At 62.9% G+C, this 56851-nt stretch carries 53 protein-coding genes (2 of these 53 running past the window's edge); 28 read left to right on the top strand and 25 right to left on the bottom strand.

Annotated elements, in window-relative coordinates:
- Positions 1-151: the start of an ActR/PrrA/RegA family redox response regulator transcription factor gene (locus C8N43_RS13785; RefSeq protein WP_107846150.1), read on the bottom strand. 404 nt of this gene lie to the left of the window's left edge; 151 of the gene's 555 nt are visible here — the first part of the coding sequence; it begins with the start codon at positions 149-151; its stop codon lies beyond the left edge, outside the window.
- 86 nt (positions 152-237) lie between these two features.
- Positions 238-858 (bottom strand): SCO family protein, encoded by a 621-nt coding sequence (locus tag C8N43_RS13780; RefSeq protein WP_107846149.1) that lies wholly within the window; start codon positions 856-858, stop codon positions 238-240.
- A 99-nt stretch (positions 859-957) separates the two neighbouring features.
- On the opposite strand from C8N43_RS13780, the gene regB reads away from it, so the two are divergent.
- The 8 genes from regB (at position 958) to trxA (ending at position 12835) form a co-directional block, all read left to right on the top strand.
- On the top strand, positions 958-2346 hold the full coding sequence (gene regB, locus C8N43_RS13775; RefSeq protein ID WP_107846148.1) for a sensor histidine kinase RegB: 1389 nt from the start codon (positions 958-960) through the stop codon (positions 2344-2346).
- Between the two features lie 64 nt (positions 2347-2410).
- Positions 2411-4006, top strand: a complete 1596-nt coding sequence (locus C8N43_RS13770) for a PAS-domain containing protein (RefSeq protein WP_158269985.1) — start codon at positions 2411-2413, stop codon at positions 4004-4006.
- Positions 4007-4038: 32 nt separating this feature from the next.
- Positions 4039-4524: a tRNA (adenosine(37)-N6)-threonylcarbamoyltransferase complex ATPase subunit type 1 TsaE gene (tsaE, locus tag C8N43_RS13765; protein ID WP_107846146.1), complete on the top strand. Its 486-nt coding sequence runs from the start codon at positions 4039-4041 to the stop codon at positions 4522-4524.
- Complete coding sequence (locus tag C8N43_RS13760) at positions 4521-5528, top strand: aminoglycoside phosphotransferase family protein (protein WP_107846145.1); 1008 nt, start codon at positions 4521-4523, stop codon at positions 5526-5528. The genes tsaE and C8N43_RS13760 overlap by 4 nt, the downstream gene beginning before the upstream one ends.
- Positions 5521-6210 carry a nucleotidyltransferase family protein gene (locus C8N43_RS13755; protein WP_107846144.1) on the top strand — a complete coding sequence of 230 codons (690 nt, stop codon included), beginning with the start codon at positions 5521-5523 and terminating at the stop codon, positions 6208-6210. The genes C8N43_RS13760 and C8N43_RS13755 overlap by 8 nt, the downstream gene beginning before the upstream one ends.
- The gene (addB, locus tag C8N43_RS13750; RefSeq protein ID WP_107846143.1) at positions 6203-9127 is read left to right on the top strand and encodes a double-strand break repair protein AddB; all 2925 of its coding nucleotides are present in this window, start codon (positions 6203-6205) and stop codon (positions 9125-9127) included. Before C8N43_RS13755 ends, addB begins: the two co-directional genes overlap by 8 nt.
- Positions 9124-12450: a double-strand break repair helicase AddA gene (addA, locus tag C8N43_RS13745; RefSeq protein ID WP_107846142.1), complete on the top strand. Its 3327-nt coding sequence runs from the start codon at positions 9124-9126 to the stop codon at positions 12448-12450. The genes addB and addA overlap by 4 nt, the downstream gene beginning before the upstream one ends.
- Positions 12451-12514: 64 nt before the next feature.
- Positions 12515-12835 (top strand): thioredoxin, encoded by a 321-nt coding sequence (gene trxA, locus C8N43_RS13740; protein ID WP_107846141.1) that lies wholly within the window; start codon positions 12515-12517, stop codon positions 12833-12835.
- A 54-nt stretch (positions 12836-12889) separates the two neighbouring features.
- On the opposite strand, the gene C8N43_RS13735 is transcribed toward trxA, so the two are convergent.
- The 4 genes from C8N43_RS13735 to C8N43_RS13720 all read right to left on the bottom strand — a co-directional run bounded on the left by C8N43_RS13735 (position 12890) and on the right by C8N43_RS13720 (position 17617).
- Positions 12890-14227, bottom strand: a complete 1338-nt coding sequence (locus tag C8N43_RS13735; RefSeq protein ID WP_107846140.1) for a UDP-glucose dehydrogenase family protein — start codon at positions 14225-14227, stop codon at positions 12890-12892.
- Between the two features lie 66 nt (positions 14228-14293).
- On the bottom strand, positions 14294-14887 hold the full coding sequence (locus C8N43_RS13730) for a sugar transferase (protein ID WP_107846139.1): 594 nt from the start codon (positions 14885-14887) through the stop codon (positions 14294-14296).
- Entirely contained in the window at positions 14874-15695 is an 822-nt protein-coding gene (locus tag C8N43_RS13725) for an NAD-dependent epimerase/dehydratase family protein (RefSeq protein ID WP_107846138.1), read from the bottom strand. Before C8N43_RS13725 ends, C8N43_RS13730 begins: the two co-directional genes overlap by 14 nt.
- Before the next feature lie 38 nt (positions 15696-15733).
- The gene (locus C8N43_RS13720; RefSeq protein WP_245913003.1) at positions 15734-17617 is read right to left on the bottom strand and encodes a polysaccharide biosynthesis protein; all 1884 of its coding nucleotides are present in this window, start codon (positions 17615-17617) and stop codon (positions 15734-15736) included.
- Between the two features lie 290 nt (positions 17618-17907).
- Between C8N43_RS13720 and C8N43_RS13715 the strand changes: the two genes are divergently transcribed.
- Positions 17908-19020: a polysaccharide biosynthesis/export family protein gene (locus tag C8N43_RS13715; RefSeq protein ID WP_107846136.1), complete on the top strand. Its 1113-nt coding sequence runs from the start codon at positions 17908-17910 to the stop codon at positions 19018-19020.
- A gap of 55 nt (positions 19021-19075) precedes the next feature.
- Here the strand turns inward: C8N43_RS13715 and C8N43_RS13710 are convergent, their stop codons facing one another.
- The 3 genes from C8N43_RS13710 to C8N43_RS13700 form a co-directional block, all read right to left on the bottom strand.
- Positions 19076-20095, bottom strand: a complete 1020-nt coding sequence (locus tag C8N43_RS13710) for an extracellular solute-binding protein (protein WP_107846135.1) — start codon at positions 20093-20095, stop codon at positions 19076-19078.
- 169 nt (positions 20096-20264) lie between these two features.
- Entirely contained in the window at positions 20265-21602 is a 1338-nt protein-coding gene (locus C8N43_RS13705; protein ID WP_107846134.1) for an ammonium transporter, read from the bottom strand.
- Between the two features lie 34 nt (positions 21603-21636).
- Complete coding sequence (locus C8N43_RS13700; protein ID WP_107846133.1) at positions 21637-21975, bottom strand: P-II family nitrogen regulator; 339 nt, start codon at positions 21973-21975, stop codon at positions 21637-21639.
- 259 nt (positions 21976-22234) lie between these two features.
- On the opposite strand from C8N43_RS13700, the gene C8N43_RS13695 reads away from it, so the two are divergent.
- Positions 22235-24445 (top strand): transglycosylase domain-containing protein, encoded by a 2211-nt coding sequence (locus C8N43_RS13695; RefSeq protein WP_107846132.1) that lies wholly within the window; start codon positions 22235-22237, stop codon positions 24443-24445.
- Positions 24446-24547: 102 nt separating this feature from the next.
- On the opposite strand, the gene C8N43_RS13690 is transcribed toward C8N43_RS13695, so the two are convergent.
- Both C8N43_RS13690 and C8N43_RS13685 read right to left on the bottom strand, forming a co-directional pair.
- Entirely contained in the window at positions 24548-25147 is a 600-nt protein-coding gene (locus C8N43_RS13690) for an MlaC/ttg2D family ABC transporter substrate-binding protein (protein ID WP_107846131.1), read from the bottom strand.
- Positions 25137-25886 carry an MlaA family lipoprotein gene (locus C8N43_RS13685; protein WP_107846130.1) on the bottom strand — a complete coding sequence of 250 codons (750 nt, stop codon included), beginning with the start codon at positions 25884-25886 and terminating at the stop codon, positions 25137-25139. The genes C8N43_RS13690 and C8N43_RS13685 overlap by 11 nt, the downstream gene beginning before the upstream one ends.
- Before the next feature lie 183 nt (positions 25887-26069).
- On the opposite strand from C8N43_RS13685, the gene C8N43_RS13680 reads away from it, so the two are divergent.
- From C8N43_RS13680 to C8N43_RS13655, 6 genes are read left to right on the top strand one after another with little or no spacing between them, the layout of a single operon-like run.
- A complete protein-coding gene (locus tag C8N43_RS13680; protein WP_107846129.1) occupies positions 26070-27806 on the top strand; it encodes a type I secretion system permease/ATPase in 1737 nt (578 codons plus the stop codon).
- Complete coding sequence (locus C8N43_RS13675) at positions 27803-29104, top strand: HlyD family type I secretion periplasmic adaptor subunit (protein ID WP_107846128.1); 1302 nt, start codon at positions 27803-27805, stop codon at positions 29102-29104. The genes C8N43_RS13680 and C8N43_RS13675 overlap by 4 nt, the downstream gene beginning before the upstream one ends.
- A 13-nt stretch (positions 29105-29117) precedes the next feature.
- Positions 29118-29585: a RidA family protein gene (locus C8N43_RS13670; protein WP_107846127.1), complete on the top strand. Its 468-nt coding sequence runs from the start codon at positions 29118-29120 to the stop codon at positions 29583-29585.
- A complete protein-coding gene (locus C8N43_RS13665) occupies positions 29582-30340 on the top strand; it encodes a glycerophosphodiester phosphodiesterase family protein (RefSeq protein ID WP_107846126.1) in 759 nt (252 codons plus the stop codon). The genes C8N43_RS13670 and C8N43_RS13665 overlap by 4 nt, the downstream gene beginning before the upstream one ends.
- Positions 30341-30393: 53 nt before the next feature.
- A complete protein-coding gene (locus C8N43_RS13660) occupies positions 30394-31578 on the top strand; it encodes a GNAT family N-acetyltransferase (RefSeq protein ID WP_107846125.1) in 1185 nt (394 codons plus the stop codon).
- The gene (locus C8N43_RS13655; protein WP_107846124.1) at positions 31575-31856 is read left to right on the top strand and encodes a 4a-hydroxytetrahydrobiopterin dehydratase; all 282 of its coding nucleotides are present in this window, start codon (positions 31575-31577) and stop codon (positions 31854-31856) included. Before C8N43_RS13660 ends, C8N43_RS13655 begins: the two co-directional genes overlap by 4 nt.
- A gap of 35 nt (positions 31857-31891) precedes the next feature.
- Here C8N43_RS13655 and C8N43_RS13650 read toward each other — a convergent pair whose 3' ends face one another.
- A complete protein-coding gene (locus tag C8N43_RS13650) occupies positions 31892-32380 on the bottom strand; it encodes a peroxiredoxin (protein WP_107846123.1) in 489 nt (162 codons plus the stop codon).
- Between the two features lie 81 nt (positions 32381-32461).
- Here C8N43_RS13650 and C8N43_RS13645 point away from each other — a divergent pair, with 81 nt between their 5' ends.
- Both C8N43_RS13645 and rsmD read left to right on the top strand, forming a co-directional pair.
- Complete coding sequence (locus tag C8N43_RS13645; protein ID WP_107846122.1) at positions 32462-33664, top strand: NAD(P)/FAD-dependent oxidoreductase; 1203 nt, start codon at positions 32462-32464, stop codon at positions 33662-33664.
- A complete protein-coding gene (gene rsmD / locus C8N43_RS13640; protein WP_107846121.1) occupies positions 33661-34221 on the top strand; it encodes a 16S rRNA (guanine(966)-N(2))-methyltransferase RsmD in 561 nt (186 codons plus the stop codon). Before C8N43_RS13645 ends, rsmD begins: the two co-directional genes overlap by 4 nt.
- A 60-nt stretch (positions 34222-34281) precedes the next feature.
- Here rsmD and C8N43_RS13635 read toward each other — a convergent pair whose 3' ends face one another.
- Complete coding sequence (locus C8N43_RS13635) at positions 34282-35307, bottom strand: TRAP transporter substrate-binding protein (protein ID WP_107846120.1); 1026 nt, start codon at positions 35305-35307, stop codon at positions 34282-34284.
- Positions 35308-35494: 187 nt separating this feature from the next.
- On the opposite strand from C8N43_RS13635, the gene recQ reads away from it, so the two are divergent.
- Complete coding sequence (gene recQ, locus C8N43_RS13630; RefSeq protein WP_107846119.1) at positions 35495-37534, top strand: DNA helicase RecQ; 2040 nt, start codon at positions 35495-35497, stop codon at positions 37532-37534.
- 43 nt (positions 37535-37577) lie between these two features.
- Positions 37578-38372 carry a peroxide stress protein YaaA gene (gene yaaA, locus C8N43_RS13625; RefSeq protein ID WP_107846118.1) on the top strand — a complete coding sequence of 265 codons (795 nt, stop codon included), beginning with the start codon at positions 37578-37580 and terminating at the stop codon, positions 38370-38372.
- A 76-nt stretch (positions 38373-38448) separates the two neighbouring features.
- On the opposite strand, the gene C8N43_RS13620 is transcribed toward yaaA, so the two are convergent.
- Entirely contained in the window at positions 38449-40119 is a 1671-nt protein-coding gene (locus C8N43_RS13620; RefSeq protein WP_107846117.1) for a Y-family DNA polymerase, read from the bottom strand.
- Positions 40120-40283: 164 nt separating this feature from the next.
- Here C8N43_RS13620 and C8N43_RS13615 point away from each other — a divergent pair, with 164 nt between their 5' ends.
- The 5 genes from C8N43_RS13615 to C8N43_RS13595 are packed head-to-tail and all read left to right on the top strand — an operon-like array spanning position 40284 to position 43954.
- On the top strand, positions 40284-41768 hold the full coding sequence (locus C8N43_RS13615; protein ID WP_245913002.1) for an FAD-binding oxidoreductase: 1485 nt from the start codon (positions 40284-40286) through the stop codon (positions 41766-41768).
- A gap of 1 nt (position 41769) precedes the next feature.
- Positions 41770-42174, top strand: coding sequence for a DUF4383 domain-containing protein (locus tag C8N43_RS13610; RefSeq protein WP_107846115.1), 405 nt, complete (start codon positions 41770-41772; stop codon positions 42172-42174).
- A complete protein-coding gene (locus C8N43_RS13605; protein WP_146174220.1) occupies positions 42171-43226 on the top strand; it encodes a hypothetical protein in 1056 nt (351 codons plus the stop codon). The genes C8N43_RS13610 and C8N43_RS13605 overlap by 4 nt, the downstream gene beginning before the upstream one ends.
- Positions 43227-43487, top strand: coding sequence for a hypothetical protein (locus C8N43_RS13600; protein WP_107846113.1), 261 nt, complete (start codon positions 43227-43229; stop codon positions 43485-43487).
- The gene (locus tag C8N43_RS13595; RefSeq protein ID WP_107846112.1) at positions 43487-43954 is read left to right on the top strand and encodes an MOSC domain-containing protein; all 468 of its coding nucleotides are present in this window, start codon (positions 43487-43489) and stop codon (positions 43952-43954) included. The genes C8N43_RS13600 and C8N43_RS13595 overlap by 1 nt, the downstream gene beginning before the upstream one ends.
- Here C8N43_RS13595 and C8N43_RS13590 read toward each other — a convergent pair.
- The gene (locus C8N43_RS13590; RefSeq protein WP_107846111.1) at positions 43940-44554 is read right to left on the bottom strand and encodes a hypothetical protein; all 615 of its coding nucleotides are present in this window, start codon (positions 44552-44554) and stop codon (positions 43940-43942) included. The two genes, C8N43_RS13595 and C8N43_RS13590, sit on opposite strands and share 15 nt — an antisense overlap.
- A 114-nt stretch (positions 44555-44668) precedes the next feature.
- On the opposite strand from C8N43_RS13590, the gene C8N43_RS13585 reads away from it, so the two are divergent.
- Positions 44669-45418 carry a hypothetical protein gene (locus tag C8N43_RS13585; protein ID WP_158269984.1) on the top strand — a complete coding sequence of 250 codons (750 nt, stop codon included), beginning with the start codon at positions 44669-44671 and terminating at the stop codon, positions 45416-45418.
- On the opposite strand, the gene C8N43_RS13580 is transcribed toward C8N43_RS13585, so the two are convergent.
- The 6 genes from C8N43_RS13580 to C8N43_RS13555 all read right to left on the bottom strand — a co-directional run bounded on the left by C8N43_RS13580 (position 45419) and on the right by C8N43_RS13555 (position 51447).
- On the bottom strand, positions 45419-45763 hold the full coding sequence (locus tag C8N43_RS13580) for a cupin domain-containing protein (RefSeq protein WP_107846109.1): 345 nt from the start codon (positions 45761-45763) through the stop codon (positions 45419-45421).
- Positions 45756-47579 (bottom strand): translational GTPase TypA, encoded by a 1824-nt coding sequence (typA, locus tag C8N43_RS13575; protein ID WP_107846108.1) that lies wholly within the window; start codon positions 47577-47579, stop codon positions 45756-45758. The genes C8N43_RS13580 and typA overlap by 8 nt, the downstream gene beginning before the upstream one ends.
- Positions 47580-47656: 77 nt before the next feature.
- Positions 47657-48460 (bottom strand): esterase-like activity of phytase family protein, encoded by an 804-nt coding sequence (locus C8N43_RS13570; protein ID WP_158269983.1) that lies wholly within the window; start codon positions 48458-48460, stop codon positions 47657-47659.
- A gap of 50 nt (positions 48461-48510) precedes the next feature.
- Complete coding sequence (mepA, locus tag C8N43_RS13565) at positions 48511-49431, bottom strand: penicillin-insensitive murein endopeptidase (protein WP_107846106.1); 921 nt, start codon at positions 49429-49431, stop codon at positions 48511-48513.
- Positions 49413-50816: an MFS transporter gene (locus tag C8N43_RS13560; protein ID WP_107846105.1), complete on the bottom strand. Its 1404-nt coding sequence runs from the start codon at positions 50814-50816 to the stop codon at positions 49413-49415. Before C8N43_RS13560 ends, mepA begins: the two co-directional genes overlap by 19 nt.
- A gap of 103 nt (positions 50817-50919) precedes the next feature.
- Positions 50920-51447 (bottom strand): acyl-CoA thioesterase, encoded by a 528-nt coding sequence (locus C8N43_RS13555; RefSeq protein ID WP_107846104.1) that lies wholly within the window; start codon positions 51445-51447, stop codon positions 50920-50922.
- Positions 51448-51582: 135 nt separating this feature from the next.
- On the opposite strand from C8N43_RS13555, the gene C8N43_RS13550 reads away from it, so the two are divergent.
- Entirely contained in the window at positions 51583-51870 is a 288-nt protein-coding gene (locus tag C8N43_RS13550) for a YggT family protein (RefSeq protein WP_107846103.1), read from the top strand.
- A gap of 27 nt (positions 51871-51897) precedes the next feature.
- On the opposite strand, the gene msrA is transcribed toward C8N43_RS13550, so the two are convergent.
- The 3 genes from msrA to C8N43_RS13535 form a co-directional block, all read right to left on the bottom strand.
- The gene (gene msrA, locus C8N43_RS13545) at positions 51898-52530 is read right to left on the bottom strand and encodes a peptide-methionine (S)-S-oxide reductase MsrA (RefSeq protein WP_107846102.1); all 633 of its coding nucleotides are present in this window, start codon (positions 52528-52530) and stop codon (positions 51898-51900) included.
- Positions 52531-52612: 82 nt separating this feature from the next.
- Complete coding sequence (locus C8N43_RS13540; RefSeq protein ID WP_107846101.1) at positions 52613-53677, bottom strand: M48 family metallopeptidase; 1065 nt, start codon at positions 53675-53677, stop codon at positions 52613-52615.
- Positions 53678-54745, bottom strand: coding sequence for a YjgN family protein (locus C8N43_RS13535; RefSeq protein WP_107846100.1), 1068 nt, complete (start codon positions 54743-54745; stop codon positions 53678-53680). It lies immediately after the preceding gene.
- Between the two features lie 149 nt (positions 54746-54894).
- Between C8N43_RS13535 and C8N43_RS13530 the strand changes: the two genes are divergently transcribed.
- The gene (locus C8N43_RS13530; RefSeq protein WP_245913001.1) at positions 54895-55608 is read left to right on the top strand and encodes a sulfotransferase-like domain-containing protein; all 714 of its coding nucleotides are present in this window, start codon (positions 54895-54897) and stop codon (positions 55606-55608) included.
- Positions 55609-55656: 48 nt separating this feature from the next.
- Here the strand turns inward: C8N43_RS13530 and C8N43_RS13525 are convergent, their stop codons facing one another.
- On the bottom strand, positions 55657-56851 hold the 3' portion of the coding sequence (locus C8N43_RS13525) for an argininosuccinate synthase (protein WP_107846099.1). It continues 29 nt past the right edge of the window; the window shows 1195 of its 1224 coding nt (coding positions 30-1224); its start codon lies off the right edge, out of view; the stop codon is at positions 55657-55659.

Here is a 56851-nt window from a genome sequence, read left to right as displayed (position 1 = left end):
CCGCGCGGCCGCCGGCAACGCTTTCAGCGGTCTCGGGCGCGAAGCCGCGTTTTTCCATGGCACGGGCCAGACGACGCAGGAATGGTTCATCGTCATCGACGATCAACAGCGAATTGTCTTCTCCGATATCCTTAAGCGGCCCGTCTGCCATCGCAATCTTCTCCCGACACCTTGATAGGTAGTAAAGGTGTAGGTCGGCCTAATGGTTCCGTCAAATTAATCCGGAGCCACCGTGGCTCAGCTTGCGGATGCGTAGCACGCCACCGTCTCTGCCATCTGGTCGGCTGTAGCGTCACGGCGGAAGAACTCGACGAAGCCATGTTCTGGCAGCACAAGATAAGTAAAGGTCGAGTGGTCGACGAGGTAGTAATCCGGGTCGCCCGGCTGCTTTTTGTAGTAGGTTTTGTAGGCCTGTGAGGCGGCCTTCACCTGCTCGGGGCTGCCGGTCAACCCCAACATGTCCGGGTGCATCACATCCGTGAACTCGGCCAGCACCTCTGGCGTATCCCGCTCAGGATCGACAGAGATAAACAGCGCGTTCGCCTCCACGCTGCGCTCCGCCAGAATATCCAGCGCCTCGGCATTGCGGGCCGCATCCAGCGGGCAGACATCGGGGCAGAAGGTGTAGCCGAAATAGACCAGCGTCGGCTCGGTGATGACGTCCTGATCGGTCACGGTCTCGCCTGTTTCGCTGACCAGCTCGAACGGGCCGCCAATATCGCCCCCGGCCACCGCAGAGGCCGAACAACCGGCAAATTGCGTGTCTTCCGCGCCGCCGTTGAGCAGCACAAACGCAGCAAGCCCACCCAGCATGGCGACAACAAGGCTCAGGGCGGTGAAGGCGTAAAGCTTGTTCATGTCGGCGGGTCCTTCTTGATGCGGGCGTTGCCGAGTTGATCCCCCAACTCGCCTCCTCTATCAATCGGCCATTATGACGCTCCTGCTCACATTCCCGCGATGGTGACGGCTCCCCTCGGTCTGGAGCCCGGTCGCGGACGTGGCGGCGTGGTCCGTCTGCGCACGCTCATCATCCTGCGTTGGCTGGCTGTCTCCGGCCAGATTGGGGCGATTGTCGTCGCAAGTCTCTACCTGCAGCTCGAAATCGAGCTTGGCCTGTGCGTCATGGCCATCGGGGCCTCTGTCATCACCAATCTGGTGGCGATCTTCGTCTATCCCGAAAACCGCCGCCTGCCCGAACGCGAGGTGCTGGTGACCTTGCTGTTCGATCTCAGTCAGCTTGCATTCCTGTTGTATCTGACCGGCGGCCTCAACAATCCCTTCGCCCTGCTGATCCTCGCGCCCGTGACGGTCTCCGCCATGACATTGCGCACCAGCTCGACGCTGTTTCTCGCCGCGTTGGCGGTGGTTCTAGTGACGGTACTAGCGGTGTTTTATCTGCCCCTGCGCAACGAAAACGGCTTCGTGCTGCGCATGCCGCAGCTCTTTGTGTTGGGCTTCTGGGTCGCCATGATCATCGGCATCGGCTTTCTCAGCATCTACGCCTCACGCGTCACGGCCGAGACGACGTCGATGTCGCAGGCCCTTCTGGCCACGCAAATGGCACTGTCGCGCGAGCAAAAGCTCACCGATCTCGGTGGGGTCGTGGCCGCAGCGGCACATGAGCTGGGTACGCCGCTGGCCACGATCAAGCTCGTCAGCTCCGAGCTGGTGGACGAACTGGACGACCCCGACCTCAAGGAGGACGCGGAGCTGATCCGCGAACAGGCCGACCGGTGTCGCGATATCCTTCATTCCATGGGACGTGCGGGCAAGGACGACCTTCACCTGCGCACCGCCCCGCTGAGTTCCGTCGTGCAGGAAGCGGCAGAGCCGCATTCGCACCGAGGGATCGAGATCAATTACGACTTCTCGCCCCGCACCGGAACGCCGCCAACCATGCCAAGCATCCATCGGCACCCCGAAATCATTCATGGTCTGCGCAATCTCGTCCAAAACGCCGTCGACTTCGCAAAGACCCGGATCTGGGTCGAAGCGCGCTGGTCTGACAGCTCCGTCACCGTGCGGGTGATCGACGACGGCCCCGGCTACCCGACCGATCTTCTTGGACGCATCGGCGATCCTTTCATCAAGCGCGGCGAGAAGCGCGAGCGCGATGAGAGCAGGCCGGAATACGAAGGCATGGGCTTGGGCCTCTTTATCGCCAAGACCTTGCTGGAGCGCTCAGGCGCAGAGATCAGCTTTGCCAACGGCTCCGACGGGAGCGCGAGCAGCGGCAATGCCCGCAGCGGCGCGATTGCAGAGGTCGTCTGGCCCGCGACTGCCATTGTCGAGGATCGCGGTGAGACGTCCCGCGCACTTGGCGAAAACAAACCCATCCCGATTTAATCAAGCTTTAAGATTTCTGCGCTTTCCTGACCGCTCGATAGGCCGTTCAGAAAGGACCGCGCGCATGAACCAGCTTTCCCCGGATGACGTCGCATCTATCGGGACCATATTCGGGTTCGGCGCGATCATCGGCGTGGCCCTTTGCGTGGGTGTCGTCTCACTGCTCGGACTGCGCAGGCGCTCCAAGCCCTCGGAAACGCTCGAGTTTCGTTTTGAGGCGCGCGAACTCATCGGCGCCTGCCCCCATGCACGCCGTACTCTGGCCTACGAAGATTTCGACGAAGACGTCTATCATCAGCTCATTGACCGGTTGGCGGATATGTTTCCGGACCTGCCATCCAGGCTCGAGAATGCCCCGGCCCATCACGACAGCTTTTACATGACAGAACCGACGGAGGACGGGTCGATCACCGTCGCGGCGGAATTGCATGGCAGTTTCCTGACCTTACGGATATCCGGCGTCGCGGCCCCACTGGCGCGCCGTGTGCTCGTCGAAAGCGACGAAATGCGTGCGGCGGAGGCTGAATTGACTGTCCTGCGCTCGACCGTCGATGCGACGCCGCACCCGGCATGGCGCGAAACCGCAGATGGCCAGATCGATTGGGCCAACAGGGCGTATCTCACTTTGATGGCGCAGGCCGACATTGCCGCTGACACAGGCGCCTGGCCGCCCGCGAAGTTGTTTCACGGTGGCGCTGTGACCGCGCCGGGCTGCGAGCCGAAGGTCAAGCGCTCCAGCTTGCCGATCAAAGGCGAAGACGCGCGCACATTTGAGGTGACACGCTTTGGCATTGGCACCAGCACGCTCAACTTTGCCACCGACGCGGCGGCCACCGTGCGCGCCGAAGAATCGTTGCGCAGCTTCATGCAGACCCTGACACAAACCTTCGCCGCGCTCCCGATCGGCTTGGCCGTGTTCGATCGCTCCCGCGCCTTGGTGATGTTCAACCCTGCGCTCAGCGATCTGACCCGTCTGGAGCCCGCTTGGCTGACCACGCGCCCGACGCTCTACGATGTGCTCAACGAGCTGCGCGAGAAACGGATGGTGCCGGAGCGCCGCGACTTCAAAGACTGGCGGCAAAGCATCGAAGGCCTTGTGCAGTCGGCCAGCGACGGCACATATTGCGAGACATGGACCCTGGCCACCGGACAGACCTACCGGGTCACCGGGCAGCCGCATCCCGAAGGTGCCGTGGCTTTCTTGCTGGAAGACATCACCGCAGAGATGACCCTGACCCGCAAATTCCGCCGCGAGCTCAACATGAGCCAGACCCTGCTGGACAATCTGCCGAACGCCTTGGTCGTGTTCGACAGCGACGGAGTGATTTCGATGCAGAACGCCGCATATCACGCGCTATGGGGCACAGACCCCGAGGCCGCGATGGACCAGATCACCATCACGGATGCCAGCCGGATGTGGCAATCAGCCAGCACGCCTGATCCGATCTGGGGCGACGCGCGGGACTTTGTTGTCCAACGCGGCGACCGCGCCGAATGGAGCGACACGGTAATGCTTGCCAATGGCCGCGCGCTGCAGTGCCGCTTTCAGCCCCTCAGCGGTGGCGCGACGATGATCGAGTTCATGCCGAGCGGGGATGCGGGCGCGATCATGCCAGCACCTGCCGCCCCCGCGGAAGCGAGTGCAAAAATGGCGGGTTGAAGGTCGCGCGGCTTGGCGTAACACTCTGCGTCATGACCGCTTTGACCCTGTCCTCTGCCACAGACACCGACGACCTTGCGCAGGCCCTCGCAAGCATCGCGCGGCCCGGCGTGACAGTACTGCTCGACGGGCCGGTCGGGGCGGGGAAAACCACCTTGGCGCGCGCCGCGATCCACCATCTGATGCATCTGCACGAGACGCCGATTGAGGCCGTTCCCTCGCCCACCTTCACCCTCGTCCAAAGCTACCAAGTGGGCGAGCTGGAGATATGGCACGCCGACCTCTATCGGCTCACCAGCGTCGACGAGTTGCTTGAGCTCGGCCTCGAGGAAGCGTTTGAGACCGCGTTTTGTCTGATCGAATGGACCGACAGGATGGGTGATCTTGCACCCGAGGATGCGTTGCGGGTCGAATTGGCCCTCGACCCCGCCAATCCGGATGTGCGCCACGCCCAAATCGCGGGGCCTGCTTCGCTGGTGGACACGTGGCTTGATCAGTATCAGGCGCAGGCTGCATGATTGATCGAGACGCGGCCGCACAGCATTTCCTCGATCAGACGGATTGGCAGGGCGGCACCCGTCGCTTGCTGGCCGGCGATGCCTCGAACCGCCGGTACGAGCGGATAAGCCATCCGGACCGCCCCTCAGTCGTCCTGATGGACGCACCGCCCGAAAAGGGCGAGGACACGCGCCCATTCGTCAAAATCGCGCGGCATTTGAGCGGTCTCGGGCTGAGCGCCCCACGCGTATATGCCGCCGACGAACAACGTGGCTTTCTGTTGATCGAAGACCTTGGCGACGCGCTGTTTGCCCGGGTGCTAGAGCATCACCCGGAGCGCGAGCCCGCACTCTATGAGGCCGCGATGGATGCCTTGATTGTCGCGCAAACCGCAAACCCGCCCGGTGGGCTGAAGGATTACGGACCGCAGGCGATGACCGACGCTGCCATGCTGGTTCCTGAGTGGTATATCGCCGCGACTGGACAAAACCAATTTCCCAGCGCCGAATACCGCGCCGTGGTCGCAGACTTATTGCAGACGCACTTGAAAGGCTCCTCGGTCCTTGTGCAGCGGGATTACCATGCCGAAAACCTGCTATGGCTGCCCGACCGCGAGGGTGTTGCGCGTGTGGGGCTTCTGGACTTCCAAGACGCAATGCTCGGACATCCGGCCTATGATCTGGCGTCCCTGCTGAAGGATTTGCGCCGCGACGTCTCGCAAGAAGTGCAGGACAGTACACTTCAGCTCTACATCACGCGAACCAAGGCGGAGCCAACGCAATTCCGCGCGGCCTACGCGGCGTGCTCGGCGCAACGAAACCTGCGGGTGCTCGGCGTCTTCACTCGGCTGTGCGTGCGCGACGGAAAGACATCCTACCCCGACCTTCTGATCCGTCTGTGGCGCAATCTGCGCTCTGACTTGGCCCATCCTGCGCTGGCTGAACTGAAGCAGTTTGTGCACGCCCACATCCCCGAGCCCACACCCCAGGTCATCGCCCGCATCAAGGATGCCGCCAATGGATGAGGCACCATCGGCCATGATCTTCGCCGCGGGGTTCGGTACTCGTATGCGGCCCTTGACCGACACGCGCCCGAAACCCTTGATCGAGGTTGCGGGCCGCCCACTGCTCGACCACGCCCTGTCCTGCGTCAGTGATTTCGGCGCGAGAGCCGTGGTGAACGCGCACTACAAGTCCCAGATGATCGCAGCGCATCTGGCCGACACCCCGGTCACCGTCATCACCGAAGCCCCGGAGGTGCTCGATACCGGCGGCGGTCTGCGCAACGCACGCGCTCAACTGGGTTCCGACCCGGTCTTTACGATGAACTCGGACGTGGTTTGGGCCGGACCCAACCCCTTGAATATCCTTGCTGAAGGTTGGCGAGACAACATGGAGGCTTTGCTTTTGCTCGTGCCCGTTGAGCGCACGGTCGGCTACACGCGGTCCGGGAATTTCTCGATCGGAAACGGCGGCCAGCTGCAACGCGACACCTCCGGTATGGTCTATACCGGCGCGCAACTTTTGCGGACGGACCGGCTGGATGCCATAACGCAGGATATCTTTTCGCTGAACGTGCTCTGGGATCAGATGCTGGCCGGAGGAGCCGCCTACGGCGTCACCTATCCGGGGCATTGGGCCGATGTCGGCACGCCGGATGGGATCAAATTGGCCGAAACGATGCTGCAGGAGCACGGCGATGTTTGAGCCGCAGGCGCACGCTCGCGTTTTTCACGTGCCCTGTGGCGTCGACTTCCCGAAAGCGGTGGTCGATGGGTTGCGGACGCGCATCAAGGACCTTCCGCCGGAGACGGCCACGCACGTGGAAATCTACGTCAACACGACCCGAATGCAGCGCCGCATCCGCGCGCTTCTCTGCGATGGCGGAGCGCAGATCCTGCCCCGCATCCACCTGATCACCGAGATCGCGCACACGCCACTCTCGCCCCGGCCCGACCCGACATCGGCCCTTGGCCGTCGGCTGGAGCTGGCGCAACTGGTGCGCAAGCTGATCGACAGCGAGCGCGCCTTCGACACGCCCGCCCGGGCCTTCGATCTGGCCGACAGCCTCGCCAGCCTCCTGGAGGAAATGGAGGATGAGGGCGTCGCTCCATCCGACATAGCCAAGCTTGATGTGGGCGAGCACGCCCAATATTGGCAACGCAGCCAGGCGTTTCTGAACCTGGTGGCACAGTTCATCGGGACCGGCGATGGCGGCCAGAAAACTCAGCGCGGCGCGGCGCTGGAGCTGATTTCGCGCTGGCAAGCCGCCCCGCCCGAGCATTCGATCCTGATCGTTGGCTCCACCGGCTCCCGCGGCACAACGCGTCTTGTGATGGAGGCCGCGGCCCGGCTGCCCCAAGGCGCGCTGATCCTGCCCGGCTTCGACGACCAGATGCCAGCGCATGTTTGGCGACAGCTCGACGACCCGCTGACCGGCGAGGGCCATCCGCAGTTCCGCTTTCGCACCTTACTGCAAAACCTCGACCTTGACCCAACGAGGCTGAAATCCTGGGACACCCAAGCGCCCGTTTCGACCGAGCGCAACGCCCTGATTTCACTCGCCCTACGCCCCGCGCCGGTCACCGACGAATGGCTGTCGGAAGGCCCGAAGCTGCAAGGCCTCGATGAGGCAACCGCGCCGCTGACCCTGCTGGAGGCCCCGACCGCGCGGGACGAAGCCGTAGCCATTGCAATGCGCTTGCGACGGGCCGCTGAGGACGGCGTGACCGCCGCATTGATCACGCCGGACCGCACGTTGACGCGGCAGGTGACCTCCGCGCTCGCCCGCTGGGGGATCGAGCCGGACGACAGTGCGGGCGTTCCACTGCTGCAGACCCCGGTGGGGCGGCTGCTGCGTCAGACGGCGCAACTGATGGGCCAGACATTGGCCTCCGACAAGCTTCTGGCGCTGCTGAAGCATCCGCTGGTCTGCGCCTCGCAGCGCAATTCGCATCTGAAAAATACGCGCGATTTCGAACTGGAGGTTCTGCGCAAGGGCGCCCCCTTCCCGACCCGCGCCGATCTTGACCTATGGATCGCCAAGCGCGATTGCACGCCAGAGCTGCAAGGCTGGGCCGATTGGCTTTGGCCGCTTCTCGAACAGCTCGAAGCTGCGCAGCAGGGTGAGTTGGACGCCCATCTCGATCTGCACCTGACCTGCACGGAACACCTTGCCCAGGGACCCGGCGCGGAGCAGAGCGCGCTTTGGAAGAAAGAGCCGGGCGAGAAAGCCGCGGAAGCCTTGGCAGAGTTGCGCACCGTTGCCGACAAGGCCGGTGTCCTTTCACCAAGCGCCTACAGTGATCTCATCACTTTCACCCTGGGTCGCCACGAGGTGCGAGATGCCAATGCACCGCATCCAGGCATCATGATCTGGGGCACGCTGGAGGCGCGGGTTCAGGGCGCAGAACTGGTCATCCTTGCGGGTCTCAATGACGGCATCTGGCCTGATCTGCCCGACCCCGACCCATGGCTCAACCGCCAGATGCGCAAGGACGCGGGTCTGCTCTTGCCAGAGCGACGCGTGGGTCTGTCTGCCCACGATTTCCAGCAAGCGATCTCTGCGCCCGAGGTTTGGCTGACCCGGGCCAAGCGCGACGCGGAGGCCGAGACGGTGCAGGCGCGTTGGATGAACCGGCTGACCAACCTTCTGGGCGGGCTCGAGGATGGACGCGACGCACTTGCCGCCATGCAGGCGCGCGGCGATGAGTGGATTGAAATGGCAGCGCGTCTCGACACACCCGCAGAGGCGACACCACCTGCCCCCCGGCCCTCTCCACAACCGCCGGTCGAGGCGCGCCCGAAGAAGCTTCCCGTCACACAAATCGAAAAGCTAATCCGCGATCCATACGCAATTTATGCGAAATACGTCCTTCGGCTGCGGCCCCTCGACCCCTTGCACGCCACCGCGGATGCCCCGCTGCGAGGTCGTGCCCTGCACGAAGCGATGGACCGCTTCACGCAGGCATCGCCCATGAGCCTGCCCGACGATGCAGAAGACCAGTTGTTGACCATTGCCCGCACAGTTCTCGCCCAGATGGTCCCGTGGCCTGCGGCGCGCATGCTATGGGACGCCAAGTTCACCCGCGCCGCGCAATGGTTCATCGCAAGCGAGGCGGAGCGGCGCCAACTCGCCCGCCCGCGCTTCACTGAAGAGACGGGTCACACGCGGATCGAGCCGTTGGATTTCACCCTGGAAGGCCGCGCAGACCGCATCGACATCACCCCCGACGGCCACGCCGTGATCTACGACTACAAAACCGGCGCGCTGCCGACACCAAAACAGCGCAAGCATTTCGACAAGCAGCTTGCCCTGCTCGCAACCATCGCCGAGCGCGGTGGCTTCGCGGCCCTGACCGACGCTCAGGTGCTGCGAGCCGGCTACATTGGGCTGGGGGCCCATGCCAAGGAAGACAGCGAGGATTTCGGCCACGGCGACCTCGGCGCCGTCTGGGAAAGTTTCGTGGAGCTGATCACCGCCTATGCCGACCCCGACAAGGGCTACTCCTCTCGACGCGCAGTCTACGAAACGCGTTGGAGTCAGGATTACGACCATCTTGCGCGCTTCGGCGAATGGGACGAAACCGATGACGTCCACCCGGTGACGGTGGGCCAGACATGAAGATGAACGCCGCCACCCGCGCGCAGGTCAGCGCCGCTGACCCGACCTCCTCCACATGGCTCGCCGCCAATGCGGGCTCTGGCAAGACGCGCGTTCTGACCGACCGGGTCGCGCGGCTCCTTTTGAACGAGACCCCGCCGGAGCGGATCCTCTGTCTGACCTACACCAAGGCCGCCGCATCAGAGATGCAAAACCGGCTGTTCGACCGGCTGGGCGAATGGGCCATGATGCCCGACAGGGAGCTGCGCGAAAACCTCGCGAAGCTCGGCACGACGGTCAGCGAAACCAAACTCGAAGAGGCGCGTCGCCTGTTTGCCAAGGCGATCGAGACACCGGGCGGGCTGAAGATCCAGACCATCCACTCATTCTGCGCGGCTCTCCTGCGCCGCTTCCCATTCGAGGCGGGCGTCTCCCCCGCCTTCACGGAAATGGACGACCGCACGCTGCGCGCACTGTTTGAAGAGGTGCTCGACGAATTGGCCGAAGAGGACCCGGGCGCGCTATCGGGCTTCGCGCGGCATTTCTCTGGTGTAGACACCCAGGGCTTCATGATGGAGCTTCTGTCGCAAAGAGAGCTATTCGCGCAGCCCATGCTGGATACCGATCTGCGCGCCCTGTGTGATCTTGACGCAAGCGTCACCGAAGAAAGCATTCTTGCCAGCGTCTTTCTGGGCGGCGAGGCAGAGATGCTACGCGACGCGAGCGCCGTTCTTGGCAGCTGCGAAAAAACATCCGATGCGCAGTTGGGCCGCAACCTTGCTGCAATAGACCTGGCAGTCCCATCGCTCGACACGCTCGCTCGGCTGGAAACTCTGTTTCTGACAGCATCGGGCAAAAGCGCGGGCCTGCCCCGCACACATCCGCCTACGAAGGATGCCAAGGATGCGCTTGGCCCGCTTCTGGGGCCTTTCGATGCGCTGCGGATGCGCGTCAGCGATGCGCGCCAGCCGCGCCTCGCCTTGCAGGCGTTCGAGAAGTCACGCGCCCTGCACCATTTCGCCGGGGCCGTTCTGCCAAGGATCGAGACGCACAAGCAGCGCCGCGCATGGCTCGACTTCGATGACCTGATCCTCAAGACGCGCACTTTGTTGACCGATAGCAAAATGGCCGCCTGGGTTCTGTTCCGGCTCGATGGCGGCATCGACCATATTCTTGTCGACGAGGCGCAGGACACCTCACCGCGGCAATGGGACGTCGTGCGACTGTTGGCGCAGGAGTTCACGTCCGGCGTGGGTGCCCGGGCCGATACGGAACGCACGATCTTCGTGGTCGGCGATCAGAAGCAGTCGATCTACTCTTTCCAAGGCGCGGACCCCGATGCGTTCGAGGCGATGCGCCACCATTTCGACGAGGCGCTGCACAATGTCGGCAAAAGCCTCGCACGGCAGGATCTGTTGCATTCCTTCCGCTCCAGCGAGCCTGTCTTGCGCCTCGTCGACCACTGCTTCACAGGCCCCCGCCTCAAGGGCATGGGCGACAAGATCGAACACATCGCGTTCAAATCAGAGCTGCCCGGCCGCGTCGACCTTTGGCCGTGGATCGAAAAGAGCGACCAGCGCGACGAGCGGGACTGGTATGACCCCGTCGACATTGTGGGCGACACTCATCATTCGGTGATCCTTGCGCGCAAGATCGCAGAGACGATCCGCGACCGGATCGCCCATGGCCAGATCACCCAGATCGTCGACGGCGCGCCGGTGACCCGCCGCATCACAGCCGGGGATTTCCTGATCCTTGTGCAGCGACGATCAACGCTGTTTCACGAGATCATCCGCGCATGTAAGGCGCTTGAGCTGCCGATGGCGGGCGCGGACCGTCTGCGCATCGGCGCAGAGATCGGGGTCAAAGACCTGACCGCGCTTCTCAATTACCTCGCCACGCCCGAGGACGACCTGTCGCTCGCTGCGGTGCTGCGCTCGCCCCTTTGCGGGATCAGTGAGGCGGAGCTGTTCGATCTCGCTCATGGCAGGCCCTCCTATCTACGCGCGGCCTTGGAGGAGCAGAAGGACCGCTTCCCGCAGCTCTACGCAATGCTTCAGGATCTTCGGAACCGCGCTGATTTCGACCGACCCTACGACCTGCTGGAGCGAGTGCTGACCCTCCACAACGGCCGCCGTCGGCTGATCACACGGCTGGGCCCAGAGGCCGAGGAAGGCATCAGCGCGCTTCTCGATCAGGCGATGGCTTACGAGCGCACGGATGTGCCCTCGCTCACGGGGTTTCTTGAATGGCTGTCGCGCGATGAGGTGACGATCAAGCGACAGATGGACAGCGCGGGCGACGCAATTCGGGTGATGACCGTGCACGGCGCCAAGGGGCTCGAAGCACCCATCGTGATCCTGCCCGATACCGGCAAGACCAAAACGAGCGTCGACGAAGAAATCCTCGACGCAGGCGGTGCGGCCCTGTGGAAGGCGCGGTCCGCTGAAATGCCGAACGGGCAGCTGGTTCTGACTGAAACACTAAAGGACCGGCAACGCGAAGAACGGATGCGGCTGCTCTATGTCGCGATGACCCGGGCCGAAAGCTGGCTGATCATCTGCGGCGCAGGTGATCCCGCGAAGCTAGAGGATGGCGGCTGGTACGCCGTCGCGGCCGAGGGCATGCGGGCGGCGGGTAACCCGGCGCGGCTGACCCATCTTGCTTGGCCCGAAGACCTCCCAGCGCAGACAGTGTCCAAAATCGACGCAACAGCGGAGTTGCCCGGATGGGCACACGCCAAGGCGCCAGAGCCGAAACGCGATAGCGAGCCTCTCTTACCGTCCAAATTGGAAGGTCCGAAAGCTTTGCCCGACCCAACCGGGCGCGCATTGGATGAGGACGCCGCCAAGATACGCGGCACCGTCCTGCACAGGCTTCTCGAACACCTCCCGAACCTGTCGGTCGCCGACTGGGAAGCTGCCGCCACAAACCTCGGGCGCGTCGGCCCCGGCGACGAGGACCTCCTGCCGCTCGCGCGCCGCGTGCTCGACGCCCCCCATCTCGCCTATATCTTTGCGCCCGGCACCATGGCAGAGGTCTCCCTCACCGCACCGATTGCCGCGCTCGACGGACGCGTGGCGCTTGGGACTATCGACCGTTTGTTGATTGAGCCTGACCGAATCCTTGCCGTGGATTTCAAGTCGAACACCGTCGTTCCAAACCAGCCGAAATCGGTCCCCAGCGGAATTTCCGCGCAGATGGGCGCTTATCTTGAGATGCTAGAAGCGATCTACCTCGGCAAAAAGATAGAGATCGCAATCCTTTGGACCGAGACCGCCACTCTTATGCCCATGCCACACGACATCGTGAGGCAAGCGCTGGTGTCAGCCCATACATCTTGACGTCTGCGGGGCGCACTCTTAGGTTCCGACTCCTGAATTGAAACCCCATCTGGAGAGCACGCACATGGCCACCGTCGCCGCAACTGACGCATCGTTCGAGGCCGAAGTCCTCAAGTCCGACATCCCCGTGATGGTCGATTTCTGGGCCGAATGGTGCGGCCCCTGCAAGCAGATCGGCCCGGCGCTGGAAGAGCTGTCGGACGAGTACGCGGGCAAGGTGAAAATCGTCAAAGTGAACCTCGACGAGAACCCCAATGTGGCGGCCCAGGTGGGCGTGCGCTCGATCCCCGCGCTCTACATGTTCAAAGATGGTGAAGTGATTTCGAACCGCGTTGGCGCCGCCCCGAAATCCGCGTTCCAAAGCTGGATCGACGAAAGCGTCTGATCCCAGCCAATCTAACACTGACGGCCGCCCCTGATCCGGGCGGCCGTTTTGCGTTCAGCCGACGCTGAACATGTCTTCGCGACCGACCGAGACATAGGCCTCAAACCCCGACCGCTTGGCATCTTTCGCGCTATAGATGTTGCGCAGATCAGCCATCCGGGGGCTTGCCATCTTGCGTGCAAGTTTCTTGAGATCCAACGCGCGGAACTCGTTCCACTCGGTCAGGATGATCAGCGCGTCCGCCTTCTGAGCGGCCTTGTACGGGTCATCATGCCACTGCACGCCGGGCAGCAGATGCTCGCCCTCCCGTGCGCCTTGCGGATCGACCACACGCACCTTGGCGCCTCCGCCTACCAGTGCGGGTACGATCGTCAGCGACGGCGCATCGCGCATGTCGTCGGTATTGGGCTTGAAGGTCACGCCCAATACCGCAATCGTCTTGCCGTTGAACGAGCCCTCGCAGAGATCGCGCAGCTTCTCGATCATCCGCGCCTTCACCCCGTCATTGACGCGAATGACGGCCTCCGTGATTTGCATGGGAACGGCGTGTTCCTGGCCGATCCGCGCCAAAGCGCTGGTATCTTTCGGAAAGCACGAGCCGCCGTAACCGGGACCCGCATGCAGAAACTTGTTGCCGATCCGGTTGTCCAGCCCCATCCCTTTCGAGACATTCTTGATATCCGCGCCAGTCTTTTCGCAAAGCGCGGCGATTTCGTTGATGAAGGTGATCTTCGTCGCCAAAAACGCGTTGGCTGCGTATTTGATCATCTCCGCGCTTTCCAGATCGGTCGTGATGATTGGGAAATCGCGCAGGAATAGCGGGCGGTAAATCTCTTGCATGACCTCTGCAGCACGATCGTTCTGGACCCCGACGACCACGCGGTCAGGCTTCATGAAGTCCTCGATTGCCGCCCCTTCGCGCAGGAACTCCGGGTTGGAGGCCACATCAAATTGCAAATCGGGCGCGGCCTTGCGGACAACCTGCTTCACCTGCCGATTGGTGCCCACCGGCACAGTCGATTTGGTGACGATCACGGTGTAGGGATTGCCCGCGGCTACGAGCGCTGTCGCGATATCCTGCGCCGCGGCATAAACAAACGTCAGGTCCGCATGCCCGTCGCCCCGTCGCGTGGGCGTCCCAACGGCGATGAACACCGCTTCAGCGTCCTTGATCCCCTCGTTCAGATCAGTGGTAAAGGACAGACGGCCAGCCTCGACATTCTTCGCCATCAGCGCGTCGAGCCCGGGCTCGTAGATCGGCACCTCACCGGCATTCAGCATCTCGATCTTGCGCGGATCTTGGTCGACGCACACCACGTTATGCCCGAAATCCGAGAAACAAACGCCGGAGACTAGGCCAACATACCCCGTGCCAATCATCGCGATTTTCATAAAGAACCCTTCCGCAGAAAACGTGCGCCTCGGATGCGCTATGCGCCGCATCCTGTCAACTCCAAGTCAAAAGACCGTTTTGATCATCAATATGGCATCAAAGCAAATCGAGCGATTTCTCTGGTAAATCAAGTCCAGCTGCGCCTTTCGGGGCACACATCGCCGGGCATAGACCTCATCAGTCTCTGCGGGTGTATTGCAGGCCGCCAGCAACGCCCCTTCCCGGCGATGAAACTTCACGGATGCAAGGCCCGTGATACCCGGCCTGCTCTTGAGAACCTCTGCGTAGAGATCGGGAAAACGCTCGACATATTCCCGCAGCGGCGGTCGGGGGCCGACGAAGCTGATGTCGCCCACTAGCACATTCCACAGCTGGGGGATCTCATCGAGCCGCAGACGTCTGAGCTTGGCCCCGACACGGGTCACACGGGATGACTTGTCCCCACCAGACACCCCGCGATCCGCGTCGGCAACAGTCATAGTGCGGAACTTCAGCAAATCGAAAGCCTGCGTCGGGGTACGCATCCGCTCTGACCGGTAGAGGATCGGACGACCGTCTTGGACCGCGATCCAGATCGCCACCAAAATAAAGACCGGCAATAAAATCAGGCCAAGCACCAGAACGCACAGCAAATCAAACGCGCGTTTAGTGGGTGTCATCGAGACCGTCCAATTCCGAAACCAGGCTTTGCGCGTCCGCTTTGAGCACGCCGTCCCCGACATACGCTCGCAGCCGCGACACGTCGAGGGTGATCCGTTGAAGATGCCCGGTGTGTGGCGCAGCCTCGCGCCATTCCCAATCTAGCCCGCGATGCTCGGCGAGCTCCTCCATCGCCACAGGCGGCGCTGTTGCGACGTTGAGAAAATAGGGCAAAGGCTCGGTATGGCCCAACAGCGCCTCGAGCGTGCGCGCGAGGCTTTTGAGCCCGATATAGCTGCGCATGGGCCCGCCGCCGTCCGCATATCGATCAATGTATCGGTGGTGTCCCGAGGGACCAAGAAGCGCGTCCGCCCCGGCCACGTTGCCGATCCTCAGACAACACACGTTGAGCGCGGGCGTGCGGTATCCGGCAGCAACATTCTCCATATCGATCTTGGCCCGCGCGTAGTCCGATGAACCAAGCAGCGGATGCGCCTCAGTCAGGTTTTGCCCGGGACCATACACGGCAGAAGAAGATGCCAGCAGCACCCGCGAGATACCGCACGCCTTCGCCGCTTTCAGGAGGCAAGACGCCAGAGCAGCAGTCTGAGACATCTCACCAGAGCCGCCGGGCGTCGCACCGACGAAGGAGACGATTGCAGATAGACGACCCTGCTTCGCGCAGAACGCTTCAAGCGGCGCCGTTCCGTCAGCCAGCGGGTCCCACACAAGATCGCATGGCCCACGGCGCGCTTGGGTCAGGACAGGGAAAGCTCCCGCACGCCAAACCCGCGCGATCATGGAGCCGACGCGGCTCGACGCGCCCATCAAAAGACAAGGGGAGTTCGATTTCACACCAAAGCCGCTCAGCGCAGGCCATCCACCTTCGCGGCCACGTCGACGCCCTGAAAGCCATCCACGCTTTCCTGCAAAATATAGCGCAGCGCATCGGCGTCCTGGGTCGCGATGACCTCACGCACCTGCTTCAGGATGCGGGCCATCTCGATCTGAGATAGCCGGTTTTCCTCGGCCCGCATGATCTTCGGATGCGGCGTGGGCAGGATATCCTTGCCGAGAAACAGCTCTTCATAGAGCTTTTCGCCGGGGCGCAGCCCGATGGTTTCGACCTCAATATCGCCCAACGGGTTTTCGTCATCGCGCACGGTCAGGCCGGACAGCTCGACCATGCGACGGGCCAGATCGCGGATGTTCACGGGCGCACCCATGTCGAGCACGAAAACATCCCCGCCATCGGCATAGGCACCTGCCAGAAGCACCAGACGAGAGGCCTCCGACAGCGTCATGAAGTATCGCGTGATCTTCTCATGGGTCAGCGTGATCGGCCCGCCCTTGGCAATCTGCTCTTGGAACAGCGGAATGACCGAACCCGAAGAGCCAAGAACATTGCCGAAACGGACCATCGCGAACTTGGTCGTCTCGGAGCGGGTTTGCAGGTCCTGTATCGCAAGCTCCGCAAGGCGCTTGCTCGCGCCCATGATATTTGTCGGGCGCACGGCCTTATCGGTGGATACCAGAATGAAACGCTCGACCTGTGCGGCTTGCGCGACTTCGGCGGTTGTCAGCGTTCCGAAGAGATTGTTGCGTAGCCCCTCGATCTCGTTGTCCTCGACCAGCGGAACATGCTTATAGGCCGCCGCAAACAGCACGATATCGATCTCAGATTCCGCGATTACATGCTGCATCCGCGCCTTGTCGCACACCGAGCCAAGCCGCGCTGTCAGCTCAATACCCGCAGCGTCCGCCAGGGGCTGCAACTCTCGCGCGATGGTGTAGAGCGCGTATTCGGAGTGATCGAGCAGCGTCAGCCGCTGCGGGCGACACGCAAGGATCTGACGGCACAACTCGGACCCGATCGAGCCACCCGCCCCTGTGATCAAGACCCGGCGCCCGGCATAAGCCCGCGCCATCTCCGGGGTCTGCAAATCCACCTTGTCGCGGCCCAGAAGCATGTCCGCGGTCACAGGTCGCAAGCTGCCTGCAAGACCCTTGCCTTCGACCAACTCGGTGTAGGACGGCAGGGCGTGAACTTCCGTTCCTAGGCTCGACAGCTCTTGCGTAACGCGACGAAGTTTGACCTCGTTCATCGACGGCATCGCCAACAAAATCCGCTGCACGCGGCCGCGACTGATCATTCGCTCAAGATCGGATCTTGACCGCACCTTCATGCCAGAGACCGTCATCGATTGCAGCGCCGGATTGTCATCCACAAACGTGACCGGGCGCATGTAAAGATCCTTCCGCAACGCCGCCAAAAGCTGTACGCCCGCCGCACCAGCGCCGAAGATCGCAACCGGTATGCGCCCTTCACCGTCGGTCAATCGGCGTCGCAGGATGTGTCTGCCGACCAGTCGCCCGGTGACATGTACCCCCATGAAGGCCACCGCGGTGACCATCGCCAACTGAAACGCATCCGGCACGCCATTGAGCACCGCAAGAACGCCGGTGATCGCGGCCATCGCGGTCGCGGCGAACAGGCCGAGGTTCACATCGTAGATCTCGAACGCGGAGAGTTTCACACGGTTGGTGCCCACCAGCATCAGCACCGGCACGGACAAAAGAGTGATGGTCAGGATCAGGAGGCCCGATTGGGAAAGTGCCGCCGTAGGCCAAACTGACCCTTCGAGAATCGCAAACGCAAAAACGACGCTGACTGCGATTGAAATGACATCGATGGAGAGCAGGATTGCGCGGCGAAAGCCCGACGACAACGAGATAAAAAAATCAAACATCATAAATCCTTGCGCGACACGCCGTGCAATGCACGGGGAAGTTGTGCCGACGTTTCTCTCCCCTACGCCAAACTACGGTCAATGCAAGTTCCAACGCAAGCGCCCCCACCCGCAGAAGAGGCAAAAGCGGCGAATTCTCGCAGGCTGGTCTGACTGAAAAACAAGGATACTCTCTGGCGGCGTTCGCGCAATTGCATGAGCCTCTCTCACAAGCTTGCTCGCGTTCCCCAAATGTGGTTTCTCAAGTCAACGGCGGGAGGATACCCGGCCAAGCGCCTTGGGGGGCCAGAATGAAAAAATATCGCTGGATCGCTACCATGGCGGCCGTTTCGTTTTCGGTCGCCGCATGTGATCTGCCGCGCGGGGCGGCGCTACAGTCTGAAATCATTAAGAAATCCGATGCCGAGGACGCTGATTTCTCGGTCTACCAAGTGACCAAGGACTTGTTGCCGCGGGTCAAAGACTGGCCACGGACGGGCAACGTTGCGCGCTACTCGTGGATCGGAAAGCAAAAAGGGCCGGTCGGTCGAACGCTTCTGCCGGGCGACGCGGTGACGCTATCTGTCTGGGATAGCGACGAGAATTCACTTCTCACCGCGCCCGGGCAAAGGGTCGCGCAGCTGCAGACCTCCACCGTTTCTCCGAACGGAAATATCTTTGTGCCCTATGTCGGCTCCGTGCGGATCAGCGGCATGACCGAATCGAATGCACGCGATGCGGTCCAAGAGGCGCTAATCAGCATCTCTCCGTCCGCGCAGGTGCAGCTGACGTCCGAGGTCGGCCAGCGCCACTCGATAGATCTGGTCTCTGGGGTGAACAACCCCGGCTCCTTCCCGCTGCAAGAGCGCGACATGACCGTGCTTGCCGCAATCGCTCTGGGCGGGGGAGCGTCAGCGGGCTTCCAAAATCCCCAGGTCCGGCTTCTGCGCGGCAATAGCACCTATGCCATCAGCCTGGACAAGCTGTTCAAGACCCCGTCTCTCGATACGACCTTGCGGCATCAGGACAAAATTCTGGTGGTCGAGGACGAGAGCTATTTCATTGGTCTCGGCGCCTCCGGCAAGGAAGAGCTGGTGACCTTCCCGAAAGAGCATGTCTCGGCACTCGATGCCGTTTCCCTGTTGGGTGGATTGTCCGACGCGCGCGCCAATCCCAAAGGTATTCTGGTCCTGCGCGAATATGGCCAGAAGGCCGTGCGCACCGACGGCATCAGGGGCCCGGAAAACCAGCGCGTGGTCTTCACCATGGACCTGACGAATGCGGACGGTCTGTTCAGCGCCGGCAAGTTCCACATCAACCCCAAGGATGTGGTTTATGCCACTGAAAGCCCGGTCAACAATGCGCGCACGATCTTTGGTCTGATCGGATCGACCTTCGGCGTGGCCGCGCAGGTCTCCAACTAAGAAAAACGCCCGCTGGATCGACCAGCGGGCTTTCTTTCGTTTGTCCGGGACGACCCTACTTCCAGCCAACCTCGTTGAAGATTTTCTGGGCCGTCGGCACGTTCTTGGCGACGGCGCTCAGGCTGACCGGGTCGGCCTTGAACGTTCCCAGCTTTGCCACGCTCTCGCTCAGCGCGACACCCGGCACCGCGGGAAACTCATCATTGCCGCTGGAGAAATACTGCTGCGCCTGATCGGAGGCGAGGTATTCAAGGAACTTGACCGCGTTTTCCCGGTTCGGCGCGTTGGCGGCAACGCCACCGCCGGACAGGTTGATATGCGCACCTTCGGCCTCCTGCGCCGGGAAGACCCAGCCGATCTTGTCAATCTCGGCGGTCACGCCGTCCACGTCCGTTCGCAAGGCCCGCGCGAAGTAATACGTATTGGCGACCGAGATCGCGCATTCCCCAGAGACGATGCCGCGCAGCTGATCCGTGTCGCCGCCCTGCGGGGCGCGCGCGAAGTTATCGACCATGCCCTGCGCCCACTCTCGCGCAGCATCTTCGCCGTGGTTTTCGATCACCGCTGACAACAGCGTCTGAGAATACACGTTGCTGGACGAGCGGTGACAGACCATGCCCTTGTACTTCGGGTCGGCCAAGGCGACATAATCCATCGGCGGCTCGGTCACCGTGGCCTTGTCGTAGAAAATGATCCGGGCGCGCTGCGAGAAGCCGAACCACTGGTTATCGCTGTCTTGCAGGTTGTCGGGAATTTTATCTTCCAGCACATCGCTTTCGATTGCCTGCAGAACGCCAGCATTTTTGGCGCGCTCAAGACGGGAGGTGTCGACCGTCAGCAAGATGTCGGCGGGCGAGTTCGCGCCCTCGGCCTGCATCCGGGCGATCAGCTCGTCCGCCTTGCCTTCAATCCGATTGATTGTGATGCCAGTGGCGTCGGTGAAATCCGAATAGAGCCGCTCGTCGGTGTCATAATGGCGCGACGAATACAGGTTCAATTCCCCTTCCGCGAAGGCGGCGATGGTGGATCCCAGAACTGCGATCGTTGCGAGTGCGGTGGTGGCCTTGGGTGACATGTTACCTCCTGCATAGAATGTCTGACTGTTTTACTCAATTACGGGATTCGAGATCGGATGCAAGCTATTCTTGATAATTTTTGTCAGACTTGGAATCTCTCTAATTCCAAACGAAAAAACCCGGGCCGTTTCCGGCCCGGGCTTCGGGTTCAAAGGCGTCGAGGGAGGGTTAGCCTTTGGAGAACTCGGGGTAGGCTTCCATGCCCAGCTCTGTGGTATCAAGACCGGTGATCTCTTCTTCCTCACCGACCCGGATGCCAAGCGTGGCCTTCAGGATGAACCACACAATGGCGGAGGCCACGACCGTGAAGATACCGACCACCAGGATCGAGTAGAGCTGCGTGCCAAGGCTCGCATCGCCATTCGTGAACACCACCGCGATGGTGCCCCAGATACCAGCGAAGAGGTGCACCGGGATGGCGCCGACCACATCGTCGATCTTCAGCTTATCGAGGAACGGCACCGCGAAGACCACGATCACACCACCGACAGCACCGATCAGCGTTGCTGCACCCAGGGATGGGGTCAGCGGCTCTGCGGTGATCGACACCAGACCGGCAAGCGCGCCGTTCAGGATCATGGTGAGGTCAGGTTTCTTGTACAGCAGCTGCGTCAGGATCAGCGCGGTCACAGCACCACCGGCAGCCGCCGCGTTGGTGTTGGAGAAGATGCGCGAGATGTCGGCCACATCGCCCACGGAGCCCATGGCCAGCTGCGAGCCGCCATTGAAGCCGAACCAGCCCATCCACAGGATGAACGTGCCCAGAGTGGCAAGCGCCAGATTGGAGCCGGGCATCGGGATGGTCTTGCCGTCCTTGTACTTGCCGATACGCGGCCCAAGGATGATCGCACCGACCAGAGCGGCCCAGCCACCCACGGAGTGCACGACGGTCGAACCTGCAAAGTCCAGGAAGCCCATCTCGTCCAGGAAGCCACCGCCCCATTTCCAGCTGGCCTGCAGGGGATAGATGATACCGGTCAGGATGATCACGAAGATCAGGAACGGCCACAGCCGGATGCGCTCGGCCACTGTGCCCGATACGATCGAGGCGGTCGCGGCGCAGAACATCAGCTGGAAGAAAAAGTCCGAACCGGTGGAGGCGTAGGAATAGTCATCCGCCCCCGCGGCATCGACGCCCACGACCTCCAGCACGGCAACAGCCGGGAACAGCGCGGAGAACACGCCGTCTACGGCCCAGTCGCCCAGCGGATACATCAGGTTGTAGCCGATAAGGTAGTAGGCGATCGCGGCGAGCGAGAAGAGCGCCATGTTCTTGGTCAGCTGCATCGTCACGTTCTTGGAGCGCACGAGGCCCGCCTCGAGCATCGCAAAGCCCGCGGCCATCCAGAACACAAGGAAGCCACCCACGAGGAACAGCAACGAGTTCAGGATGAACACCATGTCAGTTTGCAGAACGGCCGGATCGACCGTGTCCTGCGCGAAGGCGGCACCGGCCGGCAGCAAGGCTGCGGTCAGTGTCGCGGAAATAAGTGTGTTGCGTGTCATGTTACCAAAGTCCCTTTTTCAACAGTGGCGGCGCTTACAGCGCGTCTTCGTTCGTCTCGCCGGTACGCACGCGCACGGCCTGGCCAACATCCATCACGAATATCTTGCCATCCCCGATCTTGTCGGTTTTCGCGGTGGTCGAGATCGTCTCCACGACCTGGTCGGCCATGCTGGCGGCGACGACGATCTCCAGTTTGACCTTCGGCACGAAGTTCACCGCGTATTCTGCGCCACGGTAGATCTCGGTATGCCCGGACTGGGACCCGAAGCCCTTGATCTCCGTGACCATCATCCCGCGGACGCCGATGCCGGTCAGGGCCTCTCGAACCTCCTCCAGCTTGAACGGTTTGATTGCTGCAATGATCAGTTTCACTGTCTTCCCCTTAGGTTTCGCCCGAGAGCGCGGGCTCGTATGTCGCTAAAGCAAGCTCTTGGGTGGCGCTCAGCAATGTCAGACGCTTAGATTCAGGGCCTGAACTCTGCCCACGTCTCGATTTTTTGCACAATTTTTGATCAATGCTCACGAATTAGGCAGAAGTGGAATCCGGTGCTCGCGTAGTTTTGCTTCGCATCCGACTCGCAGGTGCCTATATTGGCCCCAACGATAAGCAGCCCATGCAAGCGCAGGTCAGATGAACAATTCCGGACGCAAGAAGCCGCCCCTGGTGGCCGAAAAACGCTATGCCAAGGCGGCCAAGCCGAAGGCGACGCCCAAGGCAAAGGCGAAACCCCGCGTCGCAAAACGCAAGGCCGCGCCGAAGAAGCGCGGCGTGCTGGGATGGATTCTCTTTCCCTTCGTCTGGACGCTGCGGCTGATCTGGCGGCTGACGTGGCGGACTACCGCCGTGGCCCTGATCCTGCTTGCTGCCGCCGTCAGCTACACCTACACGCAGCTTCCCCCGGTCGAGGACCTGCTCGACGGGCGCACGCGCGGCTCGGTCACCGTGCTGGACCGCGAGAATGTAGTCTTCGCCTGGCGCGGCGACACGTTCGGCGGCGCGATCCGCGCAGGCTCTGTCGCTCCGGCCCTTAAGAACGCCGTCGTCGCAACGGAGGACAAGCGCTTCTACTGGCACGCCGGCATCTCGCCGCGCGGCGTCGCCTCCGCCATGCGCATCAATATGCGCGAGGGCCGCAAGCCATGGCAGGGCAATGGCGGCTCGACGATCACGCAGCAGACGGCAAAGCTTCTGTGTCTTGGCGTGCAATACGACCCCGACATCTGGAAGACCGAGCGCGAATACGAGGCGGACTGCCGCCGTACCACCCTCGCCCGCAAGGGCAAAGAGGCGCTCTACGCACTGGCGATGGAGGCCAAGTATTCCAAGGATGACATCCTGTCGATCTACCTGAACCGCGCCTATCTCGGCGGCGGTGCCCGCGGATTCGAGGCCGCAAGCCAGGTCTATTTCGGCAAATCCGCAGCGAGTGTGTCGGTGCCAGAGGCCGCGATGATGGCGGGGCTTCTAAAAGCGCCTTCCACGTATGCGCCCACCAACAACCTGCAGCGCGCCCAAGACCGCGCGGCGACCGTGCTGAAGCTGATGCGCGAGCAGGGCTACATCACCTCCGCCGACGAGGCTGCGGCCAACGCCGCACCCGCGACATTGTCCAAAGCCGCGCAGGCCCGCGCAGGGGGGTATTTCGTCGATTGGGTCATGGACACCGCTCCCGACTTCCTGACCACCGACACGACCGAAGACGTGATCATCCAATCGACCTTCGACAACCGCCTGCAGAAGGCGGCCGAGGGCGCTTTGGAGGATATCTTCAAGACCAAGGTCCGCGAAGGGTCCAAGGCGGAAGCAGCCATCGTCGTCATGTCCGCCGACGGCGCCGTGCGCGCCATGGTCGGCGGACGGCAAAGCAAGGTCAGCGGCGCATTCAATCGCGCCGTGCAGGCGAAGCGTCAGACCGGTTCCGCCTTCAAACCATTCGTCTACGCCGCGGCGATGGATCTGGGCTTCCAGTATGACAGCGTTGTGGTGGACGAGAAGTTCACGATCAACGTGCCCGGCTCCGGCCCCTACACGCCGCAAAACTACACTCGCGACTTCAAGGGCGAGATGACCCTGACCGATGCCTTGGCGCAATCGATCAACACCGTGGCCGTCAAAGTATCCGAGGCGGTGGGGCGCGAAAACGTCCGCGACGTGGCCGTACGCTTCGGCATCGACAACGAGCTGGCCGATGGACCGGCCTTGGCCCTTGGCGCGTCCGAAAGCACCCTGTTGGAGATGACCGGGGCCTATGCCGGTATCCTTAACGGTGGTCGCGCGGTCTCGCCCTACGGCATCCGGGAACTGCGTCTAAAAGGCGACCAGCAAGCGCTGATGGGGCAGGAGGGCGGCTTTGGCGAGCGCGTCATCACCGAGAACGCCGCCCAGCAGCTGACCTACATGATGTACCGTGTCGTCAATGACGGCACCGGCCGCCGCGCGCGGCTGGAGGACCGCGAAGTTGCGGGCAAAACCGGCACAACCTCTGCCGCCAAGGACGCCTGGTTCATCGGCTTCACCGCGCAATATGTCGTGGGCGTCTGGATGGGCTACGATGACAACACGCCCCTCACCGGTGTCACCGGCGGCGGCCTGCCCGCCGAGATCTGGCGCGAGACGATGGTGCGGGTCACGGACGGGCTTCCCGCCGTCCCATTGCCGCGCATCCGCCCGGTCAACCCGCCGCGCGTCACCGCGCCCGAACCCGAGCGCAGCGTCGCCCGCAGCACCCAGCGGCGGCCAAGCGGGCAACAGCGTCGCCAGCAACCCAACCTCGAAAACATCACCGAGCAGATTATTCGCGACGTGGGCAACCTGCTGGGCAACATCCTGCGTGGGAATTAACCAACGTCACGACAGCACGAAAGGCTGTTCCAGCACCGTGCGCATGAAAAAGGGCGGGCACCGGCAGTGCTCGCCCTTTTCCGTTAACCTATCAAGAAATCGCTAGCCGATCCGGCGCAAATCCGCAGTCAGCTGCCCGATATCGCCTTGCCGGCGATCCAGCATCGCACCGATCTCGGCGCGCTCAGAGGTCAGCGTGTTCACCCCTTCAATGATGATATTGAAGATCTTGGGGCTGCCGGAACGGTCCGACACAAGCCACGTCACATTGAACGGCGCGGAGCCGCGCAGCTTCGCGGTGGAGCGCACCTCGACATTGCTTTTCGACGGGCGCGAGCCCTCGACAATGATCTGGCCGCCGACGAACTCGTTGAACCGCTTGCCGTATTTGCGGGTAAAGTAGCCTTTGAAGGCATCCACATAGGCCCGCACCTCGGCGTTCGACGCGCTGCGCCGCGCGGGACCAAGCGTGGTCAGCGCGATGATATTGACGTCGGCGTACCGCTCGAACACGCGCTGGAAATCACGCAGCATGGCGCTTTCGCTCTTTCCGGTGGCGATGATCTTGTTGATGTCGGTTACCGCGCTGTTGACCAACTGCTCGGCCGCGGGGCCGCTCAGGGCAAACGCGGGAAGCGGAAGGCCAAGGGCAGCGAGGCCACCCAAGACGAAACGACGGGAGTAAGTAGTTTTATTCACCATAAACATCCTCATACGGATCAAGGTAATCCGGCTGTGCCCCGCCCGAAAGCTGGAAGCGCCGGTTTTGCAGATAGAGCAGCCGCGCCTGCGCGTAGCCGTCTTCGCTCTCATATAGGACGGAATCGACCAAATCCGAATATTGGTAGCGATCCCCGAACCGCGCGGCCACGCTGCTCCCCGTGCTCGCGGTGCGCGCAGGCCCATCAATTGCGAAATTCAGCGGGTTGATCAGCGTGTCCACAACCCGGCCGGCCGCATGACGCTCTGTCGACGGACCGACCAGCGGCAATTCCAGATACGCCCCCTCTGGCGCGCCCCAGACGTGCAATGTCTCGCCGAAATCGGTGGCGCGGTTCTCAAGGCCCGCTTCGGTTGCGACGTCCAGCAGACCCGCAAGCCCGAAGGTCGAGTTCACGAGGAACCGGAACGTGTTGTGGCCCGCATCCTCGATCCGGAACTGCAACAGGTTGTTGAGCACCTGTCCGGGCAGATTAAGGTTGGATGCGAAATTCGACACGCCCGTGCGAACCGGGCTCGGCACGATGGTGCCATACCCTTCGGACGCGGGCCGCACGAAGGCCCGGTCAACGCCGCGATTGAAGCTGTGCGTCTGGCGGTTCTGCGCCTCGATCGGGTCATTCACACCGCGCTCAATCGGCGCAGCCGTGCATGCCGCCAGAAATCCAGCTGCAAGAAGCGCCGAGACGCGGAAGTGTCTTACAAAACCAAACGAGGCCATCAATTTCGTCCTAAACTGCGATACGCGGTTGAACGCGGGATATATGAGACGATGTAGCCAATCTCCAGAGGTTCAAGTCACAAACTGTCAATCTTTGACTGATAGCGGTGCGTAAGGCACATTTCCGCCGCAATAATGAGTTATGATGGCGCAAAGCGCCAAAAAAAGAGTAAAACGAGCAGTATGAGACAGGCCCCTAATCACCAAGGCCGGGCAGAACTTCTGGCCGCCCGCAAGCAAAGTCGACCGCTCTTCGCGGCGGCCTTTGTATTTAGCATATTTGTCAATTTGTTGATGCTCACCGGCCCGCTATACATGTTGCAGGTCTACGACCGCGTGCTGGGCTCCCGGTCGGAAGAAACACTGTTGGCGCTGTCGATTCTGGTCGTCTTTCTCTATGCGATGATGGGCCTTCTGGACTACGCCCGCGGGCGCGTGTTGGCGCGCATCGGCGCGCGGTTCCAGGACACATTGGACCGGCGCGTGTTCTCGGCGATGCTGCGCAAATCGAACCTCGCGCCCGAGAAAAAGGACGGCAATACCGGTCTGCGCGACCTTGAGGCTGTGCAGAACCTGCTGTCCTCCCCCGCGCTTCTGGCGCTCTTTGATATGCCCTGGACCCCCCTTTTTCTGGCCGCGATTTTTATCTTCCATCCGTGGCTTGGATATCTGGCGGTCGCGGGCGGCACGTTGCTGATCGTGCTGACGCTGATCAACCAGCGCTCAACCCGACAACCGCAGCTGGAAGCCGGTCTCAAGGGCATGCAGGCCAACCGGATGTCCGACGAGATCATGGAGGAAACGGAAGTGATCGCGGGTCTTGGCATGCGCGAGGCCAGTTTCGATCGCTGGCAGGAACTGCGGGCGGATGCCTTGCAGCAAAGCCTTCTGAAGTCGGACCGCGCGGGCGCCATCACCGCAACGACCAAGACCCTGCGCCTTTTCCTGCAATCGGCCATGCTGGGTCTCGGCGCTTATCTGGTGCTGCAGAACGAGTTGACCGCAGGCGCGATGATCGCGGGCTCGATCCTGCTCGGCCGCGCGCTGGCGCCGGTGGAACTTGCCATCGGGCAATGGGGGCTGGTGCAACGCGCCTCGATGGGCTGGCAGTCCTTGCAAGCACTCCTGACCGAGGTGGCCCAGATGCCACCGCGCACACCCCTGCCACGGCCACAAGCCCGGCTTACCGGCGAGCAGGTCACGGTGATCCCGCCGGGCGAGAAGCAAGCGACCCTACGCATGATTTCCTTCGACCTGCCTCCAGGGCAGGCGATGGGTGTGATTGGACCATCGGGCGCGGGCAAGTCGACGCTTGCCAAGGCCCTGACAGGGATCTGGCCCGCTGCGGGCGGTAAAATTCGCCTCGGCGGCGCGGCGCTGGATCAATACGATCCTGACGCGCTTGGCAGCCACATTGGCTACCTACCCCAGAAGGTGAACCTGTTTGACGGGACAATTGGCCAGAATATCGCGCGCCTGCGTAAGGACGCAAATCCGCAGGATATCATCGCCGCGGCCCAGAAGGCGGACGCCCATGAGCTTATCTTGAAACAACCGCAGGGCTACGACACGCCGATCTCCGCCGCGCGCGGCAGGCTTTCGGGCGGCGAGCTGCAGCGCATCGGGCTCGCCCGGGCGCTGTACGGCGATCCGGTACTTCTGGTGCTCGATGAGCCAAACTCGAACCTCGACAATGACGGCTCGAACGCGCTGAACGCGGCGATCCGCAAGATGAAATCCGAAGGCAGATCGGTCATCATCATGGCGCACCGCCCCTCCGCCATCGCCGAATGCGAATTGCTGATGGTGCTAGAGGGTGGCATGCGCCGCGCCTTCGGGCCGCGCGACGAGGTGCTCAAGGGCACGGTCGCAAACCACGGCGCAATCACCGGCAAACCCCAGCCCGGAGGTGTGACATGAGCATCGCTTCCAAATGGCCCGCCCGCGGGCCGGTTACCTTGGGCGTACTGGCGCTCGTGTTCCTGCTTGGCGGGTTTGGCATCTGGGCCGTGCAGGCCAACATTGCAGGCGCGATCATCGCGCCCGGCCGGATCGAGGTCGACCAGAACCGCCAGGTTTTGCAACACCCCGACGGCGGCGTCGTAGCCGAAGTGCGCGTGCGCGAAGGCGACCGGGTGGAGCGCGGCCAACTGCTGATCAAACTCGACGCCACGCGCCTGCGCTCGGAGCTTCTGATCGTCGAGGGCCAGCTGTTCGAGCTCATCGCCCGGGCCGCACGCCTCAAGGCCGAGCGGGACGATCTCGATGAAATCACCGTCGATCCTCTTCTGATCAAGGCGGCAGATTCACGCCCCCAGCTGCAGGAATTGATCGACGGGCAGCAGCGCCTCTTCAAGACTCGCGTCTCCTCCGCCGCGCAAGCGGTCGAGCAGCTGGAGAAACGTAAGGCGCAAATCGCCAATCAGGTGGACGGGGTGCGCGCCCAGCAAGCGGCGCTCGAGACCCAGCTCGCGCTGCTCGAAGAAGAGCTGACCGCCCAGCAGGATCTGCTGGACAAGGGCCTCGCTCAGGCGAGCAGGGTTCTGGCCCTGCGCCGCGAAGAGGCGCGCCTGCGCGGCACCGTTGGCGAATTGACCGCCTCGACCGCAGAAAGCGAAGGGCGGATCACCGAGATTGATCTGGAGATCATCCGCCTGCAAACCCAGCGCGAGGAAGACGCGATCACGCAGCTGCGTGACTTGCAATACCGCGAATTCGAGCTGCGCGAGCAGCGTCTCTCCCTGCAGGAACGCCTGTCGCGCCTCGACATAACCGCGCCGGTCTCCGGCCTGATCTTCGGCCTGTCGGTCTTCGCCGAACGTGCTGTGATCCAGCCCGCCGAGGCGCTGATGTTCATCGTGCCGCAGGACCGTCCGCTTGTGATCACCGGCGAGATCGAGCCGATCCATGTGGACGAGGTCTTCATCGGGCAGGATGTGACCTTGCGCTTTGCCACCTTCGACGCGCGCACCACGCCCGAAGTGTTCGGCTCGATCTCGTCAATTTCGGGCGATGCGTTCCGCAACGAGACCACCGGGCGCAGCTTCTACCGCGTGGAAATGACCCTGAAGGAGGGCGAAATGGCACGGCTCGGGGGCGTTGAGCTCTTGCCGGGGATGCCGGTTGATGGCTTTATCCAGACCAGCGAGCGGTCGCCGATGAGCTATCTTCTCAAGCCGCTCACGGATTACTTCAATCGCGCCTTCCGCGAAACCTGAACGGAGCTGCCCCATGTCCACCTTCGAGACACGCCTGGCCGAGCTGGGCGTGACCCTGCCCGACGCCCCCGCCCCCGCCGCCAACTACGTGCCGAGCGTGATCACGGGCGACACCGTCTACATTTCCGGCCAGATCAGCCAGAACCCGGACGGCAGCTTCATCACCGGCAAGGTTGGCGCCGATTTGTCCGTCGAAGAGGGCGCTGCAGCGGCGCAGACCTGCGCCATCAGCCTGCTTGCGCAAGTGAAGGCGGCCTGCGGCGGCGACCTGGATCGGCTGGTCCGGGTGGTTAAGCTGGTGGGTTTCGTGAACTCCCACGGCGATTTCACCGAGCAGCCGAAAGTGATCAACGGCGCGTCCGACTTTCTGGTCGAAGCCCTGGGCGACGCCGGAAAACACGCGCGCTCCGCGGTTAGTGCGGGCGCGTTGCCCTTCAATGTCGCCGTCGAAATCGAAGGCATCTTCCAGATCAAACCATGACCCCGCTCACAGGCGTCTTCACCGCGCGGCCCCTCGCCCATCGCGGGCTGCATGACCGCGCGCGTGGGATCATCGAAAACTCGCCCTCGGCGTTTGAGGCCGCGATCGCGGCGGGCTATGGGATCGAGCTGGACGTGCAGTTGAGCGCTGACCGGCAGCCGATGGTGTTTCACGACTACGACATGGCGCGATTGACGGGCCAAAAGGGCCCGATCCAGACCCGCTCCGCCGAGACCGTGCGCGCGATGACACTCAGCGGCTCGGACGATCAGATCCTTGATCTTGGTGACGTGCTGAAACTGATCGGCGGCCGGGTCCCGGTGCTCATCGAAGTAAAGGACCAAGACGGCGCGATGGGTCCAAATATCGGCCCGCTGGAAGATGCCGTCGCCCAGCAATTGCGCGACTACGCGGGCGAGGCAGCCGTGATGTCCTTCAACCCGTACAGCGCCGCGTATATGGCCAAGGCTTTGCCGGATCGCGCGGCCGGGCTGGTGACCAGCGCGTTCAAGTACAAGGACTGGGCGCCGCTTTCGCACGCAATTTGCGACCGGCTCCGCGACATTCCCGATTTCGATCCGGGCATGTTCTCGTTCATCTCGCACGAGGCCCCCGATCTTGATCGCCCCCGCGTGGCGGAGCTTCGCGATCATGGCGCCACGATCCTGTGCTGGACGATCAAATCCCAGGCGCAAGCTGACGCTGCGCTGAAGATCGCCCACAACATCACCTTCGAGGGCTTCGCCCCCGCTTGACCCTGTCCCGGCAAAGCCCATCTGATACGGGTGTGCATGATGGGACCGACGATATGACCGAGACCGAGGTCGAGATCACCGCGATCTCCAGCCTGTCCCAGATCGAGGCAGCGGAGTGGGATGCTTGCGCCTGCCCTGAAGCCGCGGATGGACGGCCAAAGGACCCGTTCACGACTCACCGCTTTCTCGGCGCGCTGGAACGCTCCGGCTCCGTTGGGACCGGCACCGGCTGGCAGCCGCAATATCTTCTGGCGCGGCAGGCGGGAAAGCTCATCGCGACCGCACCGCTTTATGCGAAGAACCACAGCCAGGGCGAATACATCTTCGATCACAACTGGGCCCATGCCTACGAGCGCGCAGGCGGGCGGTACTACCCGAAACTGCAGCTCGCCGTGCCGCACACGCCGGCAACGGGTCGTAGGCTTCTTACGCGCCCAGGATTTGAAGAGATCGGCCAATCTGCGCTTGTGCAGGGCGCGGTACAGCTGGCCGCAACCAATAAGGTCTCGTCGCTGCATATCACCTTCTGCACAGAAGATGAGGCCGAGGCGGGTGCGCAGATGGGCCTGATGCCCCGCATCAGCCAGCAATTTCACTGGACCTCGAACGGCTACACGAATTTCGACGAGTTTCTCGCGAGCCTGTCCGCCCGCAAGCGCAAGAACATCCGCAAGGAACGCAAGACGGCGCAAAGCTTCGGGGGCACGATCCACGCGCTGACGGGCGACGAGATCCAACCGGAGCATTGGGACGCTTTTTGGCTATTCTACCAAGACACCGGTGCGCGCAAATGGGGCACCCCATATCTGACCCGCGCCTTCTTCGACGAGGCGCATGCAACGATGCGCGACGACATGCTCCTCGTGCTCGCCGAACAAGACGGGCGCTTGATCGCGGGCGCGCTGAACTTCATCGGGCGGGAGACGCTCTACGGGCGCTACTGGGGGTGCCTTGAAGACCATCCCTGCCTGCATTTCGAGCTGTGCTATTATCAGGCGATCGAGTGGGCCATCGACAACGGCCTGACGCGGGTCGAGGCCGGCGCACAAGGGGCACACAAACTCGCCCGCGGCTACCTGCCCGTAGCAACCCACTCGCTGCATTGGATCGCCGACGAAAGCTTCCGCGACGCGGTTCAGAAATTTCTCCACGCCGAGAAAGCCGCGATCGACGAGGATATCGAGATCATGACCGAATACGGCCCCTTCAAGAAATCAAACCCAGAGGTAGACCCATGAGCGAGACCCCGTCCGACGCCGATGTGCAAAAGCTTTTGGACGCTGGCTGGAACCGCGTCGATGATCGCGACGCCATTACCAAGACCTACAAGTTCAAGACCTTCATCGACGCCTTCGGCTTCATGTCGAAGGCCGCCTTGGCCGCGGAGAAGATGAACCACCATCCGGAATGGTCGAACGTCTACAACCGGGTCGAGGTCACATTGACCACCCACGATGCGGGTGGCCTGTCGTCGCTTGACGTGGAGCTTGCGCAGAAGATGGACGCGATGGCCTGACGAAACGGCCCTCCGGCTAAAGAGGGCCGGCGCCTTTAGATCGCGTCGAGCATCGCCTCGCCGCCGGACACTTCGCAGGTGCCGGGGCTTTCTTCGGCCTGAAAGACCTTTACCACGCCGTCTTCCAAGTACATCGCGTAGCGCTTCGAGCGCGCCACAAGACCTGCGGGCGGCGCATCAAAATCCATGCCGATGGCCTTCGTCAGGGCAGAGCTTGCGTCCGACAGCATCGAAATCCCGGCCTCGGACGCGCCGGTGGCCTCGCCCCAGGCCTTCATCACGAACGGGTCGTTGACCGACACGCAGACAATCTCGTCCACGCCCTTTTCGTCGAACTGCTCCTTGGTGCGGATGAAACTTGGCACATGGGCGGAATGGCAGGTCGGCGTGTAAGCGCCCGGCACTGCAAACAGGATAACCTTGCGCCCCTGCGTGAGACTCGCGGTCGAAACCTCTTCCGGGCCATCGGCTCCTAAGCGAATAAGGTTAACGTCGGGCAGCTTGTCGCCGGTGGAAATGGCCATGTCGGAATCCCTGATTGAGTTCTTGTTCACAGGCCATATAGGTTGAGCGCTGGCAAGAGACCAGAAAAGAAGGGGAAGGCCATGAGCCATATCGTCGTGATCGGGGCCGGGCAGGCCGGAGCGTCGCTCACTGCGAAGCTGCGCGCGAGCGGGTTCGACGGCGAGATCACCCTGATCGGCGCGGAAAGCGAGCCACCCTATCAGCGCCCCCCGCTCTCCAAGGGATATCTCTTGGGCGAGATGCAAAAAGAACGGCTCTACCTGCGGCCCGAACACTTTTACACCGACCAGAAAATTACCCTGTTGCTGGGCGAGCCGGTCAGCAAGATCGACCCGTCGGCCAAGACGGTACAGGTGGGCGACAAGGTAATCAGCTACGACCAACTGGCCCTGACGACCGGATCGACTCCGCGCCATCTGCCCAAGGGCTGCGGCGGCGATCTGCACGGGGTCTACGCGGTTCGCAGCCTCGATGACGTGGATCAGATGGCGCCAGAATTTGTCGAAGGCCGCCGCGCGCTAATCGTCGGTGGCGGCTATATCGGGCTGGAGGCCGCCGCGGTCGCCGCCAAAATGGGCGTCGAGGTCACGCTGGTCGAAATGAGCGAGCGCATCCTGCAAAGGGTCGCAGCCGCCGAGACTTCGGACTTTTTCCGCGACCTGCATCGCGACCACGGGGTCAAGATCGTCGAAGGCGTGGGCCTGAAGCACCTCCTCGGCGACACGCAGGTCACTGGCGCGCGTCTCACGGACGAGAGCGAATTGCAGGTCGATTTCGTGATTGTCGGCGTCGGCGTCGCGCCCAGTGACTTTCTGGCTGTCGAAGCGGGGCTGAAGATCAGCAACGGGATCGAGACGGACGCCCAAGGGCGCACCTCCGATCCGTCGATCTGGGCTGCGGGCGACTGCGCGTCCTTTCCGTGGCAGGGCAAGCGCATCCGCCTCGAGTCCGTGCAAAACGCCATCGACCAGGCAGAGCTGGTGGCCGAAAACATGCTTGGCGCGGGCAAGGACTACGACCCGAAGCCGTGGTTCTGGTCGGATCAGTATGACGTGAAGCTGCAGATCGCCGGGCTGAACACCGGCTACAGCCGCATCGTCACACGTCAGACCGGCGAGGCGGTGTCCTATTGGTACTATTGCGGCGACCGGCTGGTGGCCGTCGACGCCATGAACGATCCGCGCAACTACATGATCGGCAAGCGGCTGATCGAGGCGGGCAAAAGCCCCGCACCCGAGCTCGTCGAAGACGCCGAGATCGACCTGAAGGCGCTCTTGAAGTGAGGATCATCGGGGGCACCCACCGCTCCGTCGCGCTGACCTCGGTCGGCAAGGGTGACGAGGCTGCGCATTTGCGCCCCACCACCGACCGCATCCGCGAAAGCCTGTTCAACGTACTTGCCGGCGGCCGCTACGGCGACCCGCTGACCGGCGCGCGGGTGCTGGACCTGTTTGCAGGCACGGGCGCGCTTGGGCTCGAGGCGCTGTCGCGCGGTGCGGACCGTGTGTGTTTTGTCGAAAACGGGCGGGCAGGCTTCCGGCTTTTGTCGAAAAACATCGGCAAGCTGCGCGCGGCGGAGCAGACCAATATCCTGTCGACCGATGCCACACGCTTGCCGCCGAACCCCTACAAGCCATTCGATCTGGTGTTCCTCGACCCGCCCTATGGCCAAAATCTGGGCGCGAAGGCGCTGCTTCAGGCACGCGCGCAAGGCTGGCTGACCGACGATGCCCTCGTCATCTGGGAAGAAGAGGCGCCGCAAGCCGCCCCGGACGGCTTCTCGCTGATCGAGCACAAGACATACGGCGGCACGCACGTCACATTCCTTGAGCCGGACTAAAAAAACCGCCCCTCCTGTCTCCAGAAGGGACGGTCTCGTCACTCGTTACAAGTTACACGTTCACTGACTTTCGGCCACGAACGCTTTTGCATCCGCCACCAATGCGGCCCCATCTAGGCCCTTTTTGGTGATTTCCGTGATCCATTCGGCGGTTACTTCTTCACCCAATGCCATCATCCGCGCGGTCTCTTCCTCGGACACGACACCGATCTGGTTGCCGTCGTCGATCATCACCTGTTTGCCGACGACATCGCCCTGATCGTGGGCACGCCCCGCCCAGGCAGAGGCAAACTCGCCGGAGTTGGCATCAATCACGGCTTTCAGATCGTCGGGCAGGCTGTTGTAGCGATCCTTGTTCATCGCCCAGATGAAGTAGAGGTTGTAGAGCGCCTTGTCGCCCGACACGTCCGTATGGCTATCCGTCAGCTCGTTGAGCTTCAGCGACGGCGACATCTCCCACGTGATCACGCCCCCATCCACGACGCCTTTCGACAGCGCTTCGGGGAAGGCCGGGACCGGCATGCCCACGGGCGTCGCGCCCATCTTGTCGAGCAGCAGGGTCGCCGGGCGCGACGGGCCGCGCAACTTCAGGCCCTTGAAATCCTCGACTTTCTCAATGGCCGGACCTTTCTTGTGGACCAGCCCCGGCCCATGCATGTGCGCAGCGATCAGATGGATATCCTTGAAATCGTCCATCAGGTGCTTCTGCGTGAACTTCCACGCCGCAACGCTCGCCTGCTCGCCCACCTTGGTGGTCATGAACGGCAGTTCCAGCGCCTCCGCCTCCGGGAAGCGGCCCGGCTGATAGCCGGGGATCACCCAGCCGCCATCCACGGCACCATCGCGGATCAAGTCGAACTGGTTCGGGGCTTTGCCGCCAAGCTGCATGAACGGATACAGCTCAACCTTGATCCGGCCGTTGCTGTCGGCTTCGATCTTGTCGGCCCAAGGCTGCATGAAATAGGTCGGGTTCGCTGATTTCGGCGACACGAAGTGCTGGAACCGCAGCGTGACGTCCTGCGCGAACGCACTGGACGCGCTGGCCAAGGTGAAAAGAGCAACTGTGGTGGATTTCAGAAAGGTCATCTTAAGACCTCCTCTTGCAGGATCGGTTGAGCAACGCTTTAGCCGCGTCGCAGCATCTATGTAAGCACCCATGACCTTTTTGCAAGTCATTCGCAAAAAGAAACCCCATATCTAGTGGTCGGAGGGATTGTTTGCACAAAGGAAATATGGGAGATTCCTTGAAAACTATAAACGCAGGCAGCTCCCCATGACCGACCCCCAGCAGCTTCTCGCTGACGTCTTTGGATTCGACGATTTTCGCCCGGGTCAGCGCGAAATCGTAGACGCCGTCTGCGCGGGCGAGAACACGCTGGCGATTATGCCCACCGGCGGGGGGAAGTCGCTGTGCTTCCAACTGCCAGCCCTCGCGCGGGACGGGCTCACGGTCGTCATCTCCCCCCTCATCGCCCTGATGCGCGACCAGGTGCGCGCGCTCAAGGCCGCAGGCGTCAGCGCCGGGGCGCTGACCTCCGGCAACACCGAAGACGAAACCGACGAGGTGTTCGCCGCCCTGCGCGACGGCGCGCTCAAGCTGCTCTACATCGCTCCCGAACGCCTCGCCTCCCAAGGCACACGCGATATGCTGCAACGATCCAACTGCACGCTGATCGCCGTGGATGAGGCACATTGCGTCAGCCAGTGGGGTCATGATTTCCGCCCCGATTACCTGCGCATCGGCGAGCTGAGGCGCGCGCTCGATGTACCGCTTGCCGCCTTCACCGCCACCGCCGACGCCGAGACCCGCGAAGAAATCGTCACACGCCTGTTCGATGGCGTTGCCCCCAGCACGTTCCTGCAAGGCTTCGACCGCCCGAACCTGAACCTCGCCTTCGAGGTCAAGAACCAGCCGCGTCGCCAGATCCTCGATTTCGCCGCAGCCCGTCGTGGCCAATCCGGCATCGTCTATTGCGGCACCCGCGCCAAGACCGAAAGCCTGGCCCGCGCGCTGTCTGAAGACGGGCACTCCGCCGCCTACTATCACGGGGGCATGGATCCCGATCACCGCCGCGAAATCGAGGCGCGCTTTTCCCGCGAGGACGGCCTGATCGTGGTCGCCACAATTGCCTTCGGGATGGGGGTCGACAAACCCGACATCCGTTGGGTCGCCCATGCCGATCTGCCCAAAAGCATCGAAGGCTACTATCAGGAAATCGGTCGTGCCGGGCGCGATGGCGGCCCTGCTGACACCCTGACGCTGTACGGCCCCGACGACATCCGCTTCCGCCGCCAGCAAATCGACGAGGGGCTCGCCCCCGACGACCGCAAATCCGCGGACCACGCGCGGCTGAACGCGCTGCTCGGTCTTGCCGAGGCACTGGAATGCCGCCGCAAGCCGCTGTTGAGCTATTTCGGCGACACCGAGGTTACCTGCGACAATTGCGACCTCTGCGCTAAGCCGCCCGAGACGTTTGATGGCACCACCGCCGTGCGCAAGGCGCTTTCGGCCATTCTTCGCACCGGCGAGTATTTTGGCGCGGGCCACCTGATCGACATTCTGCTGGGCAACATGACCGACAAAGTGCAGGCGCGCGGGCACGATCAACTGCCGACCTTCGGAATTGGCGGCGAGTACGACAAGCGCGGCTGGCAGGCCGTCTTCCGCCAGATGATGGGCCACGATCTGATCCGGCCCGACCCCGCTCGTCACGGCGCGTTCCGCATGACCGAGGCCGCACGCCCGATCCTGCGTGACGAGGCCACGATCACACTGCGCCGGGACACGATCAAGAAGGGCGCGAACCGCCCCATCGTGCGCACGCTCGTCTCCGACGAGGACGCCCCGCTGCTTTCGGCGTTGAAAGCCAAGCGCCGCGCCTTTGCCGAGGCCGCGCGCGTGCCGGCCTACGTCATTTTCAACGACAAGACCCTGATCGAGATGGCCGAAACGCGGCCCGCGACCCTCGATGCCTTCGCCCGCATCTCCGGCGTCGGCGCCAAGAAGCTCGAAAGCTTCGGCGCGGCCTTCCTCGAGGTGATAAATGGTGCCCCTACGCCAGAGCTGCACCCGACCCGCCGCAAGCTGGCGGGCCGTGACAGTGGCGCGCTTTATGACAGGCTGCTCGAAGCGCAGGCCGAACTGGCACGCGGGGCGGAAGGTTACGAGAAACCGCTCAGCTGTTCCGCCTCGCTCATCGCAAAAGTGGCAGAGGTCAAGCCCAGCGACGAGGCGACCATGGCGCGACTGCTCGGCGACCGCCGGGCCGAGCGGTTCGGCGCGGCCTTCCTCGATGTGCTTCACGCCTCTTGAGACCGCGCCACCCGCGCCTAAGTCATCCGCAAAGGAGACCCACATGCTGACCGTTATCTCGCCCGCTAAGAAGCTCGACATGGACCCCGTCGAGGTGGATCGCACCCTGCCCGACTTCCAGACGGAGGCGAACGAGCTGGCCAGCGTTGCACGCGATCTCAGCGTGTCCGAGCTGCGCAAGCTGATGGATATCTCCGAGGACCTCGCGACCCTCAACCGCGACCGCTTCCGCGACTTCAAGCAGCGCTCGACCGAGAGCAACGCGAAGCCCGCCATGTTCACTTTCGCGGGCGACACCTATACCGGGCTGGAGGCCGCGAGCCTCGATCAAGACGAGATCGACTTCGCCCAAGCCCACCTGCGCATCCTGTCTGGTCTCTATGGTCTGCTGCGCCCGCTCGACGCGATCCAGCCCTACCGTCTGGAAATGGGCAGCCGCCTGAAGACCGAGCGCGGAAAGTCGCTTTACGACTACTGGGGCGACACGATTTCCGACGCGCTGAACGCGCAGGCCGCAGAGGTGGAAACTGACACGTTGATCAATTGCGCGAGCCAGGAATATTTCGGCGCGGTAAAGCTCGACGCGCTCAAGCTCAATGTGATCACGCCGCAATTTTACGAAGACAAGCCCGGCGGCCCCAAAATCGTCAGCTTCTACGCCAAGAAGGCCCGCGGCGCGATGGCGCGCTTCATTATCCAGAACCGCCTGACCAAGCCCGACCAGATCACGGAATTCGACACGGGCGGCTACGCCTATCAGCCGAAAATGTCAGAGCCCGGAAAACCGGTGTTTCTGCGCACCGAGGAAGCGCTGGAACAGTTCAAGGCCGCCTCTTGATCGCACATTAAGGTTAACGCGCGCCCCCGGTTTCATCTTGGCAAAAATATTCCCCCCGGAGGGCCCGCGAGCCAAGTCACCCGAAATCGCCCTGGCAGAACCACCCGCCGGTCTTTGCCGCGCCATGAGCATAGAACAGCCACAGCCGATCCCCTGACTTGGTATCCACCCGCCAGTAATCGCGCACGCCCGTGCGCCATTCCGGCTCATCGAGCCACCATTCCGGGGAAATACGCTCCGGCCCCACCGCCTGCGCCAACGTCAGATGCCGCCCCCGCCATTTGAAGGTCTCGGGCGGTATCGGCACCTCCGCGGCGGTCACCGGCTCGGGTGGGAACAAAGTAAGCGGGCGCGGCAATTCCGGCTCCGGCCAGCTCTCGCACGGCTCCGACCACGCGGCGGCCAGCACGATCGCGCCCTTCTCCGGGATGTGGCTCGAGGCCGGGTGCACCCGGGTGATCGCCTCCAGCCCCACCCGTGCGCCAAGCCGCCCGATCAGGTCGTCGATCTCTGTGTCCTGCGTCATCTGGGCCGCGACATCGGCGCTCGCTTCCAGATGGCCGCGGTGCTGGCGTGCCTGCAGCGGCTCCGACAGCACTGCCTCTAACCGCAGCACATCCAGCCCAAAGCCCACATCCAGATCCCCCAGCTTCATCGCCAGAAGGGGCCGCATCCGGTCAGGATCATTGCTGGCCCGCGCCAACCCGACCTCCAGAATTTCACTGGTCTCATCGGTGCGAAACGCTTGCAGCCGTATACGCCGCGCGCCGCGCCCCTTTTTGCGCAGCTTCTCGCAAAGCGGCTCCAGCAGCCGGTCGATGCCCGCCAGAACATCCGCCTCCAGCCCGATCGGGTCGGGAAAGCTCAGCCGCACCGCAAAATGATCCGCAGGCTTCGCGGGCGAGACCGGCTCCGGCTCCAGTCCCAAGGCCTGATCAAGCCGTCGGACCACCTGCATGCCAAAGCGCCGCGCCAACGCCGCGCGCGGCATGCCCATCACATCTTCAACCCGGCGCAGGCCCACGCGGGCCAGCCCCGTGACCACGTCCGGATCCAGCCGCAAGGCGGCCATCGGCAGTGGGGCCAACGCCCCGCGTGTCTGGCCCGGCGGCGCAATCGCCGCCTGCACCACTTCTGCCAGCTGCATCTTCGGGGCGGCCCCGCCGCGTTCCCAATGCCGCCGCTTGGCTGCCCGCGAGCGGGTCGCGCGCGCCTCCGCATCAATGGCGTCGCCAGACCGCAGCGACCCGGCCCCGCGTCCTGCAAATCGCGCCAGCGCCCAGGCTGCGCCCACGGTGTCCGCCAGACCCAGGCGAACGGTGAAGCCAAAGCCCGCGCAATCCTCTTCCACCTGCCGCGCCAACCCCTCTTCGCCACCGAACAAATGCGCACAGCCGGTCAAGTCCAGGATCAGCCCCGCCTCCCCCTCGACCCGCACCCAGGGCGAGAACTTGCCCGCCCAGCGCGCCAACACCTGCAAGAACGCAGCCTCCCGTGGCAGGTTGGCAAGCCGGGTGCGCAGCTCCGGGCACATCGCCATCGCATCGCGCATCGGCTGGCCCGGGGTCAGGCCGAACGCTTCTGCGGCGGGGTTCAGGGAGTGAATCACCTGCATGTTGCCTATGTCCCGCAACACCGCCACGGGCACGTCATCAGCTACGCCTTCGCGACGCATGAACCGCTCGGCCGCAAGCCGCGGAAACCACAGGCACAACACGCGCCGCTTCGCTGGGGGGACGGGCAACATCACAGTGGCAGCTCTAAATGTTCCTATTATGTTCTGATTTACCAAACGCCCTCGCCCGGAGTCGAGGCTAGTTTTTGCCAAAATCACAAATTCGGCCTAATCTGCGATTAATCTCAATAGACCCAAGGCGAGCAAACGCCGGGCGATCGGCAGAGGCAGACGTGATGAGTAACACCAGACGTGCATTTTTGCTCGGCACCGGGGCGCTGGCCGGGGCCTATGCGACCCGCAGCTATTACACGACGCCGGACCCGTCGGGCCGGGTGCTGGACGCCCCGACAAATGATCCCCTATTGCTCAATGACGCATCAGAGCTGTCGCCCACCCGCGTTGCCAAGCACATCACCCTGACCGACCGATTCGAAGGCCCCCAGATCGAGGCCCTGCGCCGCGAGCTGAAAGAGGCCCGCGATCAGGGACGCCCCGCCATCGCCTCCGCCGCGCGGCATTCCATGGGCGGGCAAAGCATGGCCCGAGGTGGCACGACGCTCACCATGGATCACAGCTGGATCGAGCTCGATACAACCGCGCTCACCTATCGCTGTGGCGCGGGCACCCGCTGGTCCGAGGTAATCCGCCAGCTCGACGCCCAAGGCTTCTCCCCCGCCGTCATGCAATCGAACAATGATTTCGGCGTGGCCTCGACCTATTCGGTCAACGCCCATGGCTGGCCCACACCCTTTTCCGGCATGGGCTCGACCGTGCAAAGCCTGCGCATGATGCTGGCCGACGGCTCCCACATCACCTGCTCGCGCGATGAAAACGCCGATATCTTCACCGCCGCGATGGGCGGCTACGGGCTGCTTGGCGTGATCACCGACATGACCATCCAGATGGTCGCCAACACCCGGCTGAAACCCACATTCGAGAATTTGCCCGCGGTCGAGTTTGGCCCGCGCTTCATTCAGGCCATCAAGGGCGGTGGCGCGGTGCAGATGGCCTACGGGCGCATGGACGTCACCAAGGCGCGCTTTTTTGAGGACGCGCTGATGATCACCTACCGGCCCACCGACGACCAAACCGACCTGCCGCCCGCCCCCGGCTCTGGCTTTCTGTCGAAGGCCGCGCGGGGCGTTTTCCGCGCCCAACTTGGGGCCGACAGCGCCAAACGCGCCCGCTGGTGGTTCGAGGCCGGGCTTGGCCCTTGGATCGGCGGTGGCGATACCACCCGCAACACGCTGTTGAACGAGCCGGTGATCACGCTTGATGACCGCGACGACACCCGCACCGACATCCTGCACGAATACTTCATCTCGCCCGACCAATTCGCGGCCTTCGTCGCCGCCTGCCGCGATGTGATCCCGTCGAGCTATCAAGAGCTCCTGAACATCACGCTCCGCTACGTGGCCCCCGACAATGAAAGCTGGCTGTCCTACGCGCCGGGCGACCGCATCGCCTGCGTGATGCTGTTCAGCCAGGAAAAGACCCACCGCGGCGAGGCCGACATGCAGCGCATGACCGAAGAGCTGATCGATCGGGTGCTGGCCATCGGCGGCAGCTACTACCTGCCCTACCGCCTGCACGCCCGTCAGGATCAGATGCAAAAGGCCTATCCCGGCCTGCGCCCCTTCGTGGCCAAGAAGCGGGCGATGGACCCATCCAATCTGTTCCGCCACGCGATGTGGGACCAATACATGGCGAGGGTCTGATATGTCCAGCGCGCAAAAAACCTGTCTGTTCTTCTTTGCGGCTTTGCTGACGGCCGCCTCACTCAATTACCTACCCATCCCCGGCATCATCGACGAAGATGGCAACGCCTTCGGCGTCTTTGCGCTGGACGTGTTCGACGATCTGCTGCACGTGGCCTCCGCGCTCTGGGCCTTGGCCGCCGCGCTGATTTCGCACAAGGCAGCGCGCACGTTCCTTTTGTATTTCGGGGCGCTCTACTTCGCCGACGGCCTGCTTGGGCTTGCGACCGGCTCCGGCTTCCTCGACCTCGGCATCGTGTTCTACGGCTTCTACGAATACCCCAGCTTCCTGATCAAACTCGCCGCCAACATCCCCCATCTGGGCCTCGGCGGGCTGGCACTGTTCGCCGCGTGGCGCAGCCGGTGAAACGTCTGCTGAAATGGCTCGGCGGCGCGCTTTTGCTGCTGATCGCGGTCATAGCAGGCCCGATCCTCTATACCGAGACCATGTGCCGGGGCGAGCAACTCGATCAGGCTGAGGCGCAGTATATCACCGACCCCGAATGGCAGCGGGCCGAGGCGCGGACCTACCTGACCTACCCCGAATGGCACATCGTCTACGCCTACGAAGGCTATGCAGAGGTGCTCAGCCGTGCCGATCCGCACAACTTCCCCTATTTGCAGGCGATTACCGGCTTCTGGTCCTCGCTCTGCGCGCTGACCGAGAAGGCCGACGAGCTTGGCCCCGCAGGCACCGACGCGAAGCTAACGATCTATACCATCGGTGCCAGCTTCACGCTCGAGATGGCGTTCAAGGCGCTCTACGAGGAAACCATCGGGCGGCTCGCGTCCCTGACGTCCGAAACCTCGCCGCAGGACAAGGTCGAGGCAGAGATGGCCGCCGATTACGCCACCTTCCTTCAGGAGGTGCCATGGTACAAATATGACTTTGACGGATGGCACGCCAAGCTGATGGCCGCCCCGATCGAAGGGGTCCGCTCCCACGAGCGCCGCATTGCATTGGGTCTCGAATGGAAAGCCAAGGCCGCCTACGCCCGCGTTATCGCCCAAGCGGCGGGCGCGGTGGGCGCGGATGAATTGACCATGCGGATCGCCATTCAGGGCGCTTCGCCCGCTGATCTGCAGACTTTCCCCGAGATCACCGTCATCCTGCAAGACGGCGACACAATCATTGCAGAGGTGCCGCGATACCGCACCTTCACCAAGATGGTCGAGCGAATGGTCGTGCCCGGCAGCGACGCCCGCATCGTCGAGATCGCGGGCAACGACGATATCCTGCTCAGCTTTCACTCCCGTTCCGATCCGGTCTTCCCGGACAATCTCGACGTGATTTCTGTGACCGGACGCCCGGGCTTCCACGACCAAACCCGCGCGCTTGTCGTGATGAAGGTACGCGACCTGCACACGCTCGGCCCCGCCTTGAAGCTCAACGCGCTCGAGCACATCTACGACTACTAGATGCGCCCTGCCTTAATCATATCCGCGATGGTCGCCACTTGGCTAATTCTGGCGCTTGGCGCCATGCTGACCGGCTCCATCGCGACCGCCGCAGTACCCCAAGGCACGAAAGTCCCCGATGGCGTGGCGATCATCGGCACCGCGCCGGGCCTTTTGATCGTGCGCTCCGACGACCCGGGCTATGTCACGAAGCTCTACGACGCAGGCGCCGCTTTCGTGCTGCCCGCCCGCCGTAAAACCTGCCTCGCGCTGCAAGGCTGATGCGTACGCTCAAAGACCTGATGGCACTCTATCCGCACCCGGGCCGGGTCGACTGGATCGGCGTCCGTCCCGCGCGGCGGGCGGACATGATCGCGCTGGACGACGTCGAGATCACCGAGGCAGGGTTGGAAGGCGACCGACACCCCAGCCCCGGCAAACGCGCGGTGACGCTCATTCAGTCCGAACATCTGCCGGTCATCGCGGCCCTGACAGGTATCGAAGTCACCCCCGAGATGCTCCGCCGCAATCTGGTGATTTCCGGCATCAACCTGACCAGCCTGCGCGGGCGTGAGATTGAAATCGGGACCACGCGTCTCAAAATCACGGGTCCCTGCGCGCCCTGTTCGCGGATGGAGGACACGCTCGGACACGGCGGCTACAACGCGATGCGCGGCCACGGTGGAATGACGGCGGAGGTCCTGCGCGCGGGTCGGATCAGCCTAGGCGACGCGCTAACAGCCGAGTAGCCCGCAATCGCGATATTTCAGTACGGCGGTGAATTGATCGGGCAGTTGCCCCGTCGGCGACAGCAGCTCCACGGTCGGCACCACCAGCTCGACACTGCGCCCATCCTCGGAAATCGCGCCATTGCTTTCGATCACTTCCAAAGCGGTGAAGCGCACGACAATCTCCGCGCCCTCCAGCCCGTCGGTCATCATCGCGAACATCGGGTTTTCCGGCGTCAGCTCAGCGGGCTTGCCCTCGATCCGCTCGAAATCCAGCGGCAGCACGAGGCGCACCGTCTCATCATCGATCCGCTCGAACTCCACATCGCCCGCGAAATCACCTGAATTCCCAGCGCTCGCCGCCTCGGTCAGCGCCTCTTCCAACGTGGTCTCGTCGCGGCTGATGCACAGGACCTGATCGGGGCCTTCGATCTTCTCGGCCTCCGGCGGGCAAAGCCCCTGGGCCTGCGGCGCAAGCTGCAGCATGTCATAGAGCTGACGACCCAGCGTCACCTTGGTCTCGGTCGAGATGGTCTCGTCCTCGGCCAGTTTGAAATCGGCCTCCACATCCAGGCACGCAGACAGCAACAGGACCAACGGCAAAACAGACAAACGAAGCATGGATCGGACACCTCTTTGGGGATCGGGATTGTTCTATGGCTACCCACTCTCGGCGCGCTCCGCCAGAGCCGATGCGGTTTGACACGCGACACGCCGCCCGCCACGCTGCGGAAGATGAGATACCTTATGCCCCTCGCCACGGCGCTTTTCGCGCACCCAGCCTTGGCCGATACCCAATGGACCGCCTGCGGCGGGGCCTGCCAGATCACCCAGCGTGCCGACCGATTGGAGGTCGCATTCGGTGATACGGTCCGCGATCTGTCCAACGCGCGGTTGCTCCATGGCCAGCGCCCGACCGCGTGCTTATCGATCCTGCCGGTCCTGTTCAGCTACGCGCCCAACACCGCAACCCTGCTGCGGACCAAACCAGATACGGCAGAGCTGTTCATCGGGCCAGAGATCGTTCTGAGCGATATCGCCCTCGCACCCGAAACCGCGCGCCTGTCGTGCAATGCCGCCTACCTGATCGTGCAGGATGTCTTCGGCACCGGCGGTGTGCTGATCTTCGACACGGCAACCGGCGACCCGATCATGCCATCGCAAGGCACGGACAGCTGGCTGCTGACCTCGCCCGATGGCAGCTACGCGGTCGAGATCGCATCTTTCAACGCCTTCGACGGCTACCGGATCGTGGAATTGGACACAGGACAATCGACAGAGTTGCCGGCGACGCACGAGATCGACTTGCCCGCCTTCGGCACCGACAACAGCTTCGCGCTGGTGCGCGGTGACGTTAGCCCACCGCGCACCGAGATCTACGACCTGTCGACCGGAGAGCTCGCCGCGACATTGGACTACGCGCTACCCTTGGGACGCCCGTTCAAACTGGAAGATGGTGAGGTGGTCAGCACCCCCGCCGACTGATCACTCCAGATCGGTCTGGATGAAGCGCGGGCTTTGATGGATGTCGACGCTTTCCAGCGGCCCGGGCCCAAGGTTTTCAAACTTGTGCGGCACCTCCGCAGGCACGCGCAGCACGTCGCCGCGCCCGGCCTCGATCACTTCGTCGCCAACGGTGTAGCGGCCACGACCTGAACGGATGATGAAGATTTCGTCGTAGGGGTGGGTGTGCAGCGGCGGCCCGCCGCCGACCTCGTCGATGGACACGAACAGCACCGTGACCTCCGCCCCGATCTGCGCGCCTTCGAACCTGCCCGAGAATTCGTCCTCGCGCAGGCTCCAATCATTCGGTGTCAGCCGGTCAGCCATCCGTCCGCGAGGCGCGTTTGCGCTCGTGGGGGTCAAGGTGGCGTTTGCGCAGGCGGATCGCATTCGGTGTCACTTCGACCAGCTCGTCATTGTCGATATAGGCAATCGCCTCTTCCAGCGACATGCGCACCGGCGTCGTCAAACGCACCGCCTCGTCCGTGCCGGAGGCGCGCACGTTGGTCAGCTTCTTGCCCTTGAGCGGGTTCACTTCCAGATCATTCTCGCGGCTGTGCTCGCCGATGATCATGCCCTGATAGACATCTTCCTGCGCGCCGATGAAGAACTTGCCGCGGTCTTCGAGGTTGAAGATCGCGTAAGCCACCGAGACGCCGTTCTCCATCGAGATCAGCACGCCCGCGCGACGCCCCGGGATCGCGCCCTTGTGGGGCGCCCATTCGTGGAACACCCGGTTCAGCACGCCCGTGCCACGCGTGTCGGTCAGGAACTCGCCGTGATAGCCGATCAGCCCGCGCGACGGCACATGGGCGATGATGCGCGTCTTGCCCGCGCCCGCCTGCTTCATCTCCGCCAGATCGCCCTTGCGCGCGCCGGTGATCTTCTCGATCACGGCGCCGGAATATTCGTCATCCACGTCGATGGTGACTTCCTCGACCGGCTCCAGCTTCTCGCCGTTCTCGCCCTCCTGGAACAGCACCTGCGGGCGGGAAATTGACAGCTCGAACCCCTCGCGCCGCATGTTCTCGATCAGCACGCCCATCTGCAATTCGCCCCGACCCGCGACCTCAAAGGCGTCGCCACCCGGCGTGTCGGTGATCTGGATCGCGACGTTCGATTCAGCCTCTTTCAGCAGGCGCTCGCGGATCACGCGGGACTGCACCTTCTTGCCGTCGCGACCCGCCAAGGGCGAGTCGTTGATCCCGAAGGTCACGGTGATTGTGGGCGGGTCAATCGGCTGCGCCGGGATCGCGTCGGTCACATCCACCGCGCACAGCGTATCTGCCACGGTCGCCTTCGACATGCCCGCGAGCGAGACAATGTCGCCCGCCTCGGCCACATCGATCGGTTCTTGCGTTAGCCCGCGGGAGGCAAGGATTTTCGTCGCCCGAAACTGCTCGATCCGCTCGCCATCGCGCGACAGCGCCTTGATGGTCTCTCCCACTTTCAAAGTCCCGGTCTCAACGCGGCCCGTCAGCAGACGGCCGATGAACGGATCAGAGCCCAGCGTGGTCGCCAGCATTGAAAACGGCTCGTCGCGCCGCTGGATTTGTGCAGGCGCGGGCACGTGCTCGACGATGAGATCCAGAAGCGCGGACAGGTCCTTGCGCGGGCCGTCCAGCTCCATATCCGCCCAGCCCGACCGGCCAGAGGCATACATCGAGGGGAAGTCGAGCTGCTCGTCATTGGCATCAAGATTGGCGAACAGGTCGAACACCTCGTCCAGCGCGCGGTCCGGTTCCGCATCGGCCTTGTCGACCTTGTTCAGCACCACGATGGGGCGCAGACCCAGTGCCAGCGCCTTGGAGGTCACGAATTTCGTTTGCGGCATCGGTCCCTCGGCGGCATCCACCAGCAGCACAACCCCGTCCACCATCGACAAAATGCGCTCCACCTCGCCGCCAAAGTCGGCGTGGCCCGGCGTGTCCACGATGTTGACGCGGATGCCCTTCCACTCGACGCTGGTCGCCTTCGCCAGGATCGTGATCCCACGCTCCCGCTCCAGGTCGTTGCTGTCCATGGCGCGCTCGGCCACCGCCTGGTTCTCGCGGAACGAGCCCGATTGCTTGAGCATCTCGTCGACCAGCGTGGTCTTGCCGTGGTCAACGTGGGCGATAATCGCAATGTTGCGAAGGTCCATGGGTCTAGCCTTGAAAAGAAGAGTTGCGCGCGCCCTACCGCACCTCAGGCGGGAAGGCCAGCCCATTCCGGCGGGCGCTAGTTCACGAGCCGGTATTCCACGAGTTCCGTGCGCTGGAAGAAGCGGAAATTGTCGTCGGAGATCATCGTCACCCGGATCACCCCCTCGGGGCTGGCCCACACGGCAATCCCTTCGAGATTGTCATGGGTGCCGCCGGTCGTGCGCAGCAGGATCTTCTCGTCCGTCAGCGCGTTGCGCGCAATCTCGAAGCTGCGCACCCGCGTGGCGAAACCCGCGAGCCCCGTCAGCTCCCGCTCCAGGATATACAGCCTGCCATCGGGGCCAAAATCGGCACCCACGGGCAGAAAGCCGTTCTTGCGCGTCAGCTGCAAGGCGCTGTCCCAGCGCCCGTTGCGAAAGCGAAAGACCGGGAAGGGCCGGTTCAGATCGCCCGACCGCTCCGGCATCGTGTAGAGCGTGCCACTGGCGTCGATCGCAAGCGCCTCGAGCGAAGAGTTCTTCTGGAACCCCCATTGCGGGGCGGGCAGCAGGCGCGCGGGCGCGTCGGCGGCGCTGTAGGCCGCAATGTCATGGCGGCCCTCGAAGGAGATAAAAATCTCGCCGCTGGTCGAAATCGCCAGTCCTTCAGCATCAGTGCGGTAGCTTCTCAGTGCCGCGCCTTGCGCGTTGCGCAGCACGTCAAACCGCAGATTGTCCAGCCCCCGGATACGCCCGCCATCGCGCAGGATGCGCCCTTGCGCGATCAGGCCCTTGTCGGTTGTGGTGACAAATGTCTCGCCGTCCCGGGTCAGCTCCAGCGACGAGAAGCCGCCAAAGCGCGGCTCGCTCGAGGTCCAGGTAAACCGGCTGACAAATTCCAACGATTGCGCGCAGGCGACGCCGGCCCAACACAGGGCCAACGTCACAAGGGCTAATTGGCTTCGAGCACGCCGACGCATTGCTGCGGCAAATCCACAAGCCGCAACTCGCGGCGTTTCTTGACCGGCGGCGGGTTTTTAGGGGGCGGAGGCGGGTTCAGGATGTTGTTGACCCATTGCTGCGCGTCCGCGCACCCGTCACCGGCTGGCGGCGGATCCTGATTGACGCAACCGCGCGAGCCCGGCGGACAGGCCAGCCGCACGTGGAAATGATAGTGATGCCCCCACCAGGGGCGGATCTTGCGCAGCCAGGACCGGTCGCCCTTCTCATCCTTGCACATCTGCACCTTCGCGCCGGGGAACACGAAAATGCGCGCAACCCGCTTGTCGGAGGCCGCCGCCTTCAGCACCTCGTGATGCTGGCGCGTCCACTTGCCATTCACGAAAGCGCCGTTCGAGCGGCGCATAGAGATGGCCGAGATGTTCTCGCGCGCCGAGCGGCTCAAATTCATGCTCGACGCCGGGTTCATCCAGATATCCGCATCAAGCCCGATCTGATGCGAGCGATGCCCGCTGGTCATCGGCCCGCCCCGCGGTTGGCTCATATCGCCCACATAAATCCCGGCCCACCCCTGCCGCTTCGCCACGCGGCTCAGGTCCTGGACGAAATCCACGGTCTCGGGGTGCGCCCAGTTGCGGTTGCGCGACAGCCGCATCGCTTGCCAGGTCGGCCCGGTCTCGGGCAATTGCACCAGACCGGAGGCGCAGCCGTTTGCGTAAGAGCCAAAAGCGGCGGGGCTTTGGTTCGTGCCGCGCGCCTTCGCACCGAACAGCTGTTTGGCCAGTATGTTGCCCTGCGCCCCCAGATCGCGTTTGACCTGCGGGCTCATCGTGCTTTTGGTCTCGGGCTTGGGGGGCGCGCAGCTGGTCAGGGCCACGGCGGCAAAGGCTGCTATCAGGTATCGGAATCCCATACGGATTGATCCTCTCCATCCGGTTTCACCCAGAGTAGCAGGACCAGCCCCAAAAGGAAGAGCCCGATCACCGGAGTGACGCCAATCCGCTGGGAGCCCGAGATCGTAGTCACCAGCGCGATCAACGCGGGTGCGAGGAACGCCGTCGCCTTGCCCGCCAGCGCGTAGAGCCCGAAGGCCTCCGTCATCCGCGCGGGGTTGGCTTGGCGGACCATCATGGTGCGCGAGGCCGACTGGATCGTGCCACCCGCCGCCCCCACGAGGGAGCCCGCCAGATAGAAGGCAATGTCAGACGCGGTGCGTCCGGCGATAATGCCCTCGTCGGCCACAGGGATGCCGTAGATCGAGGTCGGCGTGATCTGCACAATCGTCACCGCGGCGATGATCAGCGCAATGATCGACACCAGGATCACCGGCTTCGGCCCCTTGGCACTGTCGGCGCGCCCGCCGATGAAGGCCGCGACGGCCCCGGCAATCACCGCAAGGATGCCAAAAACACCCACGTCCACCACGCTCCATCCCAGAACGCCCACGGCATAGACACCGCCAAAGGTGTACATGCCATTCAGCGCATCCCGGTAGAGCATCGAAGAGCCCAGATAGGCCGCAAGGCTGGGGCTTTTCGGCAGGCGTTTGATCGTGCCCACCAGATCACTCAGGCTTTGACCGACAACCCCTTCGCGCCAGGCCGGGCGATCCTTCGCATCGCGCACCCACAGGAAAAAGGGGATCATGAAGGCCGCAAACCAGATGGCCGAGAAAACCCCTACGAACCGCGTGCCCTCCCGTGCCTCAGGGTCCAGGCCGCCCAAAGGCGCCGCCCCGATCAGCGTGCGGCCTTCGCCGTTCTCCGCCAGAAAGACCAGCGCGAAGATCAGCGCGACCAGCCCGCCGCAATAGCCGATGGCCCAGCCAGAGCCCGAAATGCGCCCGATCTCCTCGCGTGTGCCCAGATCGGGCAGCATCGCGTTGGTGAAGATTGTTGCGAACTCCATGCCGATCAGGCCGACGATAAAAAGCGCCAGCACAAGCGCAATGCTGAACCCGGCCGGGTCCGCAATCCACGTCCCCGCCGCACCGATCAGATACAGAAACGAGAAGACCCAGATAAAGGGCAGCCTGCGCCCGGTGCTGTCAGCAACAGCCCCCAGGACCGGCGCGGAAAACGCGATCAGCAGCCCCGAGATGGTCAGCCCCCAGCCCCAGATGCTTTGCGCTTGCGCGCTGGCCATCTCCGGTGCGGTCCCATCGGCCACGAATCGTGCCGTGACGATCTCGGCGAAGTACGGGCCGAAGATGAAGGTCAGCAGCAGGGTGTTGTACGGCTGGGAGGCCCAGTCGAACATGAACCAGCCCCATATGCGCTTCTTGGCGGATGTCGACATGTCGTAGTTAAATCCAGATATAATCCGTTGACCTAGAGCTATCGTGCACCCTGAGGCAAGGAATAACTTACCCCATTTTCGTGACGCTCACGTCACAAAACACCTAGAAGGGCGGCCATGGACGCAGGGCCTCTGCCTCGGTCCACGCGCGAATCCAGTCCGGGATTTCCGGCGTCGGCAGGTCGGCATTCAGCTTTTCCATGACCGTCGATGGAGGCACGATGCCGCCAGAACCTGTCACGGCGGATCGGTAAAGGATGTGCGACGTCGCCTCGCCGCGAACCCGCATGGATTGTTCCAGATAGATGAAGCGCGCGTCCCAGCAGACCGCGCGGCTGTGCATCTCGATCCGGTCAAAGGCGCGCACGCGACGGCGATATCTCACCGACGCGCCGGCCATGGTCAGGCCCCAGCGGTTCTCTTTCAGCACCCGGATCAGCCCGACGCGCCCCGCAAGCGGCAGCCGACCCATGTCATACAATGTCAGCGTGCGGCCATTGTTGAGCTCGTTCCACAGATCCAGATCCCATGGCCAGCAGATGTGGTGCGACACATGGGTGCCGGTCGGGTCCAACGGCGCGACATTGCGATGCACGAAGAATTGGTAGGCAAAGCGGGCGATGGGATACATGGCGGGCGGCTCCTGTGCGCGTGCGGCGTCACATGGCACGCGGGCCTGCGGCGTCAACCACAACATCGCGTCACGCCTTGCACCCGGGCGTCTGCCCACTTACCTGTTGCGCAACAAATTGCCCCGGAGGTCCAAGTGACATCGCTCTTCCAAATTCTGATGCTGGTGCTCGGCGTCGCGCGCACGGTGATCTTCATCCATTTCATCATGAGCTGGTTGATCAGCTTCGGCGTGCTCAACATCCGCCAGCCAATCGTGGCGCAAATCTGGGAAGGGCTGTCGCGCCTGCTCGAGCCGATCTACGGCCCGATCCGCCGCATGCTGCCGCAGATGGCCGGGATCGACCTCAGCCCCATCGTGGCACTTCTGGGCATCTACGCGCTGGAAATCATCCTGCGCAACAATGCCGGGTTCTTCATGTAAAGGCGCGCGTCTGCCCGCCACAGGTGATCAGTTCACGAACGGCGCGGCAGAGCCCCAAAGCTGCCTGACCCGCTGGTCACGCCCGCAGGCGTCGCGGTATTTCTTGTAGGCCACCGACTTCGCCCGCGGCCCGAACCGCGTCAGGATCAGCTTGTCCTGCTTATAGTAGTCCTGGTGGTAGTCATCTGCCGGGTAGAACGCGCCCGCATCCTTGATCGGCGTCACGATCTTTTGGCCCAGCGCTTTCTCAGCATCCGCCTTGGCGGCTTCCGCTGCGCGACGTTCCTCGGCGGAGCTCACGAAAATCGCGGTGGAGTAGCTTTCGCCCCGGTCGCAAAACTGCCCGCCCGCATCGGTCGGATCGATGGAGCGGAAGAACAGATCGTAAAGCGCGCGCGCCGACACGCGGTTCGGGTCATATTCAATCTCTACGGCTTCCAGATGCCCGGTGCCGCCCCCGGTCACTTGCTTGTAGCTCGGATTGGAAAGCGTGCCGCCTGTGAAGCCAGAGACCGCTTCCGTCACGCCCGCGACCTTCTCGAAATCGGCCTCGACGCACCAAAAGCAACCGCCAGCCACCGTGATCTTCGCCGCCAGCGCAGCATTAGGCAACAAGATCGACGCGCCCAAGGTGATCGCGGCTAATCCAGCTTTCCACATACTCTGTCTCCTCTCAAACCTTTGAGGAGAGCTAGTTGGTTTTCACCGCATCTCAATTAAATCAACCGTGAGGTGACGGTGATCAGAGGCCGTCGATGACGGTCTCGATCTCGCGCACGCGATCCTTGCTGGACGGGTGGGTCGACATCCATTGCGGTGGCTCGCGGCCGCCGAATTTGCGATCCATGCTCAGGAAGAACTCCTTCAGCCCCGCGGGATCGAACCCGGCCTCATCGGCAAGCCGCAGGCCAAAACGGTCGGCAGAGCGTTCCTGATCGCGCCCGTAGGACAGGGACAACAAGACGTTCCCCTCCAGCACGATATCCTCAAGGATGGGACCGGTATCCCCGGCCAAGAAGGCGATCAGAAGATACAGGCTCAGAGAGCGGTAGAGCCGCTTCAGGCCATGCTGCTCGACCACATGGCCGATCTCGTGGCCCAGCACCCCGGCCAGAACATCGGGGTCCGGGAATTGCTCGACGAAGGCATCTGTCATCACCATCGTGCCGCCGGGCAAGGCGAACGCGTTGGGTCCCATCCCCGGCATGTTGCGGTAGAGCAGATCGAAGCTGTGATCTTCGCGCACATCATCGGGAAGCGCCGAGACCAGCTGGCGGTAGATCCGTTCGACTTCGCCTTTCTGCGCATCCGATAGCTTCGAGGGTTCCGCCATGGCGAAATCAATCGTCTGCATGGAGCCCGCGTCGATCTGTTCGATCACCACGGGCGGCGTCACGGCAATCGCCGCCGCCGCCATGATATCGAGCCCGTAGCGCCACAGAAGCCACGCCACCCCGAGACAGGCGAGCACGACGCCCACAAGCCGCGGGCTGAACCGCTCGTAGTAATGCAGGCGCGCCCCGTGGGTCAGTCCAGTCAGCGCCTCGATCCCGGCGTGGTCATCGGTCTCGAACACCGTGCCATCGGGCAGGGTCAGCTTGCGCGGGGCGGAGCCGAGCGGCGCGTCCACTTTTATCTCCGACAGATAGGCCGAGCCCAGAATGGCCCGCTCTTCGCCCATGATGTCGACCCACAGGTCCTCGCCGCCCTCCCGCGTGATCAGGCGCGCGGGCTGCAGACGGGAAGACTGCGCAGCAAAAGCGCGGCCCTTGAGGCCGCGCTCGTTGATATCGGGGGCGTTCGCCATCTAGATCGGGATACCGACGTCGATGCCTTCCAGATCGGTGTAGGCGTCGCCCATGGCAGATCCCTGCGCCTGCTGGTCGGTGATGAAATCATCCAGCGAGCCTTCGCCCGGAATAAAGCCGGTGTGATCGGCCAGATACCTCGTCAGACGCACCTGCGCCCAGGGCAGCATCAGGAACAGCGTGCAAACCACGACGACCATGTTCGACACGGCGATCCACAAAAGCTTCGGCGCCGTGACGTTGGACGCGAAGCGATGCCCGCCCTCCAGCGTGGTGGCGTTATAGACCGCGTTGCGAACGAGGGCCTGATACAGGAACGCCGCAGGCAGGAAGGCCACAAAAAAGAGGAAGTAGAACAGCGCCATGATGCCAAGGGCTGCACCCGGGTTCGTCTCGGCATTGTCCATCGCGGCGGCAAACTCGGCGAAGCTGAAACCGGTCAGCACAACGCCAATGATGCCCACCACCACGACCCATGCGATCGCGGCGAAGAACGCCTTGTAGAAAGCACCCAGCGCCACATCCATCTTGAAGCGCGCCTGCCCCAGCTTGTGATTGTCGATCGAGAAGCGCTTCACCGCACGGTCCCAGATCGGGAAAGTCGTGTAGAGCGTCAGCGCCATCAGGATCGGATAGACCAGGAAGGTCAAAAACGCCTGCCCGATGGAGCCCACAAAGCCGAACCGCACGTTCGAGAAGCTCGACATGCGGGCGTTAAACTGCATCGAGCGCACGATCAGCCAAGGGTAGGCAAAGAGCAGGCCGAAGATCAACAGAATGCCCAGAACGGGCAGGACGGTCACGATGATCTGGAAAATAATAACGGCCGCGATGATGATCAGCCGACCGATCAGGATCTGCTTGCCGGTCGCGTGGTAGTCGAAATTGCGCCCTTCGACATAGGTGTGATTGTAGAAATACTTCTTGGTGCGGACCTTGGCCCAGGCGGAGTAGATGCCAATGGTCACGATGCTCAGCAGCAGGTTCACGATCCAGATGCCGAACCACTCCTTGGCGTTGCCTTTGAATTCAAACGGCTTTGCGCCGACAGGTAAGCTCTCACTCATTGTAAATTCCCTCGTATCAAATGTGTTTGTTGGCTACAGGTTTTTCAAAATAGATTAACCATGACTTTGGTAGCTGTGAATCCCTGCTGCGCCAAAGCCTTTCGGCAGCGCGGCATAGAGTTGCGAAAATACGCCAATGGAAGACCCCGATGCCGAATAGCCTCAACATCGCGATGTGGTCCGGGCCGCGGAACCTCTCCACTGCGATGCTCTACGCGTTCGGAAACCGCGCTGACACGGATGCCTGGGACGAGCCGTTCTACGCCGCCTACCTTGCGGCCACCGGCGCGGATCACCCGATGCGCGACGCGGTGCTGGCCTCGCAACCCACTGACCCCGCCGAGGTCGCCCGCGCCTGCGCCACGCCGCCCCTGCGCCACCGCTACATGAAGCACATGCCGCACCATATGGCCCCCGGCTTTCCGCTGGATTGGGCAAAGGGCTGCGTGAACATCCATATGCTGCGCCACCCTGCCCGGGTCATCGCGAGCTACATCGCCAAACGCGAGAACCCGACACTCGAAGACATCGGCTTCGCCCAGCAGGTCGCGGTGTTCGAGCAGGTTGGCGGGTTGGTGATCGACAGCTTCGCCATCCGCCAAGACCCCCCCGCCGCCCTTGCAGGTCTTTGCGAGGCCATCGGCCTGCCTTTTGATGACGCAATGCTCAGCTGGGATGCAGGGCCGAAACCCTTTGACGGGGTGTGGGCGGCGCATTGGTATAACGCCGTGCACCGCTCTACCGGCTTCGCAGGGCCAGAGGGTCCTTTGCCCGAACTCACAGGCCCCTCCGCGGCCTTATGCGCCGAAGCAATGCCTTATTATGACACCCTCAAATCCAAGGTCGTCGGAAAAACCGAGTAGACTCAGCGCCCTGGTAAAAGTAACCCATGGGTTACCCTAGCGGGCCGCCTACCCCATCCGCCGATTGCGCGCCGCCAGAAGCTTCAGGCGCAGCGCGTTCAGCTGGATAAAGCCTGCCGCATCCGCCTGATCATAGGCGCCCGCATCTTCCTCGAACGTCACATGAGCCTCGGAGTAAAGCGAGTGATCCGACCACCGCGCAACCGTGCGCGCAGAACCCTTGTAGAGCTTCAACCGCACCGTGCCCGTCACATGGGTCTGCGACGCATCGATTGCCGCCTGCAGCATCTCGCGCTCGGGGCTGTACCAGAAGCCGTTATAGATCAGCTCGGCATAGCGCGGCATCAGCTCGTCCTTCAGATGCGCAGCACCACGGTCCAGCGTGATCGACTCGATCCCGCGATGGGCCTCCAGCAGCAGCGTGCCGCCCGGGGTCTCGTAGATGCCGCGGGACTTCATGCCGACGAAGCGCCCCTCGACCAGATCAAGCCGCCCGCAGCCATGTTTGCCGCCCAGCTCGTTGAGCTTGGTCAGGATCGTGGCGGGCGACATCGCCTCGCCATTGATGGACACGGCATCGCCGCGCTCGAACCCGATCTCGACCATTTCCGGCGTATCGGGCGCATCTTCGGGATGCACGGTGCGCTGGTAGACGTAATCTGGCGCTTCCTCGCCCGGGTCCTCCAGCACTTTGCCCTCGGATGAGGTGTGCAGCAGGTTCGCGTCGACCGAGAACGGCGCTTCGCCGCGTTTGTCCTTGGCGATCGGGATCTGGTGGCCCTCGGCAAACTCCAGAAGCTTGGTGCGCGACGACAGATCCCACTCGCGCCACGGCGCGATGACCTTGATATCGGGGTTCAGCGCATACGCCGACAGCTCGAACCGGACCTGATCGTTGCCCTTGCCGGTCGCGCCATGGGCCACCGCATCCGCGCCGGTCTCTTCGGCGATCTCCACCAAGCGCTTGGAGATCAGCGGCCGCGCAATCGAGGTGCCCAGCAGGTACAGACCCTCGTAGACCGCATTGGCGCGGAACATTGGGAAGACGAAGTCGCGCACGAACTCTTCGCGCACATCCTCGATGTAGATGTTGTCGGGGCTGATGCCCAACAGCTCTGCCTTGGCCCGCGCCGGTTCCAGCTCTTCGCCCTGGCCCAGATCGGCGGTGAAGGTTACGACCTCGCAGCCATATTCGGTCTGCAGCCATTTCAGGATGATCGACGTGTCCAGCCCGCCCGAATAA

The organism is Litoreibacter ponti, assembly GCF_003054285.1.
Taxonomy (GTDB): Bacteria; Pseudomonadota; Alphaproteobacteria; order Rhodobacterales; family Rhodobacteraceae; genus Litoreibacter; species Litoreibacter ponti.
The sequence above is the reverse complement of the archived record's forward strand: the minus strand, read 5'-3'. Positions and strand labels throughout refer to the sequence as shown.

Excerpts from the sequence above, each read along its gene's own strand:
- C8N43_RS13635 (WP_107846120.1), bottom strand. The coding sequence starts at position 35,307 with ATGACCTTTCTGAAATCCACCACAGTTGCTCTTTTCACCTTGGCCAGC.
- C8N43_RS13690 (WP_107846131.1), bottom strand. The coding sequence starts at position 25,147 with ATGGTGAATAAAACTACTTACTCCCGTCGTTTCGTCTTGGGTGGCCTC.
- C8N43_RS13590 (WP_107846111.1), bottom strand. The coding sequence starts at position 44,554 with ATGCTTCGTTTGTCTGTTTTGCCGTTGGTCCTGTTGCTGTCTGCGTGC.
- msrA (WP_107846102.1), bottom strand. The coding sequence starts at position 52,530 with ATGTGGAAAGCTGGATTAGCCGCGATCACCTTGGGCGCGTCGATCTTG.
- trxA (WP_107846141.1), top strand. The coding sequence starts at position 12,515 with ATGGCCACCGTCGCCGCAACTGACGCATCGTTCGAGGCCGAAGTCCTC.
- C8N43_RS13665 (WP_107846126.1), top strand. The coding sequence starts at position 29,582 with ATGACCCCGCTCACAGGCGTCTTCACCGCGCGGCCCCTCGCCCATCGC.
- regB (WP_107846148.1), top strand. The coding sequence starts at position 958 with ATGGTGACGGCTCCCCTCGGTCTGGAGCCCGGTCGCGGACGTGGCGGC.
- addA (WP_107846142.1), top strand. The coding sequence starts at position 9,124 with ATGAAGATGAACGCCGCCACCCGCGCGCAGGTCAGCGCCGCTGACCCG.
- C8N43_RS13760 (WP_107846145.1), top strand. The coding sequence starts at position 4,521 with ATGATTGATCGAGACGCGGCCGCACAGCATTTCCTCGATCAGACGGAT.
- C8N43_RS13615 (WP_245913002.1), top strand. The coding sequence starts at position 40,284 with ATGAGTAACACCAGACGTGCATTTTTGCTCGGCACCGGGGCGCTGGCC.
- addB (WP_107846143.1), top strand. The coding sequence starts at position 6,203 with ATGTTTGAGCCGCAGGCGCACGCTCGCGTTTTTCACGTGCCCTGTGGC.
- C8N43_RS13705 (WP_107846134.1), bottom strand. The coding sequence starts at position 21,602 with ATGACACGCAACACACTTATTTCCGCGACACTGACCGCAGCCTTGCTG.
- C8N43_RS13540 (WP_107846101.1), bottom strand. The coding sequence starts at position 53,677 with ATGGCGAACGCCCCCGATATCAACGAGCGCGGCCTCAAGGGCCGCGCT.
- C8N43_RS13730 (WP_107846139.1), bottom strand. The coding sequence starts at position 14,887 with ATGACACCCACTAAACGCGCGTTTGATTTGCTGTGCGTTCTGGTGCTT.
- C8N43_RS13695 (WP_107846132.1), top strand. The coding sequence starts at position 22,235 with ATGAACAATTCCGGACGCAAGAAGCCGCCCCTGGTGGCCGAAAAACGC.
- mepA (WP_107846106.1), bottom strand. The coding sequence starts at position 49,431 with ATGGGATTCCGATACCTGATAGCAGCCTTTGCCGCCGTGGCCCTGACC.
- C8N43_RS13580 (WP_107846109.1), bottom strand. The coding sequence starts at position 45,763 with ATGGCTGACCGGCTGACACCGAATGATTGGAGCCTGCGCGAGGACGAA.
- C8N43_RS13610 (WP_107846115.1), top strand. The coding sequence starts at position 41,770 with ATGTCCAGCGCGCAAAAAACCTGTCTGTTCTTCTTTGCGGCTTTGCTG.
- C8N43_RS13600 (WP_107846113.1), top strand. The coding sequence starts at position 43,227 with ATGCGCCCTGCCTTAATCATATCCGCGATGGTCGCCACTTGGCTAATT.
- C8N43_RS13555 (WP_107846104.1), bottom strand. The coding sequence starts at position 51,447 with ATGTATCCCATCGCCCGCTTTGCCTACCAATTCTTCGTGCATCGCAAT.
- yaaA (WP_107846118.1), top strand. The coding sequence starts at position 37,578 with ATGCTGACCGTTATCTCGCCCGCTAAGAAGCTCGACATGGACCCCGTC.
- C8N43_RS13530 (WP_245913001.1), top strand. The coding sequence starts at position 54,895 with ATGCCGAATAGCCTCAACATCGCGATGTGGTCCGGGCCGCGGAACCTC.
- C8N43_RS13680 (WP_107846129.1), top strand. The coding sequence starts at position 26,070 with ATGAGACAGGCCCCTAATCACCAAGGCCGGGCAGAACTTCTGGCCGCC.
- C8N43_RS13755 (WP_107846144.1), top strand. The coding sequence starts at position 5,521 with ATGGATGAGGCACCATCGGCCATGATCTTCGCCGCGGGGTTCGGTACT.
- C8N43_RS13720 (WP_245913003.1), bottom strand. The coding sequence starts at position 17,617 with ATGTTTGATTTTTTTATCTCGTTGTCGTCGGGCTTTCGCCGCGCAATC.
- C8N43_RS13780 (WP_107846149.1), bottom strand. The coding sequence starts at position 858 with ATGAACAAGCTTTACGCCTTCACCGCCCTGAGCCTTGTTGTCGCCATG.
- C8N43_RS13645 (WP_107846122.1), top strand. The coding sequence starts at position 32,462 with ATGAGCCATATCGTCGTGATCGGGGCCGGGCAGGCCGGAGCGTCGCTC.
- C8N43_RS13675 (WP_107846128.1), top strand. The coding sequence starts at position 27,803 with ATGAGCATCGCTTCCAAATGGCCCGCCCGCGGGCCGGTTACCTTGGGC.
- C8N43_RS13620 (WP_107846117.1), bottom strand. The coding sequence starts at position 40,119 with ATGTTGCCCGTCCCCCCAGCGAAGCGGCGCGTGTTGTGCCTGTGGTTT.
- recQ (WP_107846119.1), top strand. The coding sequence starts at position 35,495 with ATGACCGACCCCCAGCAGCTTCTCGCTGACGTCTTTGGATTCGACGAT.
- tsaE (WP_107846146.1), top strand. The coding sequence starts at position 4,039 with ATGACCGCTTTGACCCTGTCCTCTGCCACAGACACCGACGACCTTGCG.
- C8N43_RS13770 (WP_158269985.1), top strand. The coding sequence starts at position 2,411 with ATGAACCAGCTTTCCCCGGATGACGTCGCATCTATCGGGACCATATTC.
- C8N43_RS13685 (WP_107846130.1), bottom strand. The coding sequence starts at position 25,886 with ATGGCCTCGTTTGGTTTTGTAAGACACTTCCGCGTCTCGGCGCTTCTT.
- C8N43_RS13715 (WP_107846136.1), top strand. The coding sequence starts at position 17,908 with ATGAAAAAATATCGCTGGATCGCTACCATGGCGGCCGTTTCGTTTTCG.
- typA (WP_107846108.1), bottom strand. The coding sequence starts at position 47,579 with ATGGACCTTCGCAACATTGCGATTATCGCCCACGTTGACCACGGCAAG.
- C8N43_RS13535 (WP_107846100.1), bottom strand. The coding sequence starts at position 54,745 with ATGAGTGAGAGCTTACCTGTCGGCGCAAAGCCGTTTGAATTCAAAGGC.
- C8N43_RS13655 (WP_107846124.1), top strand. The coding sequence starts at position 31,575 with ATGAGCGAGACCCCGTCCGACGCCGATGTGCAAAAGCTTTTGGACGCT.
- C8N43_RS13670 (WP_107846127.1), top strand. The coding sequence starts at position 29,118 with ATGTCCACCTTCGAGACACGCCTGGCCGAGCTGGGCGTGACCCTGCCC.
- C8N43_RS13725 (WP_107846138.1), bottom strand. The coding sequence starts at position 15,695 with ATGGGCGCGTCGAGCCGCGTCGGCTCCATGATCGCGCGGGTTTGGCGT.
- C8N43_RS13595 (WP_107846112.1), top strand. The coding sequence starts at position 43,487 with ATGCGTACGCTCAAAGACCTGATGGCACTCTATCCGCACCCGGGCCGG.
- C8N43_RS13560 (WP_107846105.1), bottom strand. The coding sequence starts at position 50,816 with ATGTCGACATCCGCCAAGAAGCGCATATGGGGCTGGTTCATGTTCGAC.
- C8N43_RS13585 (WP_158269984.1), top strand. The coding sequence starts at position 44,669 with ATGAGATACCTTATGCCCCTCGCCACGGCGCTTTTCGCGCACCCAGCC.
- C8N43_RS13660 (WP_107846125.1), top strand. The coding sequence starts at position 30,394 with ATGACCGAGACCGAGGTCGAGATCACCGCGATCTCCAGCCTGTCCCAG.
- C8N43_RS13710 (WP_107846135.1), bottom strand. The coding sequence starts at position 20,095 with ATGTCACCCAAGGCCACCACCGCACTCGCAACGATCGCAGTTCTGGGA.
- C8N43_RS13735 (WP_107846140.1), bottom strand. The coding sequence starts at position 14,227 with ATGAAAATCGCGATGATTGGCACGGGGTATGTTGGCCTAGTCTCCGGC.
- C8N43_RS13650 (WP_107846123.1), bottom strand. The coding sequence starts at position 32,380 with ATGGCCATTTCCACCGGCGACAAGCTGCCCGACGTTAACCTTATTCGC.